Origin of the sequence: Kitasatospora sp. NPDC048540 (assembly GCF_040651175.1) — a bacterium.
GTDB lineage: Bacteria > Actinomycetota > Actinomycetes > Streptomycetales > Streptomycetaceae > Kitasatospora.
The window spans coordinates 1-47,744 of sequence record NZ_JBEZIR010000062.1 but is presented as its reverse complement, the minus strand read 5'-3'; the positions used below and the strand labels follow the sequence as shown (position 1 = coordinate 47,744).

Here is a 47,744-nt window from a genome sequence, read left to right as displayed (position 1 = left end):
CCGATGGTACTGCAGGGGGGACCCTGTGGGAGAGTAGGACGCCGCCGAACAATTCTTCAGTAGAAGCCCCTCCGGGTTCCCCGGAGGGGCTTCTCACATTTCCGGACAATTTTCGGGCGGAATCGTCAGTCGTCGAGGCCCTGGACGAACTGGATCAGGGCCTCGCTGACCTCCTTGGGGCGTTCCTGCTGGGTCCAGTGTCCGGTGCCGGGGAGCCAGAGGATCTCCTGGAGCCGGGGGACGTGGTGGTGGAGTCCGTCGAGCGCGTCCCGGGCGTGCGGGCTGGCGGCGACGAGGTCGCGCTCGCCGACGATCAGCAGGGCGGGGGCTTCGATCCGGGCGCCGTGCCAGGCGGAGGTGAGCTCCCAGTTCCGGTCGAGGTTGCGGTACCAGTTGAGCGGGCGGGCGAACCCGTGGGCGCTGTACTCGGCGGTGTAGAAGTCGATGTCGGCCTCGGTGAGCCAGTCCGGCAGCTCGGCCGGGTCCTCGAAGAGGTCGAGGAAGCCGCCGCCTTCGGGGACCAGCGGCATGCCGGTCTCGCCGAGCCGGGCGCGACCGGCGAACATCCGGCGGAAGGTGGTCGGCAGGTCGTGGGCGAGTTCCGCCTCGGCGGGGCCGGGCTGCTGGAAGTAGAGCATGTAGTAGGCGTCGCCGATCAGGTGGCGCAGGGTGGCGGTGGGGAGTTTGTCGCCGCGCGGGAACGGCGGTACGGACAACCCGACCACGCCGCGGACCAGGTCCGGGCGGAGCAGTGCGGTGTGCCAGGCGACCGGGGCGCCCCAGTCGTGGCCGACCACGACGGCCCGTTCGGCGCCGAGGGCGGGGAGCAGGCCGAGGGCGTCGCCGGCCAGGTGCAGGATGCTGTACTGGTCGACGGCGTCCGGGCCGCCGGTCGCGCCGTAGCCGCGCTGGTCAGGGGCGACGGCGTGGTACCCGGCGTCGGCGAGCGCGGTGAGCTGGTGGCGCCAGGAGTACCAGCTCTCCGGGAAGCCGTGCAGCAACAGGACGAGGGGGCCTTCGCCGGCTTCGGCGACGCGCATCCGGAGGCCGCTGCTGGATCGGACGATGCGGTGCGTGATCTCGGACATGGTGACGGGACTCCCTGCTCGGAGTGGGCCGCGGAGCGGCTGAAGCCGTGTCAGGTCTACCTCAACTGGCCCGGATGACGGAAGCGCGCCCCGGGTGCCCGAACGCCCGGGGCCCGGTCAGACCGTGATGCCGGCCGCTGCGAGCCGGGCTTCGACGGCGGACCAGGTGGCGTCGACCGGCGCGACGGGATGGTTGCCGACAGCACGGTCCTTGAAGCCGCTCGAGGTGGTGACGCACACCGCGGCGCCGTCGAAGGCCCCGGTCCCCTCGAGCGCGGTGAAGCCGGCGAGCCCGGCTGCGGCGGACAGTTCCACCCACAGGCCCTGGCGGGCCAGTTCGCCCTGCGCGGCGCGTAGTTGGCGGTCGTCGACGAGCAGCGCCCGATCCGCGTCCCGTTCGAGGGCGAGGACCCCGCGGAAGCCGCCGACCTCGCAGGAGATCGCGTAGGCGTCGGTCGGGCCGGTCCCGACGCGGGCGGCGGGGCGGCCGGCCCGGACGGCGGCGGCCAGCGGCCCGGCGGTCGCCGGCTCGCAGGAGAAGATCCGCGGCAGGCGGTCGGTGAGGCCGAGCCGCCGCAGCTCGGTGAAGCCCTTCCATACGCCGAACAGCAGTTCGCCGTAGCCGGTCGGGACGAACACGGCGTCCGGCACCCCCAGGTCGAGGTAGATCTCGTACGCGACGGTCTTGTAGCCCTCGGGGCCGAAGCCGTGGCCGGTGTGGGTGACGGTGGTGTTGCTGACGGGGTGGAAGCCGGTCCGCTCGACGATCCGGCGCATCAGCGGCCAGCGGGCCGCCTCCTCGACCGGGAGGACGACCGCGCCGTAGGACTGCAGGAAGGACGCGACCGCGCCGGGCATCGTCGCCGAGGCGAGCACCACGCACGGCAGCCCGGCCCGGGCGGCGTACGCGGCGGCGGAGGCACCGTGGTTGCCGGAGGAGGCGGCGACGATGCCGGGCGCGCCCGCGCCGAGTGCGGCGCTGACCGTGACGCGGTTCAGCCGGTCCTTGTGGCTCCAGGTCGGGTTGCGGGACTCGTCCTTGACGTACAGTCCGGGGCCGATCGGCACCAGCGGGGTGCGGCCCTCGCCGAGGCCCGGGGCGTGCAGCGGGGGGAGCAGCGGTGCCCAGCGGTCGAGGCCGGCCGGGACGGGTGCGGTGCGGTCGAAGAGCGCGGGGTCCACCCGGTCGTAGGCGTAGTCGACCTCGACCGGGTAGGCGAGGTGCTCGGTGGCGGTGGCCGGGCAGCCGGTGGTGAGCGGCGGCCACAGCGGGTAGCGGACGGACGGGTCGCCGAGGGAACGCTGGCCGGTCGCGAGGGAGTCGCTCGTCGTCGTCATGGTCAGCCAGCCTAGAGCCAGGGCCCGGGGTCAGGGCCCGTGTGGCGGGAGGACCGGACCCCGCGCCCCGGCCTATGGTGGGCGGATGACCACCGGACAGCAGCCCGGCCCGGCCCGGGTAGCGGGACCCGCGGACCTCGGGGCCGCCGTCGAGACCCTGACCACCGCCTTCTTCGACGATCCGCTGTGGGGCCCGGCCTTCCCCGAGGTGCTGCGGCGGGCCGAGCAGGCGGCGGCGATGTGGCGGGTCTACCTGACTTCCGCGCAGCGCTACCCGTGGACGCTGGTGACGCCGGGGGTGGAGGCGGTGTCGGTGTGGATCCCGCCGGGCGGTACCGAGCTGACGCCCGAGGAGGAGGACGGCCTGGAGGGGCTGCTGACGGAGCGGGCCGGGCCGGTGGTGGCCCGGTCGATCATGGAGATCGGCGCCCAGCTGGAGGAGGCGCACCCGGCCGAGCCGCACTTCTATCTGACCCTGCTCGGCACCCACACCGCCCACCGCGGCAGGGGCCTGGGGATGGGGCTGCTCGCGCAGGGGCTCGAGCAGGTGGACGCGCTCGGGGCGCCCGCCTACCTGGAGTCGTCCAACCCGGCCAACCTGGGCCGGTACGAGAGCGTCGGGTTCACCGCCCGGGGCCGTATCACCACCGCCACCGGGCACGTGGTGACGACGATGTGGCGCCCGGCGCGCTGAGCCGTCCCGGGGCGCAGGCCCCGCGTCGGGCCCCGGGTCAGGCTGGGCGGCAGGTCTCGCAGCGGTGGCCGTCGATCGCCGTCACCGGCTCGCGGGCCGCGGCCCGGACGGCGGGGCCGCCGTCCCCGGTCAGCCGGTCCGCAGTCCGTCTGCCGCACAGGACGGCGCGGTGGGCGTTCCGTTGCACCTCGGGCCGGGGCGGATTGCCGTGCCGGAGAACCGCCTGCAGCACCTCGATCACCCCGGGCCGGCAGGTGACGGTCCCGGTGGCGGCCAGTTCCCACAGGAACGGGACCGCGGCGACGGTCGCGTCGAAGACGGCCGGTTCGATCGTCCCCACCCGCGCACTCCGCTCCGCGGTCCGTCGTGGCCCGTGGCCCGCGGCCCGTGGTCCGGTCCGGCCGGGGGTGTCGGCCTGCTGTCAGCGGGCCTCGCGGCGGGCGGCCTTCTCGGCGTTCTCCGCCTCGTCCTCGGCCTCGGCGACCTCCAGGGTGGGCGCGGTGCCGCCGAGGTGCGCGGGGAGCCACCAGGTGTCCTCGGGGCCGGCGGGCTTACCGGGGTACTCGCGCTGGGCGCGGTCGAGCATCTCGGTCATCGCGGCGCGCAGCCGGCGGGTGACCATCACGGGCTTGTCCTGCGCGGTGAGCTCGATCGGCTCGCCGATCATGATGGTGACCGGCACGTGGCGCTTGGTGAGGGTCTTCGGGCGGCCCTTGGTCCACAGCTGCTGGGTGCCCCAGAGGATGACCGGCAGCAGCGGGGCGCCGGAGTCGGCGGCCATCCGGGCGGCGCCGGTCTTGAACTTCTTCAGGGTGAAGGAGCGGCTGATGGTGGCCTCGGGGAAGACGCCGACCACCTCGCCGTCGCGCAGCGCCCGGACGGCGGCCTCGTAGGCGGGCTGGCCGTCGGTGCGGTCCACCGGGATGTGCTTCATGCCGCGCATCAGGGGGCCGGAGACGGGGTGCTTGAAGACGTCGTCCTTGGCCATGAAGCGGGTCTTGCGCTTGCCGCCCTTGAAGGCGCCGAGTCCGGCGAAGAGGAAGTCCAGGTAGCTGATGTGGTTGCTCACCAGCACCGCCCCGCCGGTGGCGGGGATGTTCTCGGCGCCCACGATGCTGATCCGCACGTCCAGCGCGCGGAAGCAGGTGAGCGCGGCGCGGATCACCGGCGGGTACACGAACTCTGCCACGTCAGCCCTACTTCCCACGGGCTGGTGCCCGGTCAGGTGGTACCCGGGGCGCAGGTCGGGGCCGTCCGAGACGCGGCACGCGGCAGCGGCCACGGGTGTGTTACTCGGAGATGATCCCTCGAAGGGGTGCCCGCTGTCACCTGAGCGGGTCCGGCTGCCGGGATTTGCCGTGGGGTTCCCGGCAGCCCTGAGACCTGTGTCTCACCTGGTCGGTCTCACCTGGTGCGTCGCGCCGCGCTCACCCGGCGGCGGCCCGCCGGGTGGTGAGGCGGTCGCGGCCGCGGCGCGTCAGCAGGTAGAGCTCGCAGCCGAGGCAGTAGCCGAAGGCGGCATTGAGGAAGGCGGCGGCCAGCGCGAGGGCGGTGGCGACCTGGCCGAGCAGGTCGGCCCCGGTGAGGTAGCCGGCGGTGCCGGCCAGGGCGAAGACCAGGCCGACGCCCTGGGCGAAGCGCGGTGGCCGGGCGTCCTCGAGCTCGCGCGGCGGGCCGAGCCGGGGCCGCAGCAGGTAGCGGTAGAGCAGGCCGTACGGCGAGTACGCCAGGCCGGCCAGCGCGCCGACGGCGAACACGGCGGTCTGGGCGGCGAGCAGGGGGCCGCTGCCGGTGATCAGGGCGGCGGCGAGCAGGAGGCTGGTGAGCGCGGCGGCGAAGCGCGGCCCGCGCGGGTCGATCTGCATGCGGGACTCCGGGTACTGCGAGGTGGGGCGGCCGGCCGGACCGGCGGCGGCTGACGGCGGAGCGGGGTCAGCGACAGCGGGAGGCGGTGGCCCGGCACAGGTCGACCACGCGGCGGCTGGTCAGCCGGGTCGTCCGGGCGGGGAGGGAGTCCACCCGGTGATCGTACGGGCCCGTGCCCGCCGGGTCGAGGCCCTGCCCGCCCGGTCCTCCTCGTGGGTGGCGCACACTGGGGCGGTGACCGGATGGGTGGTGTGCGGGGCGGTGCTCGCGCTGGCGAGCGCCTTCGGGCTGTGGCGTGCCGCGCGGGACGGGAGGCTGCGGATGCGGGCGAAGGACGGGGCGGTGCGGCTGTCGGCCGCGGACCTGGGGGCCGAGCTGGGGGAGCGGGCGACGCTGGTGCAGTTCTCGACGGCGTTCTGCCAGCCCTGCCGGGCGACCCGCCGGGTGCTGGCCGAGGTGGCCGCGATGGTGGACGGTGTGGCGCACCTGGAGCTGGACGCCGAGGAGCGGCTGGAGCTGGTCCGGCGGCTGGAGGTCCTGCGGACGCCGACCGTGCTGGTGCTGGACGCCGGGGGCCGGGTGGTGCGCCGGGCGTCCGGGCAGCCGCGTCGGGCGGACGTGATCGCGGCGCTGGGCGAGGCGGTCTGAGGCCCGGTCGGGCCTGCCACGGGGTGATCGCCGGGCGCGCGGCGGAGCGGTCGTCAGCCCGCTGCCTGTCAAGACCTTCAATCTCACAGCCCATCTGCCGCCCAGTCAGGTGGTATGCGGGCCGCACTGGGGCAGGATGGGGCGAAGACGGCAGTGCAGCCGTTCCGTCCCCCTTCCGTCCGGGCGTCGTGTCCGGGGCAGGTGCGGGGTGCGGGGCGGTCGGCCGGGGTCCGGGCAGCACTAAGCTACTGGCCAGTAGTGACGGCTAAGCTACTGGCGAGTATGCTGCCAGGAAGTTCCGGACGGGCTCAGGAAGACGCAGCCCGCGTGGGCCTGGAAGCGTCAGCTCCGCCCATTGCACAGCCGCAGCCGCCGGACGAGACCAGTACAGGAGACAGGCCGTGAGCTTGAGGATCGTTGTCTGTGTGAAGTACGTGCCCGACGCGACCGGTGACCGTCGCTTCGCGGACGACACCACCACCGACCGGGAGGGCGTGGACGGCCTCCTTTCGGAGCTGGACGAGTACGGCGTGGAGCAGGCGCTCCGCATCGCCGAGGCCTCCGGCGACGCCGAGGTCACCGTCCTGACGGTCGGCCCGGACGACGCCAAGGACGCCCTGCGCAAGGCCCTGTCCATGGGTGCCGACAAGGCCGTCCACGTCAACGACGACGACATCCACGGCACCGACGTGATCGGCACCTCCGCCATCATCGCCAAGGCCCTGGACAAGGTCGGCTACGACCTCGTGGTCTGCGGCATGGCCTCCACCGACGGCACCATGGGCGTGCTGCCGGCGCTGCTGGCCGAGCGCCTGGGCCTGCCCCAGGTCACCCTGCTCTCCGAGGTCTCGGTCGAGGGTGGCGTGGTCAAGGGCCGCCGTGACGGCGACGCCGCCACCGAGCAGGTCGAGGCCGAGCTGCCCGCCGTCGTGTCGGTCACCGACCAGTCCGGCGAGGCCCGCTACCCGTCCTTCAAGGGCATCATGGCCGCCAAGAAGAAGCCGGTGCAGTCGCTGGACCTGGACGACCTGGACATCGAGGCGGACGAGGTCGGCCTGGCCGGCTCCTGGACCGCCGTCGAGGCCGTCGCGGCCCGCCCGGCCCGTACCGCCGGCACCATCGTCAAGGACGAGGGCGAGGGCGGCAAGCAGCTGGCCACCTACCTCGCCGAGCAGAAGTTCATCTGACCCGTTGGACGTGGTGGCTGCCGGGCACGATGTGCCGGGCAGCCAGGAGATACAGGAGACATTGAGCAATGGGTGAGATTCTCGTTCTCGTCGACCACGCCGACGGCGCGGTCCGCAAGCCGGCCCTCGAACTGCTGACCCTGGCCCGCCGTATCGGCGAGCCCTCGGCCGTGGTCCTGGGCGCCGGCTCCGCCGCCGCCGAGATCGCCGCCAAGGCCGGCGAGTACGGCGCGGCCAAGGTGTACGTCGCCGACGGCGCCGAGTTCGCCGACCTGCTGGTGGTGCCGAAGGTCGACGCGCTGACCCAGATCGCCAAGGCCGCCGACGCCGCCGCGGTGCTGGTCACCTCCTCGGGCGAGGGCAAGGAGATCGCGGCCCGGGTCGCGCTCCGCCTCGGCTCGGGCATTATCACCGACGCCGTCGACCTGGAGGCCGGCGACGGCGGTCCGGTCGCCACCCAGTCGGTGTTCGCGGCCTCGTTCCAGGTCAAGTCCAAGGTCACCAAGGGCGCGCCGGTCATCACCGTCAAGCCGAACTCCACCAGCCCCGAGGCCGCCCCGGCCGCCGGCGCGGTCGAGAACGTCACCGTCGAGTTCACCGGCAAGGCCGCCAAGGTCACCTCGCGCACCCCGCGGGTGTCCTCGGGCCGCCCGGAGCTGACCGAGGCCGCGATCGTGGTCTCCGGCGGCCGCGGCGTCGGCGCCAAGGAGGGCTTCGGCGTGGTCGAGGAGCTCGCGGACGCGCTCGGCGCGGCCGTCGGCGCCTCGCGTGCCGCCGTCGACGCCGGCTGGTACCCGCACACCAACCAGGTCGGCCAGACCGGCAAGCAGGTCTCGCCGCAGCTGTACGTCGCCGCGGGCATCTCCGGCGCGATCCAGCACCGGGCCGGCATGCAGACCTCGAAGACCATCGTCGCCATCAACAAGGACCCCGAGGCGCCGATCTTCGAGCTGGTCGACTACGGCGTGGTCGGTGACCTGTTCACCGTCCTGCCGCAGCTGACCGGCGAGGTCAAGGCCCGCAAGGGCTGACCCGCCGAGCACCTCGCCGAAGGGCGCGGCACCCGGACCCCCGGGCCGCGCCCTTCGGCGTGCCCGGCCGCCGGCGCCGGGCCCCGGTGACGTGTCGGCGGTGCGCCGGTGTGCCGGTGGGGTGTCGGTGGTGTGCCGGTGTGCCGGTGGGGTGTCGGTGGGCCGTGCCACGATGCGGGCGGACCGGGCGGACCGGGACCGTCGGGATCACCGGACGTGGGAGAGCGGCATGGGCACCTGGGACCTCGGACCCTTCGACAACGACAGCGCGGCGGACTTCTGCGGCAGCCTCGACCGGGCGGGGGAGGCGGAGCGCGCGGGGCTGCTCCGGGCGGCCCTGGACGCGGCGGCCACCGCCGAGGGGTACCTGGACGGCGACGAGGGCGCACCGGCCGTCGCCGCGGCCGCGCTGGTCGCCGCGCAGCTGACGGGCGGCGCCGGGTCCGGCTCCGCGTACGGGCCCAAGGAGCCGCTGCCGGAGCTGCCCGGCGACCTGCGGCCGCTCGCCGTCCGCGCGCTGGACCGGGTCACCGGCGGGGACTCCGAACTGGCCGCGCTCTGGGACGACGCCGGGCACGGCGAGATGTGGCGGCGCGACCTCGGCCGGCTCCGGGCCGTGCTGACGGCACCCTGACGGGCGGCCTGACGGCCGGCCTGACGGGAGGTCGGCCGGGGCGGGGGGTGCCGGCCGCAGTGGTGAGGCCGCAGTGGGGAGCCGCCGCGGCCGTCCGGGCGTGCGCCGGAGTGCGGGGGCGATCGGCCCGCGCGGGGCACCGGTGCGCCGGTAGGCTCCCGGGCATGGGACTGCTGACGGCACTTGAAGGCGGCTTCGGCGACGCGGCGGACGCACTGGTGGTCGACGGCCGGCCGCTGTCGCGCGAGCAGCTGCTCGGGGCGGCGACGCTGGTGGCACAGCGGGTGGCCGGCGCCCCCGCGCTGGCCGTGCTCGCACGGCCGGCCGCCGAGACGGTGGTGGCGGTGGTCGGCGGGCTGCTCGCCGGGGTGCCCGTGGTGCCGCTGCCGCCCGACTCCGGGCCGAAGGAGCGCGGCCACATCCTGCGCGACTGCGGCGCGACCCTGCTGGCCGTGCCGGCGGGCGAAGGGGCGGCGGGCGACGCGGGAGCGGGGGAGGAGATCGAGGCGCTGCCGGTCGACCTGACGGCGCGTTCGGGCGGATCCTTCGCCGAGCCCGCCGGGGACCGTCCGGCCTTCGTGCTCTACACCTCCGGCACTACCGGCCCGCCCAAGGGTGCGCTGATCCCGCGGTCGGCGGTCGCCGCCGACCTGGACGCGCTGGCCGCGGCCTGGCGGTGGACCGCCGAGGACACCCTGGTGCACGGCCTGCCGCTGTTCCACGTGCACGGCCTGGTGCTCGGGGTGCTCGGCGCGCTGCGCACCGGCAGCCGGCTGGTGCACACCGGCCGGCCCACGCCGGAAGCGTACGCGGGCGCGCGCGGCAGCCTGTACTTCGGCGTGCCGACGGTGTGGTCCCGGGTGGCGGCGGACCACACCGCGGCGCGCGCGCTGGCCGGGGCCCGCCTGCTGGTCTCCGGCAGCGCCCCGCTGCCGGTGCCGGTGTTCGAGCAGCTGGCCGCGGTCACCGGGCACGCCCCGGTCGAGCGCTACGGCATGACCGAGTCGCTGATCACCGTCTCCACCCGGGCCGACGGCGAACGCCGCCCCGGCAGCGTCGGCCTGCCGGTCGACGGGGTGCGCACCCGGCTGGTCGGCGAGGACGGCGAGCCGCTGCCCGCGGACGGCGAGAGCGTCGGCGAGCTGCAGGTGGCCGGGCCGACGCTGTTCTCCGGCTACCTGAACCGGCCGGACGCCGACGCCGAGTCCTGGACGGCCGACGGCTGGTTCCGGACCGGCGACGTCGCGGTGGTCGGGCCCGACGGGTTCCACCGGATCGTCGGCCGCGCCTCGGTCGACCTGATCAAGAGCGGCGGGTACAAGATCGGCGCGGGCGAGGTGGAGGCGGCGCTGCGCGACCACCCGGCCGTCGCGGACGCGGCCGTGGTCGGGGCCCCCGACAGCGACCTCGGCCAGGCCGTGGTCGCGTACGTGATCGCCGACGGACCGGTGACGGGCGAACAGCTGACGGCGTTCGTGGCCGAACGGCTCTCGGTCCACAAGCGGCCCCGCCGGGTGGTGCTGGTGGACGAGCTGCCCCGCAACGCGCTGGGCAAGGTGCTGAAGAAGCAGCTGCTCCAGACCGCTACCCGAGCGCTCTGAGGGGCGCCGGGCGGGGAGCGGGCGCCGCCCGCGCGGCGACGGCGGACCGGCGGCGGACAGGTCCGAGGCATGGGGACCGGGCGGGCGCGGGTACCACCAGGGGTGGGTGTGGCCGCCGGACGGCGCGGCGTCAGGCGTCCGGCGCGGCCGCGCCGGGCGGGGCCGACGACAGGGGAGACAGTGATCGTCTGGGTCAATGGTCCGTACGGGGCGGGCAAGACCAGCGCCTGCCGGGAGCTGGTGGAACTCCTGCCCGGGAGCCTGCTGTTCGACCCCGCCCTGGTCGGGGCCGGTCTGCGGCGGGTGCTGCCGGCCGACCGGTTCGCGCCGGTCTCCGAGATCCAGGACCTGCCGTCCTGGCGGCGGCTGGTGCCGGAGGTGGCGGCGGCCCTGCTCGCCGAGGTGCCGGGCCCCCTGGTGGTGCCGATGAGCCTGCTGCGCGAGGACTACCGGGACGAGATCTTCGGCGCGCTGGCCACCCGGGGCCTGGCGGTGCACCACATCGTGCTGGACCCAGAGGAAACGATCCTGCTGGACCGCATCGGGGCGCGCGAAGAGCACCCCGGCCACCCCGGGCGGACCGAGCGGCTCCGCGACCGCTCGCTCGAACAGCTGCCCCGCTACCGCCAGGCCAGACGCTGGCTCGCCCGCGACGCCCACCTGCTCGACACCTCCGGCCTGACCCCCCGGCAGACCGCCGAACGGCTCGCCGAACTGGTCGAGGGCGGCGACGCCCGCTGCCCCATCGTGCGCAGCGACGACGCCACCGGTGACACCGTGGCCGCCGCCGTGCTGTTCTTCGACGAGCAGGGCCGGGTGCTGCTGGTCGACCCCGTCTACAAGCCGTCCTGGGAGTTCCCCGGCGGCGTGGTGGAACGCGGGGAGGCGCCCAGCGATGCGGCGCTGCGCGAGACCGCCGAGGAGCTCGGCCTGCACCTGGACTCCGCCGCGCTGCGCCTGCTCGCCGTCGACTGGGAACCCTGCACCGGGCCCCGCCGGGGCGGCCTGCGGCTGATGTTCGACGGCGGACGGCTGGACGAGCAGGCCCGGGCCCGGATCCGGCTGCCCCGCGACGAACTGCGCGGCTGGCGGTTCGTCACCCCGGACGAGGCCGCCCGCCTGCTGCCGCCCAACCGGCACCGCCGCCTGGTCGGCGCTCTGGAGGCCCGGGCCCAGGGGCGGCTGCGCTATCTGGAGGCCGGGCTCCCGGCGGCCGTCGGCGTGCCCTCCGGGTGATGGCCACCGGGGAGCCTCCCCGCGCGGGTGCGCGCGGCGGCGTCCGGGCGGACGGGCGCGGCGCGGGTGCGCTCGGGAGGCCGCGGCGGCTCAGAAGTCCGGCCGGGCCCGCAGGGCCGCCAGCGCGGGCGGCACCCGCTCGGGGGCGGCGAACGACCAGCCGGGGAAGCCGCCCCAGGCGATCGAGGTCCGCAGGTACCCGACCAGGGTGATCCCCGGCCGGCCGCCGACCCCGTCGACGACCGGGTCCGCGCAGTCGTCCGGCAGCGCCAGGTCGAAGCCGGCGCCGCTGACGTTGGCCCGGCGCGGCCCGTCCGCCCGGTGCGGCGTGTCCGGGAAACCCTGGTGGAAGCCGTCCTCGGGAGGGAGGTCCGGGTACTCCCCGGCGTCCTTGCGGTACTCCTCCCACTCCTCACGCAGACACTCCACCGACGGCAGCCACAGCGGGTCCGGGTAGAGCGGTGCGACGTGCCGTGGCGGACCGGCCGCAGCCGGGTACCGGTGGCCGAGACCGAGGGCCGCGCAGTCACCCACGAAGGAGACCCCGCCGAGGACCCGCAGCCCCGCCTCGTAGGCGGCCGGAAGCCGCCCGATCTCGGCGGCCAGCCGGTCGAGCGCGGCCAGGCAGTCGCCGGTCGGCCGCTCCCGGACCAGCCAGGCCGGGACGAAACCGAGCCCCGCCAGCTGCTCCTCGATCCGGCCGATCTGCCGGTCGGCCCGCAGCATCGTGGACTCCGCGACCGCGGCGACGTCCTCGCGCAGTGCGTCGGGGACCGGCCCGAGCGCGCGCAGCTCCGCCCAGACGGCCTCGTGCTCGCCGTCGGCGTACCGCCGGTGGTAGGAGGTCATCCCCGCAGCGTATCGAGCGGCACCGACAGCGGATGCGGTGGACGGCGGGGCGGGGAGGATGGACACATGCCGTTCACCTTGAGTCATCCGGCGGCGGTGCTGGTGCTGCTGCGCCGGGCCGGGGAGCGCGGCCCGCTGGTGGCCACGGCGCTGGTGGCCGGGTCGATGGCGCCCGACGTGCCGTTCTTCGCCGAATCGCTGCTGCCGGGGGTCTACCGCCACGGCGGGCCGACGCACCGTTGGTGGGCCGCGCCGACGCTGGACGTCGCCCTGACGGCGGCGCTGGCGGCCGGGTGGCACCTGTTGTGGCGCGGGCCGGTGGCGGCCCTGCTGCCGGCCGGCTGGATCCCGGCCGCGGCGGGCGACGGCCCGCCGCGGCCCGGGCCGTTCGCCCTCTCGGCGGCTATCGGGGCGGCCGGCCACCTCGGCTGGGACTCCTTCACCCACCGGGACCGGGCGGGCGTCCGGCTGCTGCCGGTGCTGAACCGGCGGGTCGCCGGGGTGCCGCTGTACACGGCGCTGCAGTACGGGAGTTCGCTGGCGGGTCTGGCGGTGCTGGCGCGGTACGCGGCGGCGGGGGCCGGCTCGGCCGCCGCCGCGTCCACTGCTTCCCCTGCCGTCCCGGCCGCCGAGCGGGCGGCGGTACGGAGGATGGCGTGGGCGGCGGCAGCGGCGGGGGCGGCGCACCGGCTGGCGCGGCGCCGGGGCGGCCGGATCGACGAGCTGTGCTTCGGCGCCGGGGCCGGGCTGGCGGTGGGGCTGGCGGCGTGGACGCTGCTGCGCGGGGCGGGGGCCGGCCGGGCCCGGTGAGCGTTCGGCGGCCGGACCGCCCGGGTGCGCCGCAGGCGGGCGGCCCGGCGGCGGCCGGGTGGTGTCGGAGGGGACCGGCGGCGGGCCCGGCGAGGCGGCGGGGTAGCCCCGCGGTGTCCGGCGCGACTTCGCCAACGTGCCCTAGCCGGCGTCAGCGGGTGGGCTCCCGGGGCCCGCTGGGGCCGCCACCTGCGATCGACGGGAGCCGGGGCGTCTACCATTGGCCGACGTGACTGATACCGGTAGCTCGCTTGGCCAGGACCCGATGGACTTCACCGACTCCGACAGCGGCCCCGACACCGAAACGGGCGCCGCCGGACCCGACCCGCTGGGCGGCGTGTGGGACGTGGTGGTGGTCGGCGCCGGCCCGGCCGGCTCCTCCGCCGCGTACGCCGCGGCCGTGCAGGGCCGGCGGGTGCTGCTGCTCGACAAGGCCGAGCATCCCCGCTACAAGACCTGCGGCGGCGGGATCATCGGCTTCTCCCGGGACAGCCTGCCGCCGGACTTCAAGCTGCCGCTGCAGGACCGCATCCACGCCGTCACCTTCGCGCTGAACGGCCGGTACACCCGCACCCGCCGCTCCAAGCGGATGCTGTTCGGTCTGGTCAACCGGGACGAGTTCGACCTGCGTCTGACGCAGTCCGCCGAGCAGGCCGGCGCCGTGCTGGTCACCGGCGTCACCGTCACCGGCGTGGAGCAGCAGGACGGCGAGGGCGGCGGCACGGTCTCCGTCACCACCTCCGACGGCCGCCGGGTCGAGGCGCGGGCGGTGGTCGGCGCGGACGGTTCGGCGAGCCGGATCGGCCGTCACGTCGGGGTGAGCTTCGACCAGATCGATCTCGGCCTGGAGGCCGAGATCCCGGTGCCCGAGTCGGTCTCCCGGCACTGGGCCGGCCGGATCCACCTGGACTGGGGCCCGCTGCCCGGCTCGTACGGCTGGGTCTTCCCGAAGACCGACTCCGGCACGCTGACGGTCGGGGTGATCTCGGCGCGCGGCGACGGCGAGCGGACCAAGGAGTACCTGGCCGACTACATCCGCCGGCTCGGCCTGGCCGGTTTCACCCCGAGCGTCGAGTCGGGCCACCTGACCCGCTGCCGGGCCGAGGACTCGCCGCTGTCCCGCGGCCGGGTCCTGGTGGCCGGTGACGCCGCCGGGCTGCTGGAGCCGTGGACCCGCGAGGGCATCTCGTACGCGCTGCGCTCGGGCCGGCTGGCCGGTGAGTGGGCCGTCAAGGTGGCCGAGGCGGACGGCGGGGCGGACGTGCGCCGGCAGGCGCTCAACTACGCGTTCGCGATCAAGGCCGGACTGGGCGTGGAGATGCGGGCGGGCAAGGTGATGCTCGCGGCCTTCGAGCGCCGGCCGCAGGTCTTCCACGCGGCGGTCTGCCTGGTCGCGGCGGCCTGGCGGGCGTTCGCCCGGGCGACCCAGGGCCACACCAGCTTCGCCGAGGTGATGCGCGACCACCGGGCGGCCCGCAAGCTGGCCGCCGTCGCCGGCCGCTGAGCCGTACGGGCCCCGGGGCGGGCGGCGGTCCGCGCCCGCCCGCGCCGGGGCCCGGCGGTCACTTGAGGCCGCTGTCGAGGGCGGTGATCAGGGTGCCCGACGGGGTGTCGCCGGACATCTCCCAGACCATCGCGCCGAGCAGGTTCTGCGACTTCAGGTAGGCGGTCTTCCGGCTGATCGACCACGGGTCGTCGAAGGTCCACCACTGCCCGCCGGCGCCGGTGTAGCCGAAGGTGGAGACCGACTGGGTGTCGTGGTGGACGGTCAGGTTCGGCACGCTTACCAGCAGGTTGGCGTACCCGCGGGTGCCCGCCTCCTCGGCGAACTGCCCGGGCGCCGCGCCGCCGGCCGGCTGCCACTCGCCGTCCGCGCCGCCGTCGGCGACGGCCTGCCAGCCGCGGCCGTAGAACGGGAATCCGATGGTCAGCTTGCGCGGGTTCACCCCGGCGCCGAGGTACGCCCGGACGGCGCCGTCGACGCTGAAGTGGAAGCCGTACGGGTCCTGGGCGTCGGGGTAGAGGTCGGCCTGGTGACCGGTGCGGTTCGGCTCCCAGGAGTTGTCGCTGCCGGCGCCGTGGAAGTCGTAGCCCTGGATGTTGGCCACGTCCAGAGACCGGAAGATCTTCGTCAGGTCCCAGCCCTGGCCGATCTTGACCGGGTCGGCAGGCGTGAACGCGGTGAGCAGCCGGTGCGGACCGCCGAGGGCGTCCAGCTGCTTGCGGAACTCGGCCAGCAGCAGGGTCAGGTCGGCCTTGTCGGCCGGCGACCAGTGGTTGCCGGGGTGGCCGTCGGGGGAGCCGGGCCACTCCCAGTCCAGGTCGATGCCGTCGAAGATCCCGGCCGCGACGCCGGGCCCGCCGGCGCCGTTGTACGCGGGCAGGTCGCCCTTGATCCAGGTGTCCACGCAGGACTTGACGAACTTCTGCCGGGAGGCGTCGGTGGCCGCCACGTCGCTGAAGTACTTGGAGTAGGTCCAGCCGCCGAGCGAGACCACCACCTTGAGGTTCGGGTACTTGGCCTTGAGCTTCTTCAACTGGTTGAAGTTGCCGCGCAGCGGGCCCCAGCCGTCGTCGGCCACGCCGTCGACCGACTGGGCGGCACTGAACGGCCGGGCGTAGTCGGCGTCCGCGTCGCCGGCCCCGGTGCCCTGGTCGGGGTCCTGCGGGTCGGCGGTGGTGCCCTTGGTGACGCCGGCCAGGCAGGTCAGGTTGACCGGGTCGATGTTCTCGAAGGCGTAGTTGATCACGTCGAGCTTGGCCGCGCTGCCCGAGGTGTCGAGGTTCTTGACGAAGTACTGGCGGCCGTAGATGCCCCACTGGGTGAAGTAGCCGACCCGGGTGTACTTTCCCGCACCGGCCAGGTCGCCGGTGGTGACGGTGAGGGCGGCGGAGGCGGGCGAGGCGTTGTCGGCGGCGTCCCTGGCCTTCACCGTGAAGGTGTAGGCGGTCGCCGGGGCCAGGCCGGTGACGGCCGCCGTGGTGCCGGTCACGGTCTGCACCTGGACGCCGTCCTGGTACAGGTCGTAGGCGGCCACCCCCTGGTTGTCGGTGGCGGCGTTCCAGGCGAGCGTCACGCCGGAGCCGGTGACGGCGGTGGCGCGCAGGCTGCCGGGCGCGGTCGGCGGGGTGGGGTCGGTGGCGGGGTCGACGGTCCGGGCGCTGACCGCGGCGCTCGCCGGGCCGGTGGTGCCGCGGGTGTCCTTCGCCCGGACGGTGAGGGTGTAGGCGGTGGCCGGGGTGAGCCCGGTGACGGTCGCGGTGGTGCCCGGGGCGGTGGCCAGCACGGTGGCGCCGGACAGCACCTCGTACGAGGCGACCGGGAAGTCGCCGGGCGCGGCCGCCGTCCAGCTCAGCGCGAGGCTGTGCGCGGTCGCGCCGGTCAGCTGCGGGGTGCCGGGCGCGCCGGGCGGCACGTCCTGGCCGCCGTCGCACTTGTCGCCGTTGATCCGGCAGTTGGCGGGGGCCGTGATCGGGCCGGTGGCCACGAACCAGAAGCTGTAGGGCTCGGTGGTGGCGTGCGGCTGCACGGTGCCGTTGTAGTAGGCGTTGACGGCGCTGACGTGGCGTCCGCTGACCGTCGCGGTGCCGTTGTAGCTGCTGCTGATCGTCACCCCGGCGGGCAGGTCGAACTCCAGCGTCCAGCCGGTGACGGCGGTCGCGTTGTCGTTGTGCACCACGAAGGTGCCCTTCCACCAGGAGCCGTTGTCGGCCGTGGTGAAGACGGCGGTGAGCCGGCCCGCGGCGTGCGCGGGCGTGGCGGCGAGCAGGGCGAGCGGAAGGACGAGCGAAGCCAGCAGGGCCAGGAGTCTGCCCCTGGCGTGGTGCCTCGACCGGACGAGCATCGGTGCTCCCTGTGTGGTGTGGGGGATCCGTACAGGGGTGCCGGGGAGCCACTGGCACTGTAGGTGGACCGGATCGGCCCGTCAACAGGTCCAGACCACAAGGGAGTTGGGCCGCGCCAGGCGGCGGCGCCGGTCAGCGGCAGAGCTGGTCGCCGAGCGGGCTGCGCGCGTACAGCACCGCCCGGCCGTGCCGGGCCCGGGTCACCAGCCGGGTGGCCGACAGCACCGCCAGGTGCTGGCTGACCGCGCCCGGGGTGACGCCGAGCCGGCGGGCCAGCTCGGTGGTCGAGCACGGCTCGGCCAGCAGCGTCAGCAGCCGCGCCTTCGGGCCGCCGACCAGCTGTTCCAGGGCCCGCGGCGGGGCCGGTGGGCGGCAGGCGCCGCCCAGGGTGGCCTGCCCGCGGGCCGGGTAGGTGATGGCCGGCGGATGGCGGTCGCTGATCGAGCTGATCGCGCCGCGGGCGAAGCAGGTCGGCAGGAACACCAGGCCGCGCCCGCCCACCTCGACGTCCACCTCGCCGTGCCGGCAGCCCCGGCTGATCGTCAGCACCCCCTCATCCCAGTGCAGCCGGCCGTCCAGGTCGCGGAAGACCGCCGCCGCGCCGCGCTCCGCCAGCACCCGGGAGCGGTGCACCAGGTCGGCGTGCAGCACCGAGCGGGCCCGCGGCCACCAGGCGGGGTGCAGGCAGAGCTCCCAGTACTCCTCCAGCGCGTCGGCGATCCGCGCCAGCAGCCGGGCCGGGTCGGCGAGGCCCTCGGCCAGCGGCGAGGGGACCGGCCGCCGGCCCGGCGCGAACGTCCGGGCCAGCTGCCCCGCCAGCTCCCCGGGCGGCAGGGCCCGTACCTCGGCCAGCTCCGCCCGGACGTCCGGGAACGGCACCGCCGGCCGCGGGGTCAGGAAGTCCGGTACGTAGCCGTTGTCGGCGACCAGCGACCGCAGCAGCGTGCCGTCCAGCCGCTCGAAGGCGGGCCGCATCGGCTCGAACCAGGGCCGCTGGTGGGGGTGGCGCCCGGGCCGGGTCCACATCTGGAGGCTCAGCACCGCCTCCTGCAGCGGTGAGCAGGCGAAGGAGACGGCGGCCAGCGCGTCCAGACCGAGCCGGAAACGGTGCACACGCCCCCCAGGTTTCAGGCCGGGGCTAAATCATTACCCCGGCTGCCCGCCCCGCGGTCTGATCATGCCATGCACACCAGTACCACCGGCCCGGCCGGCCTCCTCGCCCTGCCCGCCCGCCTGCTGCACCCCGAACCGGTGGTCCGCCGGCTCAGCGTGATCGTCTTCGTCAACACCCTCGGCAGCGGCCTGTCGATGACGCTCGGGGTGCTGTGGTTCACCCGGATGCTCGGTTTCGGCGCCGCGCAGGTCGGCCTCGGCCTCACCGCGGCCGGACTCTGCGGCGTCCTCGCGGGTGTGCCCGCCGGCCGGGCCTCGGACCGCTGGGGCGCCAGACCGGTACTGATCGTGCTGGTCTGCGTCCAGGCGCTCGGCACCGCCGGCTACACGCTGATCCACGGCTACGCCCTGTTCGTCCCGCTGGCCTGCGTGGTCGCCGCAGCCGACCGCGGTGCCACCGCCGTGCGCGCCGCCCTCTACGCCGACGTGCTGCCGCCCGACGACCGGGTCGCCTGCCGGGCCTACCTGCGCTCGGTCACCAACGTCGGGATCGCCCTCGGGGCCTGCCTGGCCGCGCTCGTCCTGGAGGCCGACACCCGCAGCGCGTACCTCGCCGCGCTGATCACCGACGCGGCCTCGTTCGCCGTGGTCGCCGTGCTGTTCGCGGTCCTGGTCCCGGACCGTCCCCGGGCCGCCGCGGACGGCCGCCCGGCCGGGCGCACCGGCGGCCCCAACCCGGCCCTGCGCAACCTGCCCTACCTCGCCGTCACGGCCCTCAACGGCGTCCTCACCCTGCAGTTCGCGATGCTGGAGGTCGGGGTGCCGCTGTGGGTCGTCCAGCAGACCGAGGCGCCGCGGGCGATGGTCGCGGGCTCGATGCTGGTCAACACCGTGCTGGTGATCGCCCTCCAGGTACGGGCCACCCGCAGCGTCGACCGGCCCTCGGCGGCCGCCCGCGCGTTCCGGCGCGGCGGCCTGCTGGTGGCCTGCTCCTGCGTGGTGCTGGCGCTCGCCCACGGGCTCCCCGCGGCCGTCGCCGCCCTGCTGGTGGTGGCGGGGGTCGCGCTCCAGGCCCTGGGCGAGGTGCTCGGCCAGGCCGGCACCTGGTCGCTCGGCTACGACCTCGCGGCCGACGGCGCCCACGGCGCCCACCAGGGCGTGTTCAACACCGGCCAGGCCGCCGCGATGATGCTCGGACCGGCCCTGGTCACCTGGCTGCTGATCGGCCACGGCCTGCTCGGCTGGCTGCTCCTGGGCACCCTGTTCGCGGCCGGCGCCCTCGCCATGGGCCCGACCGTCCGCTGGGCCGAACGCCGCCCGGCCCCGGTCGTCGCGGCCTGAAGCCCGCGGGCAGCCCGGCGCTCAGGCGCGGACCCACCGGTGCAGCGCGCCGCCATCCTCGTCCAGGGTCAGCCAGCTGCCGTCGCCGAGCGCCCGCGGGTGGCCGCGGACCGGCCGCGGGTAGGCGATCGGGCCGAGCGGGCGGAGCGTCAGCGCGTCCAGCAGCCAGTGCTCGCCGTCCTCCCGGGACCGCCTGCCCGCGGCCGTCAGTACGGTGTACGGGTCCAGGAACCCGGCGAGCAGGTCCCACGGCTCACCGAGGGCGCCGCGGGCCATCACCGTTGCCCCGTCGGGGAAGCGGTGCAGCAGCAGGTCGCCGCTGCCGTGCGGAGCGGTCAGGAAGGCCAGGCCGGACGGGTGGACGTCGGACACCACCCGGAAGCCGTCCCCGAGGGGATGCGCCGTCAGCCCCGTGCCGTCCCAGTGGCCGAGGTACAGCGGTGAGCCGTCCTGGCCCTGGCCGATGCCGAGCAGCATCCGCCCGCCGTCCGGGTGGGGGATCTGGTACGAGCCGGCGGTGCAGCCCTCGATCCGGGCCCGGCCGAGCGGGCGGCCGTCGGCCAGGCCGAGCACCACCCACTCCTCGTGGCTGTCCACGGCCGGATCGCCGTGGTCGATGTCCGGCAGTACGTGCGCCCAGACCGTCTGCCCGTCCACCCCGACCCGGCAGGAGCCGTTGTCACGTCCGGGGCAGGGCGCCGGGCCCTCGTGGCGGTGGCGGCCCTCACCCCAGCACCCGTGCCGGTACTCCCACCGGAGCCGCCCGGCACGGTCGACCGCCCGGACGGAGCGCTGCCCGCACAGCACCAGCAACCCGCCGTCGGGGGACACCGCGTGGACGCCGCCGGACCAGCCCGGCCACGGATTCGGCACGGTGCTCTCCGGTGCGGTGTCACCCGCGAACACGCGGTCCAGGTCGTACACCGCGAGCAGGTCGCCGTCGCGCAGCACCGCCCGGCGCGGGCCGGGGCCCAGGGTGAGCGCATGACCGCCGGTCACCGCCCGGGCGTCGGGCAGCACGGCGGTGGCCAGCAGACGGGCGCCGATCGGCACGGGTGATCCTCCGGGAGGGACAGCACGGCGGCGGCAGCGGTCAGCGGACGACCGCGGGCAGGGGGCGCAGGTGGGGGCGGTCGGCCGGGGGGACGTCGGTGGCCGGGCCGGCGGCGCGCAGGACCACGTCCAGGACGGCGTCCGGGTCGCAGCCGTAGCCGCCGGAGGCCCAGGCCGAGTTGGCCTCCACCACCGCCCAGCGGCCGGAGTCGAGCCGGCCGACGTCGACCGCCACCGCGCTCGGCAGGCCGCCGCAGGCCAGGACCTCGGCGGTGAACGCCAGCACCTCGGCCCGGTCGGGGTCGTCCTCGAGCGGGACGACGTCGAGCCGCCCGCCGGACTGGTAGCGGCTGCCGGTACGGACCTCGCCGTCCAGCACGAACAGCCGGTACTCCCGCTCGAACGACACCACCTCGCTGACCAGCACCGGCAGGTCCTCCGGCAGGGTGCCGGGCGCGGGCAGGCCGGCGCCGCCCTCGTACACCCGGGCCGCGAACAGCTTGTCGCCGGGCGGCTTGACGAACGCCGGCCCCGCCGACCGCCGCGCCCCGGCCAGCGTGCCGAGCGTGACCCGGCGCCCGGTCAGCCCGTACGGCAGCGACGGGAGCCAGCCGGCCGGGTCCTCCAGTGCGCCGATGCCGAGCTCCGCGCCCACCGCGTCCGCGAACAGCGGTCCGCCGTACAGGTGCGCCGGGCGCAGGCCGCGCAGTTCCTCGGGCACCGCCCAGCGGGTGGCGGTGTGGGCGCGCAGGCCGCGGCGGCGGGCGGCGGTGAGCAGTTGCAGGCCGGTCTCGTTGACCCGGGGTGCGAGGAGCAGGAGTCGGTCGGTCACCCGGTCGATCCTGCCGGTTCCGACCCGCCGCCGACCAGCGGTTTTCCGGGGCTCCCTGGCCCGGGGCGAGCGGCTCGTGCGAGAGTGCCCAGCGTCCGACCCACCCTCAGCCGGAAAGCAGGCAGCCGCGATGACCCGCGAGGTCCCCTTCGTCCGCATCACCACCGCCGATGCCGTCACCACCCTGGAGCTGGACTCCCCGCACAACCGCAACGCGCTCTCCACCCGGCTGATGGCCGAGCTGGCGAAGGGCCTCGCGGACGCAGCCGCCGACCCGGCCGTCCGGGCCGTGGTGCTCGGCCACACCGGCAAGGTGTTCTGCGCGGGCGCCGACCTGTCGGAGGCCACCGGCGCCGACCCGACGGTGGGCCCGCGCGGGCTGGTGGACCTCCAGCGCGCCATCGTCGACTGCCCGAAGCCGGTGATCGCCGTGGTGGACGGGCACGTCCGGGCCGGCGGCCTCGGCCTGCTGGGCGCCGCCGACCTGGTGATCGCCGGGCCCGCGTCGACCTTCGCCTTCACCGAGGTGCGCCTGGGCCTGGCGCCCGCCGTGATCTCGCTGCCGCTGCGCCCGCTGCTCGAGCCGCGGGCCGCCTCCCGGTACTACCTGACCGGCGAGACCTTCCAGGCCGCGGAGGCCGCCCGGATCGGTCTGGTCACCGAGGCCGCCGAGGACCCGCAGACGGTGCTCAAGACGGTCCTGGACGCGATCCGGCTCGGCTCGCCGCAGGGCCTCGCCGAGTCGAAGCGCCTGGTGACCGCGGACAAGGTGGCCTCGTTCGAGCGGGACGGCGAGGAGCGGGTGGCGCAGTCCGCGCGGCTGTTCGGCTCCGAGGAGGCGCAGCAGGGCATGCGGGCGTTCCTGGAGCGCCGACCGGCGCCGTGGGCGCAGTGACCCGTCGGGGCGCCGGGCGGTCCGCCGCCCGGAGCGGCGGTCAGCCCCAGCGGATCGGGGAGCCCTCGCGCCACAGGTCGAGCAGCGAGGCGTCCCCGGCCACCTCGGCCCGGTCGGCCGGCAGCCGGTTCCAGAGCAGCAGGTAGAGGTCGTGGGCGCGGCCGGTCACGGTGCAGTCGGCCGGGCCGGCCCCCGCGCCCTCGGTGACCGTGACCGGGTCCCGGCCGATCGTCACCAGCCAGGACACCGGCCGGTCGGTGGCCCGCACCAGCAGGGTGCGGGTCCGCTCGCTGCGCAGCCGGCCGCGGGGGCGGACCAGGAACCCGGTGAGCAGCTCGGCGAGGCCGTCGGCGGCGAACGCCGGGTCGGTGGCGGTCGGCTCGGCGGGCCCGGCCGCGGACTCGGCGTCCACCCGGTGCACGGCCGTCTCGTGGGCCTGCCGCCGGGCCCAGAACGCCAGCGGCGACTTCGCCGGCAGGAAGCTCCAGCAGTCCAGGCCGGCCGGGGCCCGGTCGAGCTCGGCGACCAGGGCGGCGTGTCCGTCCCGGAACCAGCCGAGCAGCCCGGCGTCGGCCGGGTCCGGTCCCCGGGCGGCCCGGGTCGCGGCCTCGTCCGGCGGCTGCCGTAGGCGGTCGCGGACGATCGCGGTGGCCCAGCGGTGCACCTGGCCGGTGTGCAGCAGCAGGTCGCGCAGCCGCCACTCGGGGCAGGTCGGCACCGGGGCGTCCAGGTCGGTGCGGCCGGCGGCGTCGGCCAGCAGGGCGCCTTCGCGGCGCAGCGCGTCGAGGTGCTCGGAGATCTCCACCGGCGCAGTCTGCCATCCGGCGGATGTGATGTTGATCCCTCGCCAGGCCGACGCCGGGCCGCCGGCCGATACGGTAGCGGCATGCCGATCACCCGTACGCTCCTGACCGCTGCCCGCTCCCGAGGCCGCCGCGCCGCCGGGCGGTTGGTGCACCGCGGGTGGCGCTGGGTGCAGGAGGCCGGGGCGGTCTCCAACCGCAACCCGGGCCCGTACCGGTTCGGGGAGCTCGGTGACGGCAGCAAGCTGGCGTTCCCGCTCGGCACGGTCTTCAACGAGCAGTCGATCGCGATCGGGCCGTTCTGCATCATCGGTGAGCGGGTCACCATCTCGGCCGGGTTCCTGCCCGGGCTGGACCTCGGGCCGGAGCCGATCGTGCGGATCGGCGGCGGCTGCGTGATAGGCCGCGGCAGCCACCTGGTCGGCCACCAGTCGATCGTCCTCGGCGACAACGTGTGGACCGGCCCGGGCGTGTACATCACCGACCAGGCGCACGAGTACCGGGACACCGAGCTGCCGATCGGCAAGCAGTGGCCGCGCAACGAGCCGGTGGAGATTGGCGCCGGCTCCTGGATCGGCACCGGCGCGGTGATCCTGCCGGGCGCCCGGATCGGCCGCAACGTGGTGGTCGCGGCCAACGCGGTGGTGATGGGGGAGATCCCCGACCACAGCGTGGTGGCGGGCGCCCCGGCGAAGGTGGTCCGCTCCTGGACGCCCGCCGAGGGCTGGCAGCCGCCGATCCGCCACGACGCGCCCCGCCCGCTCCCGGAGGGCGTCACCGCCGAGCAGCTGCGCGCCCTGGTCGGCTGGGACCTGCACATCCCGGAGGCCGAGCCCGGCCACTAGGCCGAGCCCGGCCACCAGGCCGGACCCGGCCCCGGGGCACTACTTCTCGAGGCCGTCCCAGCCCCAGCGCGGGGTGGGCCCGGGGTCGCCGAGGTCCTGCCCGACCGGTTCGGCGGAGACCTCGCGGGCGATCCGGGTGCCCCAGTCGAAGTACTCCAGGACACGCCGGCGCAGCAGGCCGTCGTCGGGGAGCTCCTGCTCCACGGCGGCCGCCATCAGCTCCATCCAGCGGACCCGCTGCTCCTCGGTGATGGCGAGGCCGAGGTGGGCGCGCAGCAGCGCCTGGTGGCCGCCGAGGTCGGCGGTGAACCGGTCGGGCCCGCCGAAGACCTCGGCGAGCCAGACGGCGACGTGTTCGATGTGGGTGGGGGTGAAGTCGGCGAAGACCGGTGCGAGCAGCAGGTCGGCCAGCACCAGGTCGTAGAAGGTGTTGCTGAGCCGCCGCAGCGCGGCGGTCCCGCCGACGGCGTCGTACAGGTTTCCGGTGGGCTCGGGCATGGGTCCTCCTGGGGTCACGGCCACCGGCATCCCCGACCTGATGGCCCGTCACCGGTCAGGGTACGGAACGCCAGGCGTCGGCGATGAGCCGGTCCAGGTCCGAGCGGTCCGGGTGCCAGCCGAGTTCACGCCGGATCAGGGCGGTGTCGGAGACCAGCCGTGGCGCCTCGGGCTGGGCCGGGCGGTGGACCACCGGCACCGGGCGGCCGGTGATCCGCTCCACCGCGGCGATGATGTCCAGCATGGCGGCGGGCGTCGAGCCGACGTTGTAGGTGCGGCCCGCGGCGGCGGGCGTGGTGAGGGCCAGCAGGTAGGCCCGGGCCACGTCGTCGACGTGGACGAAGTCGCGGACCACGGTGCCGTCGCCGTTGAGCTCCAGGTGGGGGTGGTGGCCGGCGGCGACGGCGAGCGCCTTGGGGATGATCCGGGCCTCGTCGACGTCACCGGTGCCGGCCGCGTTGAAGCAGCGCAGCACCACGGGACGGACGGCGCCCTCGGCGGCGCGGGCGTGCAGCAGCTGTTCGGCGGCGAGCTTGGAGGCGCCGTACGGGTTGCCGGGCGCCGGCGGGGTCGACTCGGTGATCGGCTGCCGCTCGGGCGCGCCGTACACGGCCGCGGTCGAGCCGAAGACCAGCGGGACCGGGTCGGGGCGGCCGGCCAGCGCGTCCAGCAGGGCGGCCATCCCGCCGTGGTTGACCTCCCAGTGCGCCTCGGGGCGGACCACCGACTCGCGGCTGCGGGTCAGCGCCGCGAGGTGGCAGACGCCGTCGACCCCGGCGACGGCGGGTGCCAGGGCCGCGCGGTCGCGGATGTCGCCCCGCAGGCTGCGGGTGACGGGCAGCCCGGGCGGTGCCTGGGCCCGCCGCCCGAAGGCCCACACCTCGTGCCCGGCCGCGGCGAGCTGCCGCACCACGGCCGTGCCGACGAACCCGTACGCCCCGGTGACCAGGACCCGCACCGCTACCGCCCCTCCTGCGGCCGGCGCGGCGCACACCGCCGTCCGGCCCGATCTCGTCCCCGGGCCGGGCCACCCCGGCCGGCCCGCCGCACCCCCGCCGCCCGGCGGGAGCGGGTGTCTCAGCCCGTGGCGGGCGGTGTCAGGGTGACCAGCGCGGCCGTGCCCGCGACCCGCAGCAGGGCGGTGGCGCCGCCCGGCAGCAGTGCCGCGTCGAAGCGGCCGAGCCGCACGCCGTCCGGCTCCGGGCGGTCCGGGCCCGAGCCGTCCGGGTCCAGCCGGGCTTCGCCGGCCAGGCAGACCAGCAGCAGGTCGGCGCCGGCCGGGACCCGCAGGGCGCGTCCCTCGGCGGTGACCTCGACCTGGGCGGTGGCGTGGCCGCGGCGGGTCATCACGTTGAAGTCGACGACCGGGCCGCCGAGCAGCCGGCAGTCGGTGGCGGCGTCGCCGGGGAAGGCGAACGGCTCGAACGGTGCGGCGAGCCGGTGTTCGGCGCCGTCGACGGTCAGGGCCATGCCGTCGCCCTCGACCACGGTGATCACCCGATCGACGCCGTCGAAGCGGGAGAACGGGCCGCCCTGCGCGACGTCGGCGAGGCTCACCCGCCAGGCGAAGTCGGCCAGCGCGGCGCCGGCCGGGAAGCCGGCCACCTCCCGGGTGACGCCGCCGCCGTTCAGCCAGGGGCTGGCCGCCCGGTCGTGTGCCCGCAGTACCTGGATCGCCATCTGCCCCGTCCGTCCCGTCCGTGCTCCTCGGCCGCATCCTGCCACGTCGGCGGGCCCACCCGGGAACGGCCCGGGAACGGCGGCGTCCCGCCCCGCGCGGTTCGCGGGACGGGACGGCGCCGAGGGGCGGGTGGGGTCAGTCGATGGTGACGACCTGCTCGGCCTGCGGCCCCTTCGGGCCCTGGGTGACGTCGTACTCCACCCGGTTGCCCTCCTCGAGCGACTTGAAGCCGCTGGTCTGGATGGCCGAGAAGTGGACGAACACGTCCGGGCCGCCGTCGTCCTGCTGGATGAAACCGAAGCCCTTGTCGGCGTTGAACCACTTCACCGTGCCAGTAGCCATGGGTACGCGCATCTCCTTCGCTGCCACCGCGTGCGCTTCGCACACGGGCCCGTCGCAGCCACCTGCTGCCGGGACCGGGCGAAATCCATCCTCCCCGGGCCGGGGCGTTCCGCCCGTCAGGCTGCCGGTGTGTCGCGGAGCGTGTCACCGGCGCCACCGGGGGTGCCCGGGCGGGCCGCGCCGCGCCGTCCGCCGCCGACGGCCAGGGCCAGCAACCCGGCCAGTACGGCGGCCGCCGCGACCGTGGTCAGCGCGGTCGGCAGGCTGCTGGCGTCGGCCAGGAAACCGATCACCGGCGGGCCGATCAGCATGCCCGCGTACCCCAGGGTGGAGGCGGTCGCCACCCCGCGCGGGCCGCCCGCCGCGCCGGCCTGGGCGATGGCCAGCGGGAACAGGTTGGCCAGTCCGAGGCCGACCAGGACGAACCCGGCGAGCGCCGCCGGGACGGACGGCACCAGCGCGGCGAGCAGCATGCCGGCGCCCGCCGTCAGCCCGCCCGCCAGCATCAGCCGGCGCTGCCCGAGCCGGACCGACAGCCAGGTGCCGCTCACCCGCCCCGCCGTCATCGCCAGCGCGTACGTGGCGTACCCGGCGGCCGCCAGCCCCGCGCTCGCGTGCACGTCGTCGGTCAGGTGCAGGGTCGCCCAGTCGGCGAGCGCGCCCTCGCCGTACGCGGTGCACAGGGCGGTCAGGCCGAGCAGCAGCACCAGCAGCCGGGCGTGCGGCAGTCCGCGCCGCCCGGTGGCGGTGGGCGCGGCGGTGGACCGGCCGGCCGGCGGGGTGTGCGGCGCGGCGGCCGGGGTGCGCAGCAGGACGGCGCCGGCGGCGGCGGTCACCGCGAGGCCGAGCAGGCCGCCGAGGGCGAGCGCCCAGGCGGTGGTGAGGACGCCGGCCAGCAGGCCGCCGACGGCCGCGCCGAGCAGGCCGCCGAGGCTGTACCCGGCGTGAAAGCTGGGCATGACGGGCCGTCGCAGTTGGGCGACCAGGTCGACGGCGGCGCTGTTCATCGCGACGTTGGCGGCGCCGTAGCCCGCGCCGAACAGCAGCAGGACGGCGCCGAGCGAGGCGACCGAGTGGGTGTGCGCGGGCAGCGGGACGGCCAGCGCGAGCAGGGTGAGCGAGGCGACGGTGACGGGCCTGCTGCCGTACCGCACGCAGAGCCGGCCGACCAGCGGCATGGTGGCCACCGCGCCGGCCGACACGCACAGCAGGGCCAGGCCGAGCGCGCTGTGCGAGGCTGCGACCTGGGCCCTGACGTCCGGGATCCGGACCACCCAGGCGGCGAACAGGAAGCCGTCGACGGCGAAGAAGGCGGTGAGCGCGAGCCGGGCGGCGGACCAGGCCGGCGGCTGCGCCGGGGTGCGGTCGGCGGCCGCGTCGGGGGTGTCGCCGGTGGGGCCGATCGGGTGATCGAGGGGGGAGGACGGGACGGAGGTTTTGTTTATTGGCGGCACAAAGTCAGAATAGGGGAGTGCAGCACTCACCGACAAGCCCGACCTCCGCCCACGAGGCCCGCCGCCGCCCCGCCCCGGACCGCGGCCGCACCCTGCTCGGCCCCGCGCTGCGGCTGGTCCACACCGGACAGGCCCCCACCCGCTCCGCCCTGACCGGCGGCCTGGAGGTGACCCGCGCCACCGCCGGCGCCGTCACCGCCGAACTCGAGGCGCTCGGCCTGATCACCGTCGACTCCCGGCCGGCGGGCGGCGGCCGCGGCCGCCCCTCGCACCGGCTCGCCGTCGACCCGAACGGACCCGTGGTGGTCGCGGCCCAGCTCCACGCGGACGGGGTGAGCGTCTCGCTCGCCGGGCTGGCCGGCCGCCTGGTCGACCCCGTCCACCTCCCGCTCCCGGCCGCCACCGACCCGGTACGGCTGCTGCGCGCCGTCGCCGAGACCGGCGCCAGGCTCGCCGCCGACTCCAGCCGCCGCTGCCTGGGCGTCGCGCTGGCCCTGCCCAACCCCGTCACCGAACCGGACGGCACCGCGCTGGCCGCCCTGCACTTCGCCTGGCCCAGCGGCACCCCGGTCGCCGACCTGTTCGCCGCCGAGGTGGCCCGGGCCGACTTCGGCCCGCGTGCCCTGCCGGACCTGCCCAGCGCCGTCGCCAACGACGCCAACCTCGCCGCCCTCGCCGAGCACCGCCACGGCGCCGGCCGCGACTCCCGCCACCTGCTGCTGGTCACCTCCGGCCACCGCGGCGTCGGCGGCGCCCTGGTCATCGACGGCCGCCTGCACACCGGCAGCGCCGGACTCGCCCTGGAGGTCGGCCACCTGACCGTCGACCCGCAGGGCCGCCCCTGCGCCTGCGGCAACCGCGGCTGCCTCAACTCCGAGACCGACCCCGAGGCGCTGCTCGCCGCCGCCGGCCGCACCCCCGACCCGGCCCGGCCGGTCCTCGCCCAGGCCCGGGACCTGGCCCGGGCCGCGGCCCAGAACCCGGCCGCCCGGTCCGCGGTCGAGCACGTCGTCGACCGCCTCGGCCTCGGCCTCGCGGGCCTGGTGAACATCCTCAACCCCGACCGGATCGTGCTCAGCGGACTCCACCTCGACCTGCTCGCGGGCGCCCCCGACCGGCTCGCCACCGTGGTCGCCGACCGCTGTCTGTGGGGCCGCAGCGGCCGGGTCCCGATCGTCCCCGCGCAGGTCCACCACGCGGGCCTGGTCGGCGCCGCCGAACTCGCCTGGGAGCCCTACCTGGACGACCCGCAGGCCACCGCCGCCCGCTGACCCCGCCCGGGCCGCCGACCCCGACCGGGCCGGGGGACCCGGCCGCCCCCGGCCGCGCCCGTCACGGCGTGACGACGGCGAACAGCCGGTCGGGCTCGGTGGTCACCGAGAGCAGCCGCCGGAACAGGTCCGGGTCCCCCTCGGCCCCGACGCCCTCCGGGCTCCCGCCGCCGAGCATCGCCAGCAGCTGCGCCTTGCCGAGCGTGAGGGTCAGCCCGGCCGGCGTCCTCGGCTCGGTGCCGAGCGGGCCGGCGCGGTGCGTCAGCACACCGTGGACCAGGGTCAGCCGGTGCCGGCGCCCCTCCTCGGCCATCACCAGGTCGACGGTGAGGTCCTCGTCCCAGGCGGCCGGCCCGTCGACCCGGATCGCGACCGAGTCGATCAGCTGCTCGGTGGTCAGCGCCATCGCCATCTCGGGGTTGGTGGCGTCGACCACCTGGCCGCCCGCCCCGGTGCGCAGCTCCAACGCCGCCGTCAGGTAGAAGTTGCGCCACGGGCCGTTCTCCGCGCCGCGCCCCAGCCGGTCGTACACCCCCGCCAGCTCCTCCCGGGCCGCCGGGTCGGCCGGGTCGGCGAACACCAGGTGGTCCAGGACGGTCGCGGCGAACCGCAGGTCGCCCGCCGCCACGTAGCCGCGGGCCTTCGCCAGCGCCTGCTCGCGCCCGCCCGCCAGCTCGACGTAGCGCCGGGCGAGTTCGGTCGGCGGATGCTCCCACAGCTTCGCCGGATTGCCCTCGAACCAGCCCAGGTAGCGGTGGTAGATCGCCTTGACGTTGTGGCTCACCGACCCGTAGTACCCGCGGGCGTGCCAGGCGTGCTCCAGCGCGGGCGGCAGCCGCAGCTCCTCGGCGATCTCGGCCGCCGTCAGACCGTCGTTCAGCAGCCGCAGCGTCTGGTCGTGCAGGTACGCGTACAGGTCGCGCTGGCCGGTCAGCAGCTCCACCACGTTGTCGTGGCCCCAGGTCGGCCAGTGGTGCGAGGCGAACCCCACGTCGTACGTCCCGTGGAACAGGTCGATCGCCTCGTCGATGTACCGCGACCACCTCCGCGCGTCGCGCACCACCGCGCCGCGCAGCGTCTGGATGTTGTGCATGGTGTGGGTGACGTTCTCCGCCAGGCACAGCGCCCGCAGGTCCGGGAAGAGGAAGTTCATCTCGGCCGGCGCCTCGGTGCCCGGGGTGAGCTGGAAGACGATCCGCACCCCGTCGACCGTCTCCTCCTGCCCGGTCGCGGTGACGTCCACGGTCGGCGGGACCAGCGTGATGGTGCCGGTCGACACCGCGCTGCCCAGACCCGAGCCGACCAGGCCGTCCGGGTCGCGGGGCAGCCGGTCGCCGTACATGTACACCGCGCGCCGGGACATCGCGTTGCCCGCGTACACGTTCTCGCTGACCGCGTGCTCCAGGAACCCGGCCGGGGCGATCACCGGCACCCCCTGCGCCTCGCCGCCGGGCAGCACCCCGCGGGCGCCGCCGAAGTGGTCCGCGTGCGAGTGGGTGTAGATCAGACCGGTCACCGGCCGCTCGCCCCGGTACTCCCGGTACAGCGCCAGCGCCGCCGCTGCCGTCTCGGCCGACACCAGCGGGTCGATCACGATCACCCCGCGGCCGCCCTCGACCAGCGTCATGTTCGACAGGTCCAGCCCCCGGACCTGGTACACGCCCTCGGTCACCCGGAACAGCCCCTGCCGCGCGCACAACTGCGCCTGCCGCCACAGACCCGGGTGCACCGTGCCGGGACACTCGGCCCGCAGGAACGCGAAGACGCCGTCGTCCCACACCACCCGCCCGTCGGCGGCCTTGACCACCCCCGGGGTGAGGGCGGCGACGAAGCCCCGGTCGGCGTTGGCGAAGTCGGTGGTGTCCTCGAAAGGCGGGAGGCTCATCGGGCAGCTCCGTTCCGCTCGGTACGCCGCTCCGGCGCCGCGGCCCGGCCGTCGGGCAGAGCCGTACCCGCCATCCCAGCACCTCGCCCGGGCCCCCGCATCTCGTGGCCCACCGGCCGCGGAGGCGGCGGGAATCGCGGCGCGGCAGGCGGTGTTCGCCCCGGCATGACCGACTCTCCCGCCGCCGACCTGCTCCGCTACGCCGCCTTCACCGCCGACCCCGACGGGGGCAACCCGGCCGGTGTGGTGCTCGACGACACCGGCCTCGACGACGCCACCCGGCTGGCCGTCGCCGCCGAACTCGGCTACTCCGAGACCGCCTTCCTCGCCCCCGCGGCCGCCGGCGGGCGCAGCTTCACCGTGCGCTACTTCAGCCCCAAGGCGGAGGTGCCGTTCTGCGGGCACGCCACGGTGGCCGCCGCGGTCGCCGTGGCGGAGCGCACCGGCGTCGGGGAGCTCCTGTTCGAGACCAAGGCCGGCCCCGTCCCGGTCCTGGTCGAGCAGGGCCCGCACGGCCTCCTGTCGGCGACCCTGACCAGCGTCGAACCGCAGGTCCACCAGGTCGCCGCCGCCGACCTCGCCGAGGCCCTCGCCGCGCTCGGCTGGCACGAGGACGAACTCGACCCGCTGCTGCCGCCGCGGATCGCCTACGCCGGCGCCCGGCACCTGGTGCTCGCGGCCGGCACCCGGGCCCGGCTGGCCGACCTGGCGTACGACTTCGAACGGCTGGCCGCGCTGATGACCCGGCTCGACCTGACCACCCTGCAACTCGTCCACCGGGAGTCCCGGCGGGTGTTCCACGTCCGCGACCCGTTCCCGGTCGGCGGCGTGGTCGAGGACCCGGCGACCGGCGCCGCGGCCGCCGCCTTCGGCGCGTACCTGCGCGAACTCGACGGCATCGACGACGGCGAGCTGACCCTCCACCAGGGTGCGGACCTCGGACGCCCCGGCGTCCTGCGGGTGGAGCTGCGCCCCGGCGACCCGCGGATCCGGGTCAGCGGCACCGCCGTGGCCATCACGGCCGACGACGGGCGGGGCCCGGACCGGGGCTGACAGACCGTAGGGCGGCGCGGAGGCGGCCGGACGGCGACGGCTATAGTGCGCGGGCACACCGTTCGTACCAGAGCTCGTACCAGAGATCGAGAAGGAACCTTGCGCATCCTCCACGCCGCGCCCGCCCTTGCCGTCTGCGCCCTGCTGACCGGCGCGCTCACCGCCTGCACCGGCGGCTCCGACGCCAAGGCCCCGGCCGCGTCCTCCGCCGCCGCGTCCAGTGCCTCCCCGTCGGCCACCGAGGCCGACCCGAAGGCGGCGCTGCTCGCCTCGGCGGCGGTGATGAAGCAGGCCGGCAGCGCCAAGCTGACCGTCACCGGCGGCCGGGCCGCGCTCGACAACGTCGGGCGCGGCGCCGGCGCGATGGTCTGGAACGGATCGCCGGCCCTCCAACTGGACGGCACCGACGGCCCGGACTCCGCGAAGTTCCGCTACGCCACCGACGTGATCTACCTCGACGTGCCCGCCGCCGACCGCGCCCACTTCGACAACAAGACCTTCATGAGCTTCGACCGCAAGGCCCTGGCCGCCAAGGTCCCCGGCAGCGACATCTTCGACTCGCTCCCGCCGATGATGATCACCCTCGACCCCACCCTGGTCCTGACCGTCGCCGCCAACAGCGGCCTGCCGTCCTCCCGGGGCCACGAGACGCTGAACGGCATCGAGTCGGTCCACTACCGCTCCACCGTCACCGCCGCCGCCCTGGCCGACGCCGCGCCGGGCCTGGACCCGGACACCAAGGCGAAGACCCTGGCCACCCTGGTCAAGGACGGCGACCAGGTCACCTTCGACTTCTGGGTCGACGCCAAGGGCGTGCTGATCCGGCAGAAGGAGAGCGACGCCACCAAGCCCAGCGGCGCCACCGTGGTCACCTACACCGACCTCGGCGCCGGGACGGTCGAGGTGCCGCCCGCGGCGGACGTCGCCGACGTCGCCGCGCTGCTCAACGGCTGAGCCGCCGTCCGTACGCCGTCCGTACTACGCAGGGAGTAGCCGCGCCCACCCCGCCGGGCTGACGACCGGCGGCCACCGGCGCGGCTAGCCTCGTCGCATGACCGATCCGACCCCGCCCTGGCAGCCCCCGTGGGTACGCGCCGCCAAGGCCGGCCGGCCGGTCGCGCTCGCGGTGCTGGCGGCCGTCGTCCAGGTGGCCGGCTCGGCCGCCGCCGGCCGGCACCAGCCCGACCGCGTCCCGCTCGACGCCCTCGGCTACCTGCTGCTCCTGCTCGGGCCCGCCCTGCTGGTCGAGCGGCGCAGGCGTCCGGCGGCGGTCGCCGTCGCCACCACCGCCGTCACCCTGGTCTACGTCGTCGCGGGCTACCCGTACGGACCGGTGTTCCTGAGCATGGTGGTGGCCTTCTGCGTCGGGGTGCAGCTCGGCCACCGCCGGGTGGTCTGGGCCTGCGCGGCCGTCTTCTACACCGCCCACCTGCTGATCGGGCACGGACTCCCGGCCGGTCTGCTGCGCGCACCCGCCGGCGCCCCCAACGGCTGGCAGGAACTGGGCGTCGCCGCCTGGCTGCTGCTGGTCCTCGCGGTCTCGGAGATCCTGCGCTTCCGGCGGGAGCGGATCGCCGTCGTCCGGGCCGCCGCCGAGCAGGCCGAACGCCGCCGGGTCGACGAGGAACGGCTGCGGATGGCCCGCGAGTTGCACGACATCCTGGCCCACAGCATCTCGCTGATCCACGTCCAGGCGGGCGTCGCGCTGGAACTCATGGACACCCGGCCGGAACAGGCGCACAGCGCCCTGGTCACCATCAAGGCCGCCAGCAAGGAGGCGCTCGGCGAGGTCCGGCAGGTGCTCGGCACCCTGCGCGGCCCGGCCGACTCCGCCCCGCGCGGTCCGGCCCCGGGGCTGGACCGGCTCGACGAACTGGCCGACCAGGCCCGGTCGGCCGGACTCGCCGTCGCGGTGCACACCACCGGCTCCGGACCCGAGATCCCGGCCGGCCTCGGCCTCGCCGCCTTCCGGATCGTCCAGGAGGCGCTCACCAACGTCCTGCGGCACTCCGCCGCCCGCACCGCCGAGGTCACCGTGGACCGCCTCCCCGACGCCCTGCGGGTCCGGATCGCGGACCCGGGCCCGGCCGGCGCCGCCGCGGGCCCCCGCTCCGGCGGGGCCGACGGCTCCGGAACGGGCCTGGTCGGGATGCGCGAGCGGGCGTCCGCCCTCGGCGGCACCCTCACCGCCGGGCCGACGCCCGCCGGCGGATTCCTGGTGGAGGCCCGGCTGCCGTACCCGGCCGAGGGCGGGCCGTCGTGATCCGGGTCCTGCTGGCGGACGACCAGCTGCTGGTGCGGGCCGGCTTCCGGGCACTGCTGGAGGCGCAGCCGGACCTGACGGTGGTCGGTGAGGCGGACGACGGCGACCAGGCCGTCCGGCTCACCGCCGAGCTGCGGCCGGACGTCGTCCTGATGGACATCCGGATGCCCCGGCTGGACGGCCTGGAGGCCACCCGGCGGATCGGCCTCGACCCGGCGCTGGCCGCCGTCCGGGTGGTCGTGCTGACCACCTTCGAGCTCGACGAGTACGTCTTCGAGGCGCTGCGGGCCGGGGCTGCCGGCTTCCTGGTCAAGGACACCGAGCCCGCCGACCTGCTGCGCGCGGTCCGGGTCGCCGCCGCGGGTGACGCGCTGCTCTCGCCGGGCGTCACCCGCCGCCTGATCGGCGAGTTCGCGGCCCGCTCCAAGGAACCGGCCGGGCCCGGGCTCGACGTCCTGACGGACCGTGAGCGCGAGGTGCTGGCGCTGGTCGGCCTCGGCCTGTCCAACGACGACATCGCCCGCCGCCTGGTGGTCAGCCCGCTCACCGCCAAGACCCACGTCAGCCGCGCGATGGTCAAGCTCGGCGCCCGGGACCGCGCCCAACTCGTGGTACTGGCCTACGAGTCGGGCCTGGTCCGGCCGGGCTGGCTGGGCTAGGGCCCCTCTCCGGAGGCGGGTGCGCGCTACACCGGCGTCCGGCGGCTCTCGGCGGCCACGGCGTCGGCGAGCCGCCGCAGGCCCTGCGGGTCGGCCTGGAGGAACAGGTTCGGCTCGATCAGCTCCAGCTCCATGACCAGCGGTTCGCGGTCCGCCCCGAGTGCCAGGTCCACCCGGGCGAACAGCAGTTCGCCGGCGGCCGGTACGGCCGCGAGCGCGGCGCGGGCGGTACGGAGCTCCGCCTCGGTCGGGTGGTACGCGGTGACGCCCGGGTGCGCGACGCGGTCGTTGTCGATGGTGTTGGGCTCGGTCAGCACCGGCCCCTTGCGGATCGCGTGGCTGAAGGCGCCCGCGACGAAGACCAGGGCCCGCTCGCCCTCGGCCACCAGCGGCAGGTACGGCTGGACCATCGCGGTACGGCCCTGGTCGAGCAGCATCCGGGCGTGCCGCACCGCGTCCGCCGCCCGGCCCGCCTCGTAGCGGGCGGTGTCGCGGGCCCCGGCGGAGACGGCGGGCTTGACCACCACGCCGTCGGGCCGGTCGAAGTCCGCCTCGTGGAGCGGGTCCCCGGGCTCCGCGAACCGGGTCGGCACGACCGGCACCCCGCGGGCGCCGAGGTCACGCAGGTAGCGCTTGTCGCTGTTCCAGCGCACCACCGGCGCCGGGTTCCACAGCCGGGTGACCCGGGCCGTCGCGTCGGCCCAGGCCAGGAACTCGTCGAGCCGCTCCGCGTAGTCCCAGGTGGACCGGACGACCGCCAGGTCGAACCGCTCCCACACGCCGGGGTCCGTGTCCCAGGGGACCGCCTCCGCGGCCGCCCCGCCGGCGCGCAGCGCGTCCACGATCAGCGGCAGGTCGGCGTCGTACGCGACGCCCACCTCGCTGGTGACGACGGCGATCCTGGCAGTGCCCATGCGGTCCTCCGGTAAGTGGCGGTCTGCGAACCACCCTATCCAGCCGGGTCGTGCAGGTGTTCGGCACGGCCCGGCGGGCCGGGTACTCCCGGGGGAGTAGCGCGGGAGCCGCTGCCGGGACGACGCGCCGGGGCCGGCCGCGGCGGGAGGCTCGAAGGGCCCGGGGAGCCCGGGCGGTGGCGAGAACCGACGAGGGAGATGGACCCGATGTACACCCTGCTTGCCGATGCCGACGGGCACTGGCCCGGCCCGTGGATCCTGCTGGTCCCGCTGTTCTGGCTGGCCGTCGTCGTGGTGGTGGTCACCCTTGCCCGCCGCGCCGGGTGGCGCCGCGGCTGCGGCGACGGACCGCTGGCCGCGCTCGGCCGCCGCTACGCCGACGGCGAGATCGACGCCGACGAGTACCGGGCCCGGCGGGCCGTCCTGACGGAGCACCACCGCGGCGGCGCCAAGTGACCACACCGCCCACGGCCGCCACCACGGCCGCCACCACGGCCGCGCCCGCCGCCCGGGTCATCGGGGCCGTCAAGGAGTACGGCTCCGCCGACACCCGGGTGCGGGCGCTGGACGGGGTGACGGTGGAGTTCCCGGCCGCCCGGTTCACCGCGATCATGGGGCCCTCGGGGTCCGGCAAGTCGACCCTGATGCACTGCGCGGCGGGCCTGGACACCCTCACCGAGGGCCGGGTCCACCTCGGCGGCACCGAGCTCGGGGCGCTGGACGACCGGCGCCTGACCCTGCTGCGCCGCGAGCGGATCGGCTTCGTCTTCCAGGCCTTCAACCTGGTCCCCACCCTCACCGTGCTGGAGAACATCACCCTGCCGCTCGACCTGGCCGGTGCCGCCCCCGACGGGCCGTGGCTGACCGAGCTGATCGAGGTGGTCGGCCTCGGCGACCGCCTGCGGCACCGTCCGAGCGAGCTGTCCGGCGGCCAGCAGCAGCGCGTCGCCGTCGCCCGGGCCCTGGCCGGGCGCCCGGAGGTGGTGTTCGCCGACGAGCCCACCGGCAACCTGGACTCCCGGGCCGGCGCCGAGGTGCTCGCCCTGCTGCGCCGCGCCGTCGACGCCATGGGCCGCACCGTGGTGATGGTCACCCACGACCCGGTCGCCGCCGGGTACGCCGACCTGGTGCTGTTCCTCGCGGACGGCCGCCTGGTCGACACCATGGACGCCCCGACCGCGGACCGGGTGCTCGACCGGATGAAGGACCTGGACCGCGGCACCGGCCGGGCCCGCACCCCGGACCGGGACCCGGCCACCGGAGCCGGCCCGGTGCCGGTCCACCACCGGGGAGCGGGCCGGTGAACGCCACCCGCAGGCTCGCGCTGCGTTCGCTGCGCGCGCACCGCCGCCGGCTGGCCGGCACCTTCCTCGCCGTCCTGCTCGGCGTCGCCTTCCTGGCCGGCACCATGGTGCTCGGCGACACCCTGCGCGCCAACTTCGACACCCTCTTCGCCGACGCCAACCGCGGCACCGACGCCGTGGTGCGCAGCGCCGACGTCCTGGACGCGCCCAACACCCCCGGCGGGGTCCGCGCCCCCGTCGACGCGGCGCTCGCCGACCGGCTGCGGGCGGTACCTGGCGTGGCGGCCGCCGAGCCGTCCGTCCAGGGCAGCGGACAGCTGGTCGGCAAGGACGGACGCCCGGTGGGCGGACAGGGGCCGCCCACCCTGGCGGGCAACTGGCTCACCGACGCCGGGCTGAACCCGTACCGGCTGGCCGAGGGCCGCGCCCCCGCCGCACCCGGCGAGGCCGTGCTCAACCGCGGCGCCGCCGCGGCCGGCGGCCTGCGGATCGGCGACACCGCGGTGCTGCGCACCCCGGACCCGGTCAGGATCACCGTCGTCGGCCTGGCCACCTTCGGCGCCGACGCCGACGGCATGGGCCCGAGCACCTTCACCGCGCTGACCCTGGCCGACGCCCAGCGGTACCTGACACCGAAGGGCACCGGCCAGGCGAGTGCGATCCGGCTCCGGGCCGACGGGCTGACGCAGGAACAGCTCGCCGAGCGGCTGCGCCCGGCGCTGCCCGCCGGGGTGGAGGTGGTGACCGGCCGGGCCGCGTCGCAGGAGAGCACCGAGCAGGTGTCGGGCCGGTTCCTGACCATGTTCACCACCCTGCTGCTGGTCTTCGCCGGGATCGCGCTGCTGGTGGCGACCTTCACCATCCACAACACCTTCGCCATCGTGGTCGCCCAGCGGACCAGGGAGAACGCCCTGCTGCGGGCGCTCGGTGCGAGCCGCCGGCAGGTGCTGGGCGCCACCCTGGGGGAGGCGCTCGCGGTCGGCGTGCTGGCCTCGGCGGCCGGGCTGCTCGGCGGTGTCGGCATGGCCACCGGGCTGAAGGCGCTGTTCTCGGCGCTCGGGTTCGCCCTGCCCACCGGCGGACTGGTGATCGGTGCGGCGGCCGTCGCCCTGCCGCTGGTGACCGGTACCGCCGTCACCGTCCTGTCCGCCCTGCTGCCGGCCGTCCGGGCCGCGCGGACGGCGCCGCTGGCCGCCCTGCGCGACACCGCGGTCGACGACGCCGCCACCGGGCGCCCGGCCCGGGTCCGGGCCTGGGCCGGGGCCGGGCTCACCGCCGCCGGCGTCACGCTGACCGTGCTCGGCGCGGTCCGCGGCCCGTCGGTGGCACTGACGGCGGTGGGGGCGGTGGCCACGCCTGCCGGCCTGGTGGTACTCGGCCCGGTGGCCGCGGCGCTCGCGGTCCGGGTGCTCGGCGCGCCGGTGGCCCGGCTGCGCGGGGTGAGCGGCGTGCTGGCCCGCCGCAACGCGGCCCGCAACCCGCGCCGGACGGCCGCCACCGCCACCGCGCTGATGGTGGGGGTCGCGGTGGTCACCCTGTTCACCGTGTTCGGCGCCTCGGTCCGGGCCACCCTGGACCGGCAGGTCGACCGCTCCTTCGCGGGCGACCTCGCGGTCACCGCGCCCGCGTTCGGGGCCGGCGGCAGCGGGGTGAGCCCCGCGCTGGCCGACGCGCTGGCCCGGCTGCCCGAGGTCCGGCAGGCGGTCGCGCTGGGCCGCGGGGTGGCCCGGATCGACGGCCACGGCCGGAGCCTGGACATCGCGGACCCGGCCCGGCTGGAGCAGGTGGTGCGGCTGGGCCGGGTGGACGGCTCGCTCGCCGCGCTCGGCGCCGACGGGCTGGCGGTCTCCCGGACGGAGGCGGCCGGCCACGGCTGGCAGGTCGGCTCCACCGTGGGCGTGACCTTCGCGGACGCCACCGAACGCTTCACCGTCCGGGCGCTGTTCGACGGCGGCGGGGTGGCCGGCGACTACCTGATGACCCCGCAGGCCTGGGCCCCGCACCGGGTCCAGGACAGCGCGGGCCTGGTCGCCGTCGCGCTGCGCCCCGGCGTCGCCCTCGCCGACGGCCGCGCCGCCGTGCAGCACACGGCGGACGGGTACGGCGGTCCGCGGGTGCAGACCAGGGACGAGTACGCGGCGAGCAACGCCGCCGGGGTCGACACCATGCTCTCGGTGGTCTACGCGCTGCTCGCGCTGGCGGTGCTGATCGCGCTGCTGGGCATCGCCAACACCCTGGGCCTGGCGGTGCACGAGCGGACCAGGGAACTCGGGCTGCTGCGCGCCGTCGGCCAGACCAGGGGCGGGCTGCGGGCGATGGTGCGCTGGGAGTCGGTGCTGGTGGCGGCGTTCGGGACGGTCGGCGGGCTGGGCCTCGGGGTCCTCCTCGGCTGGGCGCTGGTCCGGGCCTCGGACGCGGCCGGCACCGGGGCGTTCGCCGTCCCGCCGGCGCAGCTGACGGTGGTGCTGCTGGCCGGGCTGGTCGCGGGGGCGGCCGCGGGTCTGCGGCCGGCGGCCAGGGCGGCGCGGCTGGACGTGCTGCGCGCGGTCGCGGCGGAGTGAGCGGGCCCGGGCCCGGGCCCGGGATAAGCGGAAGCTGGATCCCTCCTTAATGTTACTTATCGTAGTTGATGGTTACACTACGTGGGAGTGACGCATGGGGCGGCAGAGGTGAGGGAGAGCGCGCGATGGTTGTCCAGACCACGGACGTGGACCGGTCCGACAGCGACTACCGGGCGTGGCTGAAGGAGGCGGTGCGCAAGGTCCAGGCCGACGCCAACCGCTCGGCCGACACCCACCTGCTGCGCTTCCCGCTGCCCGAGGAGTGGGGGATCGACCTCTACCTCAAGGACGAGTCCACCCACCCCACGGGCAGCCTCAAGCACCGGCTGGCCCGCTCGCTCTTCCTGTACGGGCTGTGCAACGGCTGGATCCGGCCCGGCAAGCCGGTGATCGAGGCCTCCAGCGGCTCGACGGCCGTCTCCGAGGCGTACTTCGCCAAGCTGATCGGTGTCCCGTTCGTCGCGGTGATGGCCCGCAGCACCAGCCGCGCCAAGATCGAACTGATCGAGTTCCACGGCGGCCGCTGTCACCTGGTCGACCGCCCCGCCGAGGTCTACGAGGTCTCCGCCCGGCTGGCCGAGGAGACCGGCGGGCACTACATGGACCAGTTCACCTACGCGGAACGGGCCACCGACTGGCGCGGCAACAACAACATCGCCGAGTCGATCTTCGCCCAGCTCCGGCTGGAGCCCCATCCCGAACCCGCCTGGATCGTCGCCACCGCGGGCACCGGCGGCACCTCCGCCACCATCGCCCGCTACGTGCACTACCAGCAGTTCGACACCCGGATCTGCGTCGCCGACCCGGAGAGCTCCTGCTTCTTCGACGGCTGGACCAAGTACGACCCCGACGCCACCTGCGCGACCGGCTCCCGGATCGAGGGGATCGGACGGCCGCGGATGGAGCCCAGCTTCGTGCCGGGCGCCGTCGACCGGATGATGAAGGTGCCGGACGCCGCGTCGATCGCCGCGATGCGGATGCTGGAGAAGGCGATCGACAAGAAGGCCGGCGCCTCCACCGGCACCGGACTGTGGAGCGCGCTGCGGATCGTCGCCGAGATGCGGGCGGCCGGCCGGACCGGCAGCGTCGTCACGCTGATCTGCGACCCGGGCGACCGCTACCTCGACAAGTACTACTCGGACGCGTGGCTGGCGGAGCAGGGCATCGAGATCGACCCCTACCTGGAGCTGATGGAACGGTTCCTGAACGGCGGCACGGACCAACTGGCCTGACGGCGCGAAGGGGTGGGTGCCGGACCGGCTGACAGCCGATCCGACGGTGTGGTAACCATCCCTGTTATGAACGATCTCCTGACCGAACGGCTGGCCATCCACCCACTGACCGCCGAGGAGGCCGAGCTGGTCGCCGCCGGCCGGCCCGGTCCCGGCACCAACTGGGCGCCGGACTACCCCGCCGAGGGCGAGCGGACCGGCGCCCGGATGTTCCTCCGGGCCTGCGCCGCCGTCGGCGACCCGCACCCCTTCGGCGGCTACGAGATCCGGCTGCGCGCCGACGGCCGGGCGATCGGCGGCATCGGCTTCCACGGCGCCCCCGACGAGGACGGCGCCGTCGCGATCGGCTACGGCCTCGCCGAGTCCGCCCGCGGCCGCGGCTACGCCCGTGAGGCCGTCCACGCCCTGCTCGGCCTCGCCCGGAGCCACGGCGTCACCGCGCTGCTCGGCGACACCACCCACGACAACCTGCCCTCGCAGCGCGTCATGCTGGCCGTCGGGATGGAACTGGTCGACGAGGACGAGGAGTTGAAGTACTACCGGCTGGCGCTCGGCGCGGCCGGCGAGCCCGGCCGGCCCCGGCACCCCTGAGGCTCGGGAACACCCGAGGCTCAGGACCCCTGCTCGTCCTCGTCCTCGGCCGGCTCCAGGCCGGCCAGGATCAGCTCCCGGACCTGCTCCCTGGCCGCCTCCACCGCGTCCGCCGGCAGCCCCGCGTCCGCCACCCAGGTGTCCACCTCGGCCAGTTCGGCGAAGCTGGACAGTCCGATCGTGCCCCACTTGGTGTGGTCCGCGACCAGCACCGTCCGGCGGGCCGAGGCGACGAAGGTCCGGTTGGTCTCCGCCTCCGCCAGGTTCGGCGTCGACAGCCCGGCCTGGGCGGACAGACCGTGCGTCCCCAGGAACAGCAGGTCGAAGTGGAGCGAGCGGATCGCCCGGTCCGCCACCGGACCCACCAGGGCGTCCGACGGCGTCCGCACCCCGCCGGTCAGCACCACCGTCGCCAGCTGGCGGCCCTGCTGGTGCTGCGCCCGGTCGAACACGTCGGCCACCCGCACCGAGTTGGTCACCACCGTCAACTGCTCGATCTCGGTGAGGTGGTGGGCCAGCGCGTAGGTGGTGGTGCCGCCGGAGAGGGCGATCGCGCTGCCCGGCAGCACCAGCCGGGCCGCCGCCCGGGCGATCTCCTCCTTGGCGGACAGCTCCAGCGCGGACTTGGCCTCGAACCCGGGCTCGTGGGTCCGGGCCGCCTCGGTCGGCACCGCGCCGCCGTGCACCTTCTCGATCACCCCGGCCCGCGCCAGCGCGTCCAGGTCACGGCGGATCGTCATGTCGGAGACGTTCAGCTGCCTGGTCAGCTCGTTGACCCGGACGCCGCCGCGCCGGCGCACCTCGTCCAGGATCATCGCCCGGCGCTGCTCGGCGAGCAGGTTGCTGCTGTCGGCCACGTGGTCACCCCTCCGCATCGTTGCGCCCTCATCCTCCCACGCCGACACGCCCCCGGGATCAGCCCGGAAGATCGGCGGGGACCAGCAGTTGCAACTCCTCGGTCGACGGGTCGGCCAGCTGCGCGACCCGCATCGCGTGGCGCTCCACCATGGTCTCGAAGACCTGCCGGGCGGTGCGGCCGTTGCCGAACCCCGGCCCGCGGTCGATCCCGGCGAAGTGGTCCAGCAGCGCGCCCGCGGTGGCCTCCGCCATCTCGTACTCGTGCTCGGCGCACTGCGCGCGGGCGATCTCCAGCAACTCCGCGGCGCTGTAGTCGGGGAAGGTCACGGTGCGGGAGAACCGCGAGGACAGGCCGGGGTTGGCGGCCAGGAACCGCTCCATCTCGGCCGTGTACCCGGCGACGATCACCACCGCCTCGTCCCGGTGGTCCTCCATCAGCTTCACCAGGGTGTCGATCGCCTCCCGGCCGAAGTCCCGGCCGCCGTCCGGCGGTGCCAGCGCGTACGCCTCGTCGATGAACAGCACCCCGCCCCTGGCCTGTTCGAACGCGGCCTGGGTGCGGATCGCCGTCGACCCGATGTGCTCGCCCACCAGGTCCACCCGGGCCACCTCGACCAGGTGGCCGCGCCGCAGCACCCCGAGCGAGGCCAGGATCTCGCCGTACAGCCGGGCCACCGTGGTCTTGCCGGTGCCCGGGGCGCCGGTGAAGACCAGGTGCCGGCGCGGCGAGGGCGCCTTCAGCCCGGCGCGCTCCCGGCGGCGGCCGACCGAGATCAGGTCGACCAGGGTGCGGACCTCCTGCTTCACGGTGGCCAGCCCCACCAGCGCGTCCAGCTCCGCCAGCGCCTCCTCGGCCGGCCGGCAGTCCGGGATCGGTGAGATCAGCGCGGGCGCCGGGACGGTGGGCCCGGCGGCCGCCGCGATGGCCGGCAGCCGCACCGGCGCCCCGGCGGCGGGCCCCGCGGGCGCAGCGGTGAGCGACGGTGGCGGCGCCAGGGCCCGGGGCGGGGGCAGCAGCTCCAGCGGCGGCGGGGGTGCCACGTCGTCGGAGACGCACGCCTCGGCGACCGGCCCCGGCTCCGAGAACTCGAAGCCCGCCCGGCCGTTGTGCTCCGCCCGGCACCGGGTCAGCCGGGTGCGGCAGCCGTCGATGATGTGGAAGCCGAAGCCCTTGCCGTGCGAGACCCGGCACTCCTCGAAACTGCCGAGGCCCTGCGCGGAGACGTACACCCCGGCGTCGCTGCTGCCGCGCACGGTGCAGCCGCGCAGCACCGGATCGGCGCCCTTGGTGACGATCACGCCGGTCGAGACGTCGGCGATCTCGCAGTCCGTCAGCCGGCCGCCGCTGCTGTGGTCGCGGAACCACAGGCCGGTGCCGGCCCGCTGGATCCGGCAGGCCGTCAGTTCCACGGTGGCGCCGCCGCTGACCGACACCGCGGAGCTGCGGATCGAGCTGAACGAGCAGTTCTCGGCGCTCGCCGTGGAACCCCGGTCCAGCACGAACAGCGCGTCGGGCAGGTCCCGCAGGGTGCAGTCCGACAGCTCGACCCGGGCGCCGTCGCTCACCCACAGCGCGGGGTAGTCGCCGGTGGCCGAGTGGATCTCGGTACCGCTGGCCTGCGCGTGGGTGCCGGAGTCCCAGACCGACAGCGCGCCGCGGCCGAAGGAGTGCACGGTGCAGCGGTGCAGGCCGAGCCGTGAGCGGCCGCGCAGGTCGGCGGCGTTCTCCGGCAGGTCGTGCAACCGGCAGCCGGTGAGCCGGAGTTCGGCGTCGGTGTCCAGGGTCAGGCCGTTCCCGGTGACCCGGTGGACCGTGCAGTCGGTCAGCCGGCCGACCGCGCCGGACTCCGCCTGCACCCCGCTGCCGCGCACCTCGTACAGCTCGCAGCCGGTCAGGTCGGCCGTCGAGCCGCGGTCGGCGAGCAGCAGGGCGGCGCCGGAGGCGTGGTGGATCCTGGTCCGCTCCAGCTGGGCGGTGGAGCCGCCGAGCACCGCCAGCCCGGCCTGGCCCGCCTCGATGAGCTCGCAGTCCTCCAGCCGGGCGCGGGCCTCGCCGCGCAGCCGTACACCCAGGCCCGCCGGGTTGGCGACGGTGCAGCCGCGCAGGGTGGCCGCCGCCCCGGCGGCGACCTCGACGCCGACCGCCGAGCGGGCCTCCACCCGGCAGCCGGTCAGCTCCGCGTCGGCGGCCGCACCGGTGACCAGCACGGCGGGCGCCGCCGTGTCGGACGCCTCGACCACCACGCCGTGGACGGCCGCGGCGGCCGTCACGGTCAGCGGCACGCCCGAGGAGGGCACCAGCCGGACGGTGCCCGGCCCGTCCGCGGCGAGCAGGGTGACCGCCTTGTCGAGCACGACCGTCTCGCGGAAGGTGCCGGGCCGCAGGGTGAGCGTGTCACCGGGCTCCGCGGCGGCCAGGGCTTCGCCCAGCGTCTCGTACTCCCCGGCGCGGCGGCGCCAGCGGGAGCCGCTGTCCTGCGTGACCCGGACCCTGTGCTCAGCCATGACGGTCTGTCGTCCCCACCTTCGTCGAGGCCTGCGTGCCGCCCCACCGTAGCGTGCTCCGCCCGCCGGGCCCGGCCGCTCACCGGTTCAACGAGCGAGCGGGTGCGCGGTTCCGGACAGCGGACCGGTGCTCGGTGTCCGCACCGCCCGGGCTCAGTCGTCCTCGGTGTGGCCGCCGTGCTCGAGGACCGTGAGGCCGTCGCCGAGCCGGACGGTGCCGAGGTGGTCGCCGTCCACGCCGGCGGGGCGCTCCGGGACCAGCTGCACGCCGAAGATCAGTTTCTGGCCGATCCGGTGGTGGCGGCCGAGCGCCCGCAGCGGTTCGGGACCGCGTCGCACGCCGGTCTCCTGGTCGGTGGTGGTGACCACGCAACGGGCGCACAGCTTGGCCACCCGGAAGGAGACCTCGCCGATCCGGATCCGCCGCCAGGTCTCCTCCTCCCAGGCCGCGGTCCCGTCGATCACCAGGTTGGGCCGGAACCGCTCCATCGGCAGCGCCGCGCCCTTCATTGGGTCGTCCGGGTGGTCGGCGGCGATCCGCCGGTTCAGCTCGGCCAGTGAGGCGGTGGTGGTGAGCAGGAACGGGAAGCCGTCGGCCATGCTGACCGTCTCGCCGGGCAGCGCGTACTTCGGCTTGATGGCGCGGCTGGTGTCCGGGCGGTCGAGGTGGACCAGCCGCAGGTGGTCGCCGAGCCGTTCGCCGAACCAGAGCTGGGCCTCCTTGGCGGCCTCGGCGGCGCCGAAGACGGTCCCGAAGATCTCCACGTCGGCCGGCGGGGCGCCGTGCGCGGTGCGGGGGGCGGCGATCTCGGTGCTGACCCCGTCGGGGTCGGTCATCACCAGGCCGCCGCCGGCCGCGGGGACCGCGCGGAAGCGGGCCAGGCCGGGGAGGTCGCGCTGGGTGACCGCGCGGCCCTGCTCGTCGACCAGCATCCAGCGGCGGTCGCCGGCCAGGCCCCAGGGCTCGACCGGGGCGCTGCGCGGGCTCAGCCGGTAGGTGGACTTCACGGGGTACAGGTGGAGACCGGTCAGCTGCGGCATGGCCCCCATCCTGCCAGTCGCGGTGGCGGCCCGGAACCGCGGCCGCCGGGGTGGGAGGTGTGCGACCGGCCGGTGCGGCCGGGATCCCGTCCGTGCACCCGGGACGGGCCGGCCCGGGTGTGCGAGGGCCGCCCGCGCTCCGCGATGCTCGCGGTGCACGGGCGGCCCCCGAGGTCGACCCTGCGCCCTGCTCCCGGCCCCCGCCGCCCTCGTCCGGCGGGGGTCAGGGCCGGGCTCAGCCGGCCTGGGGGTACTGCGGGTACTGCGGCTGGCCGTACTGCTGCGGCGCCGGGCGGACCGGGGCGACCGGCGCGGCGGGCCGCAGCTGGTTGCCGCCGAAGCTCTGGTCGCCGAAGCTCTGCTGCTGCGGGGCCTGGGCGAAGGTGTTCTGACCACCGAAGCTCTGACCGCCGCCGAAGCCCTGGCCGCCGAAGGTGTTCTGGCCGCCGAAGCTCTGCCCGCCCACGCCCTGCGGGGCCTGGGCGAAGGTGTTCTGGCCGCCGAAGCTCTGGCCGCCCTGGCTCTGGTAGCCGCCCTGGTACGCCGGCGGGGCCTGCTGGAAGCCGGGCGCCGAGGCGTAGCCGGTCATCGGGGCCTGCGGCGCCGGGTACACCGCCGGGGTGGCCTGGACCGGGATGTGAGTGGTCATCGGGCCACTGCTCGGGCCGGGGCCGAGCGCGAGGCGGGCCGGCGGCAGCGCGGGCAGATTGCTCGCCGGGCTGTCGAACGAGGGGGCGTAGCTGCTCTGGTACGAGGAGCCGTAGCCGGTGGCCGGGGGCAGCGCCGCCGGCACGTTGATGGGCGCGATCTGCGGGACGCCACGTTCCGCGACAAGGCTGTCGTAGATGGGCGTGCCGGAGCCGAAGGACGGAGAGGGGTAGCCGACTCCGTCGTAGGAGCGGGGCGAGGTCATGGGGCATACCGTAAGCCCACAATGTGCCTGCTGAGGAGAGTGGAAGGCAGGGGAGTTCAACTGTTTACACAGTCTTCGCTCGAACAAACGGCTCGAAAGTGGGAAGATCCGACATTTCGGCACCCGATTTCGGCCACTCGAGGTTTCTGACGGGTAGTCGAACGCTAATCGAACGGCCCATGGCGGGTGCCGGTCCGCCGGACGCCGCCCGGCGGCCCGGACCGGTCCGCCGGGCAGGCCTGCGCGGCCGTCGGCCCAGGCCGCCGGCCGGACGGGGAGATCCCAGGTCAGCGGCTCTGCAGCGGCTGCGCCGGCAGCCCGCGGTGGCCGGTGAGCTCACTGGTGCAGAACGAGCAGCGGGAGGCGGCGGCCGGAATGCTGCTGAGGCACTCCGGGCAGTCGGTCTTCGCCACCGGGACGGTCCGCACCGGGTTGAACCGGTCCTGCAGCTTGCCGACCGGCACCACCACCGCGAAGTAGATCACCGCGGCCACCAGCACGAACCCGATCAGGGCGTTCAGGAACGCGCCGTACGGGAAGGTGGTCCCGGCGACCGCGAAGGACTCCTTGGAGAAGTCGCCGACCGCGCCGGTGGCGACCCCGATCAGCGGGGTGAGGAACGCCGTCACGAACCCGGTGACGACGGCCGTGAAGGCCGCGCCGATGACGATGCCGACCGCGAGGTCGACGACGTTCCCGCGCAGCAGGAAGCTGCGGAAGCCCTTGAACACCGAGTGCTCCAAATCGTACGGGGGCAGGCCTCCTGGCGGCCTGCCGCAGACCCGGGCCGTCCCGGCCCGGCGCGCCATCCTCCCGATACAACAGGCTTACGGTCCAACCGAGTTCACCTGATTCGGCTAAGCGCCGAACCGGCGTTCGCGGCTCGAAGACGCGTGCCGCCGGGCGCACCGGCGCCCCGCGGCACCGGCCCCGCGGGGGCAGTGTGCCGCGGCCCGCCGACGCTCCGCATTCGGCCGGGCCATCAGCACCGCCCCCGCCGCCCGGCGGG

At 75.7% G+C, this 47,744-nt stretch carries 45 protein-coding genes; 22 read left to right on the top strand and 23 right to left on the bottom strand.

The window, feature by feature from the left end:
- Positions 1–125 precede the first annotated feature (125 nt).
- Complete coding sequence (locus AB0D08_RS23430; protein WP_359891274.1) at positions 126–1,088, bottom strand: alpha/beta hydrolase; 963 nt, start codon at positions 1,086–1,088, stop codon at positions 126–128.
- Positions 1,089–1,205: 117 nt separating this feature from the next.
- Positions 1,206–2,426, bottom strand: coding sequence for a pyridoxal-phosphate dependent enzyme (locus tag AB0D08_RS23425; RefSeq protein WP_199520448.1), 1,221 nt, complete (start codon positions 2,424–2,426; stop codon positions 1,206–1,208).
- Between the two features lie 85 nt (positions 2,427–2,511).
- Between AB0D08_RS23425 and AB0D08_RS23420 the strand changes: the two genes are divergently transcribed.
- A complete protein-coding gene (locus tag AB0D08_RS23420; protein ID WP_033823539.1) occupies positions 2,512–3,120 on the top strand; it encodes a GNAT family N-acetyltransferase in 609 nt (202 codons plus the stop codon).
- Positions 3,121–3,157: 37 nt separating this feature from the next.
- Here AB0D08_RS23420 and AB0D08_RS23415 read toward each other — a convergent pair whose 3' ends face one another.
- From AB0D08_RS23415 to AB0D08_RS23405, 3 genes are all read right to left on the bottom strand, one after another.
- The gene (locus AB0D08_RS23415) at positions 3,158–3,460 is read right to left on the bottom strand and encodes a hypothetical protein (protein ID WP_051813773.1); all 303 of its coding nucleotides are present in this window, start codon (positions 3,458–3,460) and stop codon (positions 3,158–3,160) included.
- A gap of 81 nt (positions 3,461–3,541) precedes the next feature.
- A complete protein-coding gene (locus AB0D08_RS23410) occupies positions 3,542–4,309 on the bottom strand; it encodes a lysophospholipid acyltransferase family protein (RefSeq protein ID WP_033823538.1) in 768 nt (255 codons plus the stop codon).
- 238 nt (positions 4,310–4,547) lie between these two features.
- Positions 4,548–4,985 (bottom strand): DUF4395 domain-containing protein, encoded by a 438-nt coding sequence (locus AB0D08_RS23405; RefSeq protein ID WP_033823543.1) that lies wholly within the window; start codon positions 4,983–4,985, stop codon positions 4,548–4,550.
- A 235-nt stretch (positions 4,986–5,220) separates the two neighbouring features.
- Between AB0D08_RS23405 and AB0D08_RS23400 the strand changes: the two genes are divergently transcribed.
- The 6 genes from AB0D08_RS23400 (at position 5,221) to AB0D08_RS23375 (ending at position 11,323) form a co-directional block, all read left to right on the top strand.
- A complete protein-coding gene (locus AB0D08_RS23400) occupies positions 5,221–5,634 on the top strand; it encodes a thioredoxin family protein (protein WP_033823542.1) in 414 nt (137 codons plus the stop codon).
- 401 nt (positions 5,635–6,035) lie between these two features.
- A complete protein-coding gene (locus AB0D08_RS23395; protein WP_082526941.1) occupies positions 6,036–6,821 on the top strand; it encodes an electron transfer flavoprotein subunit beta/FixA family protein in 786 nt (261 codons plus the stop codon).
- Positions 6,822–6,889: 68 nt separating this feature from the next.
- Positions 6,890–7,852 carry an electron transfer flavoprotein subunit alpha/FixB family protein gene (locus AB0D08_RS23390; RefSeq protein WP_033823536.1) on the top strand — a complete coding sequence of 321 codons (963 nt, stop codon included), beginning with the start codon at positions 6,890–6,892 and terminating at the stop codon, positions 7,850–7,852.
- A gap of 229 nt (positions 7,853–8,081) precedes the next feature.
- Complete coding sequence (locus AB0D08_RS23385; protein ID WP_359891268.1) at positions 8,082–8,486, top strand: DUF4259 domain-containing protein; 405 nt, start codon at positions 8,082–8,084, stop codon at positions 8,484–8,486.
- Between the two features lie 164 nt (positions 8,487–8,650).
- Positions 8,651–10,087, top strand: a complete 1,437-nt coding sequence (locus AB0D08_RS23380; protein WP_359891265.1) for an acyl-CoA synthetase — start codon at positions 8,651–8,653, stop codon at positions 10,085–10,087.
- Between the two features lie 180 nt (positions 10,088–10,267).
- A complete protein-coding gene (locus tag AB0D08_RS23375; protein ID WP_359891262.1) occupies positions 10,268–11,323 on the top strand; it encodes an NUDIX domain-containing protein in 1,056 nt (351 codons plus the stop codon).
- A gap of 90 nt (positions 11,324–11,413) precedes the next feature.
- Here the strand turns inward: AB0D08_RS23375 and AB0D08_RS23370 are convergent, their stop codons facing one another.
- Complete coding sequence (locus tag AB0D08_RS23370) at positions 11,414–12,172, bottom strand: hypothetical protein (RefSeq protein WP_033823531.1); 759 nt, start codon at positions 12,170–12,172, stop codon at positions 11,414–11,416.
- Positions 12,173–12,238: 66 nt separating this feature from the next.
- On the opposite strand from AB0D08_RS23370, the gene AB0D08_RS23365 reads away from it, so the two are divergent.
- Both AB0D08_RS23365 and AB0D08_RS23360 read left to right on the top strand, forming a co-directional pair.
- Positions 12,239–12,982, top strand: coding sequence for a DUF4184 family protein (locus AB0D08_RS23365; RefSeq protein WP_359891259.1), 744 nt, complete (start codon positions 12,239–12,241; stop codon positions 12,980–12,982).
- Between the two features lie 229 nt (positions 12,983–13,211).
- Positions 13,212–14,486, top strand: coding sequence for a geranylgeranyl reductase family protein (locus tag AB0D08_RS23360; RefSeq protein ID WP_033818422.1), 1,275 nt, complete (start codon positions 13,212–13,214; stop codon positions 14,484–14,486).
- Between the two features lie 58 nt (positions 14,487–14,544).
- On the opposite strand, the gene AB0D08_RS23355 is transcribed toward AB0D08_RS23360, so the two are convergent.
- Together AB0D08_RS23355 and AB0D08_RS23350 are read right to left on the bottom strand one after the other, a co-directional pair.
- On the bottom strand, positions 14,545–16,827 hold the full coding sequence (locus AB0D08_RS23355; protein WP_359891257.1) for a glycosyl hydrolase family 18 protein: 2,283 nt from the start codon (positions 16,825–16,827) through the stop codon (positions 14,545–14,547).
- Positions 16,828–16,960: 133 nt separating this feature from the next.
- Positions 16,961–17,941: a helix-turn-helix domain-containing protein gene (locus tag AB0D08_RS23350; RefSeq protein WP_033818413.1), complete on the bottom strand. Its 981-nt coding sequence runs from the start codon at positions 17,939–17,941 to the stop codon at positions 16,961–16,963.
- A gap of 69 nt (positions 17,942–18,010) precedes the next feature.
- Between AB0D08_RS23350 and AB0D08_RS23345 the strand changes: the two genes are divergently transcribed.
- The gene (locus AB0D08_RS23345; RefSeq protein ID WP_051811838.1) at positions 18,011–19,282 is read left to right on the top strand and encodes an MFS transporter; all 1,272 of its coding nucleotides are present in this window, start codon (positions 18,011–18,013) and stop codon (positions 19,280–19,282) included.
- Between the two features lie 21 nt (positions 19,283–19,303).
- On the opposite strand, the gene AB0D08_RS23340 is transcribed toward AB0D08_RS23345, so the two are convergent.
- Both AB0D08_RS23340 and AB0D08_RS23335 read right to left on the bottom strand, forming a co-directional pair.
- Positions 19,304–20,335 (bottom strand): hypothetical protein, encoded by a 1,032-nt coding sequence (locus tag AB0D08_RS23340; protein ID WP_359891254.1) that lies wholly within the window; start codon positions 20,333–20,335, stop codon positions 19,304–19,306.
- A 40-nt stretch (positions 20,336–20,375) separates the two neighbouring features.
- Positions 20,376–21,167 carry an ATP-grasp domain-containing protein gene (locus AB0D08_RS23335; protein ID WP_051811837.1) on the bottom strand — a complete coding sequence of 264 codons (792 nt, stop codon included), beginning with the start codon at positions 21,165–21,167 and terminating at the stop codon, positions 20,376–20,378.
- 130 nt (positions 21,168–21,297) lie between these two features.
- Here AB0D08_RS23335 and AB0D08_RS23330 point away from each other — a divergent pair, with 130 nt between their 5' ends.
- A complete protein-coding gene (locus AB0D08_RS23330) occupies positions 21,298–22,062 on the top strand; it encodes an enoyl-CoA hydratase family protein (RefSeq protein WP_051811836.1) in 765 nt (254 codons plus the stop codon).
- Between the two features lie 40 nt (positions 22,063–22,102).
- Here the strand turns inward: AB0D08_RS23330 and AB0D08_RS23325 are convergent, their stop codons facing one another.
- Positions 22,103–22,867 (bottom strand): maleylpyruvate isomerase family mycothiol-dependent enzyme, encoded by a 765-nt coding sequence (locus tag AB0D08_RS23325; protein ID WP_359891252.1) that lies wholly within the window; start codon positions 22,865–22,867, stop codon positions 22,103–22,105.
- 81 nt (positions 22,868–22,948) lie between these two features.
- Between AB0D08_RS23325 and AB0D08_RS23320 the strand changes: the two genes are divergently transcribed.
- Positions 22,949–23,710, top strand: a complete 762-nt coding sequence (locus tag AB0D08_RS23320; protein ID WP_033818411.1) for an acyltransferase — start codon at positions 22,949–22,951, stop codon at positions 23,708–23,710.
- A 39-nt stretch (positions 23,711–23,749) separates the two neighbouring features.
- Here the strand turns inward: AB0D08_RS23320 and AB0D08_RS23315 are convergent, their stop codons facing one another.
- From AB0D08_RS23315 to AB0D08_RS23295, 5 genes are all read right to left on the bottom strand, one after another.
- Positions 23,750–24,208, bottom strand: coding sequence for a group II truncated hemoglobin (locus tag AB0D08_RS23315; RefSeq protein WP_033818410.1), 459 nt, complete (start codon positions 24,206–24,208; stop codon positions 23,750–23,752).
- Between the two features lie 55 nt (positions 24,209–24,263).
- The gene (locus AB0D08_RS23310) at positions 24,264–25,166 is read right to left on the bottom strand and encodes an NAD-dependent epimerase/dehydratase family protein (protein ID WP_033818409.1); all 903 of its coding nucleotides are present in this window, start codon (positions 25,164–25,166) and stop codon (positions 24,264–24,266) included.
- Positions 25,167–25,285: 119 nt separating this feature from the next.
- Positions 25,286–25,888, bottom strand: coding sequence for a HutD family protein (locus tag AB0D08_RS23305; protein ID WP_033818408.1), 603 nt, complete (start codon positions 25,886–25,888; stop codon positions 25,286–25,288).
- Between the two features lie 136 nt (positions 25,889–26,024).
- The gene (locus AB0D08_RS23300) at positions 26,025–26,231 is read right to left on the bottom strand and encodes a cold-shock protein (RefSeq protein WP_033818407.1); all 207 of its coding nucleotides are present in this window, start codon (positions 26,229–26,231) and stop codon (positions 26,025–26,027) included.
- Positions 26,232–26,347: 116 nt separating this feature from the next.
- Entirely contained in the window at positions 26,348–27,634 is a 1,287-nt protein-coding gene (locus AB0D08_RS23295) for an MFS transporter (RefSeq protein WP_359891276.1), read from the bottom strand.
- A 68-nt stretch (positions 27,635–27,702) separates the two neighbouring features.
- On the opposite strand from AB0D08_RS23295, the gene AB0D08_RS23290 reads away from it, so the two are divergent.
- Positions 27,703–28,956, top strand: a complete 1,254-nt coding sequence (locus tag AB0D08_RS23290) for an ROK family protein (protein WP_051811834.1) — start codon at positions 27,703–27,705, stop codon at positions 28,954–28,956.
- Positions 28,957–29,017: 61 nt separating this feature from the next.
- Here AB0D08_RS23290 and AB0D08_RS23285 read toward each other — a convergent pair whose 3' ends face one another.
- Positions 29,018–30,841: an alkyl sulfatase dimerization domain-containing protein gene (locus AB0D08_RS23285; RefSeq protein ID WP_359891248.1), complete on the bottom strand. Its 1,824-nt coding sequence runs from the start codon at positions 30,839–30,841 to the stop codon at positions 29,018–29,020.
- A gap of 165 nt (positions 30,842–31,006) precedes the next feature.
- On the opposite strand from AB0D08_RS23285, the gene AB0D08_RS23280 reads away from it, so the two are divergent.
- The 4 genes from AB0D08_RS23280 (at position 31,007) to AB0D08_RS23265 (ending at position 34,816) form a co-directional block, all read left to right on the top strand.
- Positions 31,007–31,894 (top strand): PhzF family phenazine biosynthesis isomerase, encoded by an 888-nt coding sequence (locus AB0D08_RS23280; protein WP_033818404.1) that lies wholly within the window; start codon positions 31,007–31,009, stop codon positions 31,892–31,894.
- A gap of 99 nt (positions 31,895–31,993) precedes the next feature.
- Positions 31,994–32,848 (top strand): hypothetical protein, encoded by an 855-nt coding sequence (locus AB0D08_RS23275; RefSeq protein ID WP_033818403.1) that lies wholly within the window; start codon positions 31,994–31,996, stop codon positions 32,846–32,848.
- Positions 32,849–32,945: 97 nt separating this feature from the next.
- The gene (locus AB0D08_RS23270) at positions 32,946–34,157 is read left to right on the top strand and encodes a sensor histidine kinase (protein ID WP_359891246.1); all 1,212 of its coding nucleotides are present in this window, start codon (positions 32,946–32,948) and stop codon (positions 34,155–34,157) included.
- Positions 34,154–34,816 (top strand): response regulator transcription factor, encoded by a 663-nt coding sequence (locus AB0D08_RS23265; RefSeq protein ID WP_033818402.1) that lies wholly within the window; start codon positions 34,154–34,156, stop codon positions 34,814–34,816. The genes AB0D08_RS23270 and AB0D08_RS23265 overlap by 4 nt, the downstream gene beginning before the upstream one ends.
- 26 nt (positions 34,817–34,842) lie before the next feature.
- Here AB0D08_RS23265 and AB0D08_RS23260 read toward each other — a convergent pair whose 3' ends face one another.
- Positions 34,843–35,730 (bottom strand): hypothetical protein, encoded by an 888-nt coding sequence (locus tag AB0D08_RS23260; RefSeq protein WP_359891243.1) that lies wholly within the window; start codon positions 35,728–35,730, stop codon positions 34,843–34,845.
- Between the two features lie 207 nt (positions 35,731–35,937).
- Between AB0D08_RS23260 and AB0D08_RS23255 the strand changes: the two genes are divergently transcribed.
- The 5 genes from AB0D08_RS23255 (at position 35,938) to AB0D08_RS23235 (ending at position 41,418) form a co-directional block, all read left to right on the top strand.
- On the top strand, positions 35,938–36,186 hold the full coding sequence (locus AB0D08_RS23255) for an SHOCT domain-containing protein (protein ID WP_033818416.1): 249 nt from the start codon (positions 35,938–35,940) through the stop codon (positions 36,184–36,186).
- Positions 36,183–37,034: an ABC transporter ATP-binding protein gene (locus AB0D08_RS23250; RefSeq protein WP_359891240.1), complete on the top strand. Its 852-nt coding sequence runs from the start codon at positions 36,183–36,185 to the stop codon at positions 37,032–37,034. The genes AB0D08_RS23255 and AB0D08_RS23250 overlap by 4 nt, the downstream gene beginning before the upstream one ends.
- Positions 37,031–39,595 carry an FtsX-like permease family protein gene (locus AB0D08_RS23245; RefSeq protein ID WP_359891237.1) on the top strand — a complete coding sequence of 855 codons (2,565 nt, stop codon included), beginning with the start codon at positions 37,031–37,033 and terminating at the stop codon, positions 39,593–39,595. Before AB0D08_RS23250 ends, AB0D08_RS23245 begins: the two co-directional genes overlap by 4 nt.
- 125 nt (positions 39,596–39,720) lie before the next feature.
- Positions 39,721–40,827 carry a PLP-dependent cysteine synthase family protein gene (locus AB0D08_RS23240; RefSeq protein ID WP_033821558.1) on the top strand — a complete coding sequence of 369 codons (1,107 nt, stop codon included), beginning with the start codon at positions 39,721–39,723 and terminating at the stop codon, positions 40,825–40,827.
- Positions 40,828–40,893: 66 nt separating this feature from the next.
- The gene (locus tag AB0D08_RS23235; RefSeq protein WP_033821559.1) at positions 40,894–41,418 is read left to right on the top strand and encodes a GNAT family N-acetyltransferase; all 525 of its coding nucleotides are present in this window, start codon (positions 40,894–40,896) and stop codon (positions 41,416–41,418) included.
- Positions 41,419–41,438: 20 nt separating this feature from the next.
- Here the strand turns inward: AB0D08_RS23235 and AB0D08_RS23230 are convergent, their stop codons facing one another.
- The 5 genes from AB0D08_RS23230 to mscL all read right to left on the bottom strand — a co-directional run bounded on the left by AB0D08_RS23230 (position 41,439) and on the right by mscL (position 47,466).
- A complete protein-coding gene (locus AB0D08_RS23230) occupies positions 41,439–42,275 on the bottom strand; it encodes a DeoR/GlpR family DNA-binding transcription regulator (protein WP_033821560.1) in 837 nt (278 codons plus the stop codon).
- 58 nt (positions 42,276–42,333) lie between these two features.
- Positions 42,334–44,781 (bottom strand): right-handed parallel beta-helix repeat-containing protein, encoded by a 2,448-nt coding sequence (locus tag AB0D08_RS23225; RefSeq protein ID WP_359891233.1) that lies wholly within the window; start codon positions 44,779–44,781, stop codon positions 42,334–42,336.
- A 153-nt stretch (positions 44,782–44,934) separates the two neighbouring features.
- Positions 44,935–45,831 (bottom strand): MOSC N-terminal beta barrel domain-containing protein, encoded by an 897-nt coding sequence (locus tag AB0D08_RS23220; protein WP_033821563.1) that lies wholly within the window; start codon positions 45,829–45,831, stop codon positions 44,935–44,937.
- A 226-nt stretch (positions 45,832–46,057) separates the two neighbouring features.
- Positions 46,058–46,735, bottom strand: coding sequence for a DUF6643 family protein (locus AB0D08_RS23215; RefSeq protein WP_051812865.1), 678 nt, complete (start codon positions 46,733–46,735; stop codon positions 46,058–46,060).
- Between the two features lie 287 nt (positions 46,736–47,022).
- Positions 47,023–47,466 (bottom strand): large conductance mechanosensitive channel protein MscL, encoded by a 444-nt coding sequence (gene mscL, locus AB0D08_RS23210; protein WP_033821576.1) that lies wholly within the window; start codon positions 47,464–47,466, stop codon positions 47,023–47,025.
- Positions 47,467–47,744: the final 278 nt, after the last annotated feature.

Coding starts and splice junctions, on each gene's coding strand:
- AB0D08_RS23390 (WP_033823536.1), top strand. CDS start 6,890: ATGGGTGAGATTCTCGTTCTCGTCGACCACGCCGACGGCGCGGTCCGC.
- AB0D08_RS23260 (WP_359891243.1), bottom strand. CDS start 35,730: ATGGGCACTGCCAGGATCGCCGTCGTCACCAGCGAGGTGGGCGTCGCG.
- AB0D08_RS23405 (WP_033823543.1), bottom strand. CDS start 4,985: ATGCAGATCGACCCGCGCGGGCCGCGCTTCGCCGCCGCGCTCACCAGC.
- AB0D08_RS23365 (WP_359891259.1), top strand. CDS start 12,239: ATGCCGTTCACCTTGAGTCATCCGGCGGCGGTGCTGGTGCTGCTGCGC.
- AB0D08_RS23220 (WP_033821563.1), bottom strand. CDS start 45,831: ATGGGGGCCATGCCGCAGCTGACCGGTCTCCACCTGTACCCCGTGAAG.
- AB0D08_RS23420 (WP_033823539.1), top strand. CDS start 2,512: ATGACCACCGGACAGCAGCCCGGCCCGGCCCGGGTAGCGGGACCCGCG.
- AB0D08_RS23240 (WP_033821558.1), top strand. CDS start 39,721: ATGGTTGTCCAGACCACGGACGTGGACCGGTCCGACAGCGACTACCGG.
- AB0D08_RS23425 (WP_199520448.1), bottom strand. CDS start 2,426: ATGACGACGACGAGCGACTCCCTCGCGACCGGCCAGCGTTCCCTCGGC.
- AB0D08_RS23355 (WP_359891257.1), bottom strand. CDS start 16,827: ATGCTCGTCCGGTCGAGGCACCACGCCAGGGGCAGACTCCTGGCCCTG.
- AB0D08_RS23345 (WP_051811838.1), top strand. CDS start 18,011: ATGCACACCAGTACCACCGGCCCGGCCGGCCTCCTCGCCCTGCCCGCC.
- AB0D08_RS23315 (WP_033818410.1), bottom strand. CDS start 24,208: ATGCCCGAGCCCACCGGAAACCTGTACGACGCCGTCGGCGGGACCGCC.
- AB0D08_RS23330 (WP_051811836.1), top strand. CDS start 21,298: ATGACCCGCGAGGTCCCCTTCGTCCGCATCACCACCGCCGATGCCGTC.
- AB0D08_RS23225 (WP_359891233.1), bottom strand. CDS start 44,781: ATGGCTGAGCACAGGGTCCGGGTCACGCAGGACAGCGGCTCCCGCTGG.
- AB0D08_RS23255 (WP_033818416.1), top strand. CDS start 35,938: ATGTACACCCTGCTTGCCGATGCCGACGGGCACTGGCCCGGCCCGTGG.
- AB0D08_RS23305 (WP_033818408.1), bottom strand. CDS start 25,888: ATGGCGATCCAGGTACTGCGGGCACACGACCGGGCGGCCAGCCCCTGG.
- AB0D08_RS23430 (WP_359891274.1), bottom strand. CDS start 1,088: ATGTCCGAGATCACGCACCGCATCGTCCGATCCAGCAGCGGCCTCCGG.
- AB0D08_RS23285 (WP_359891248.1), bottom strand. CDS start 30,841: ATGAGCCTCCCGCCTTTCGAGGACACCACCGACTTCGCCAACGCCGAC.
- AB0D08_RS23300 (WP_033818407.1), bottom strand. CDS start 26,231: ATGGCTACTGGCACGGTGAAGTGGTTCAACGCCGACAAGGGCTTCGGT.
- AB0D08_RS23380 (WP_359891265.1), top strand. CDS start 8,651: ATGGGACTGCTGACGGCACTTGAAGGCGGCTTCGGCGACGCGGCGGAC.
- AB0D08_RS23270 (WP_359891246.1), top strand. CDS start 32,946: ATGACCGATCCGACCCCGCCCTGGCAGCCCCCGTGGGTACGCGCCGCC.
- AB0D08_RS23385 (WP_359891268.1), top strand. CDS start 8,082: ATGGGCACCTGGGACCTCGGACCCTTCGACAACGACAGCGCGGCGGAC.
- AB0D08_RS23215 (WP_051812865.1), bottom strand. CDS start 46,735: ATGACCTCGCCCCGCTCCTACGACGGAGTCGGCTACCCCTCTCCGTCC.
- AB0D08_RS23320 (WP_033818411.1), top strand. CDS start 22,949: ATGCCGATCACCCGTACGCTCCTGACCGCTGCCCGCTCCCGAGGCCGC.
- AB0D08_RS23370 (WP_033823531.1), bottom strand. CDS start 12,172: ATGACCTCCTACCACCGGCGGTACGCCGACGGCGAGCACGAGGCCGTC.
- AB0D08_RS23280 (WP_033818404.1), top strand. CDS start 31,007: ATGACCGACTCTCCCGCCGCCGACCTGCTCCGCTACGCCGCCTTCACC.
- AB0D08_RS23235 (WP_033821559.1), top strand. CDS start 40,894: ATGAACGATCTCCTGACCGAACGGCTGGCCATCCACCCACTGACCGCC.